Genomic DNA, 57,671 nt, shown 5'->3' on the forward strand with positions numbered 1-57,671 from the left:
GGTGCGACGCGTGATGTCTTTAAGTTTCACTCCGGCAAGCTTAGGCAGCACACGGCCCTTGCCATTTCTAGCTTCAACTATTCTTGGGTTGAGTGACTTTGTCCCCCGAAAAATATAGAAACCATGATGCCGTTCCACATTGGCAAAATATTCGAAATCAGGATAGCCCGCATCAGCCAGAAGCAGTGTATTTTTCATTCTAAAGGCCATGGGGAGATAGGTTCTTTCTGAAGCGGTATCAGCACTTATCGCCATTGCTGTGGGATTAAATGTGCGCAATGACATGGTCATATGGCACTCTATCGCAGCAGGATTACGCTTAAAGCGGCTTGGGTACACGTCAGCTAACGCCCTGTGAACATGAAAAGAACTGCCGTCCTGAAGCAAAATATCATCAAAGCCTGACAACTTCTTCGGAAGCGAAGCGCATTGTTGGCGAGCAAACTGAGCGATAGCCAGCTGAACCAGTTGCTTCATAAAATCAGCAAAGGCGGCTTTGCGGAGCTGATTATGAAAAGGTTTGTAAGCCACATTATCATTTTCTGTCAGACACATACCATTAAACTGGCGATGTAAGTCAGCAATGGCATGGCAGTTCCCTTTGCTCAACGCAGAGACCAAGCTCGGCACCAATAGTTCAGGTAATACAGCGCGATTTCGCTGTATAAACCCAGTACGCTTCGCCATTTTTTGAAGGATGTCTGCATTGAAGAATTGCATAAATTGCTTTTTTAAGGTGATAATTGTCATTGGCTTTATTTATTGGTCATGTTGATTTGTTTGGCGACAATTATCAGATCATAAATAAGGCCTTTTTTCTATCTAAAATATAGGTTTATTGCTAAAGATCCTGTCTATGAAGCCCTTTTAAACTCTCGCTGAGTCATTACTTATTTACACTAAATGGTATTGGATAATTAAAATTAACAAGCATAAAAAATGCCGGATGATTTCTCATTCGGCATTTTCGAATAAATATGATATTGAACGAACTTACTTCAACCAATGCTTCACTTTAGTTCGGTTATTATTGTCACGACTTTGTTTAATTAACTCATCATCCGCTTCAACTTGGGTCATTTTAGCAAGGCGATCATAAAGTAGTACATTGACTGATGCCGCTAAATTCATACAACCTACCGTCGGCACATAAACAACATCAGTCGCTGCATCAATTAATTGCTGCGGAATCGTGCCATCTTCTGGGCCGAAGATATAAAATGCATTATCGGGATGAGTAAATAATGGCAGCGGTGTCGCGCCAACCACCAAGTCAACACATACAATGGTTGCGCCTTGAGGCACGCTTTCAAGTAATGACTCAACCCCCACTAACGGAATACGTTTAGCTGCATCTTTAGTATCGACATCATATTGCGCATCACCAGACTTAGCAGCTAACTCGTAACGCTTGCCGGTATAACAGACACTGTCGACACCATAACAGCCTGCTGCCCGCATAATGCCGCCAACGTTAACCGGGGTTTTGGGGTTGACTAAACCAATAGTCACTTGCGAAGACGGATTTACCATAACACTGTTTATCTATTCCAAATTTATGCAGCTTGCGCGACGATACGTTGACGCAGTTGTTGCCAGGCAGCTTCTACTAGCGCGTAGTCATCTGCATTTAATTCTTTATCTGCTAATGCTAAACAGGTTAATATTTTTTGATCGAGAGCCGCTAAATCTTGCTCAGCTTCGACTTCTAACTCAGCTAACACAACAGCGATATGACCTTGTAAGTAACCACAAGCAAACAATGCATCATCGTCACTGTTATTTACGCTTTCTTCAATCCAAGATTCTAATGCTGCATCGTACTGTTCTAACATGGTTTAGTTCTCCACTAAATCTGGGTTGGCTACTTGATACATCACGTAATCGTGGTAGCCAGTGACTATTTTGTAATAGCCTGTGAGTGCTTTGTCTAATTCAGGGTCGCCACTATCCACAATTAATGGTCTACCTTCAAGTGCTTTAAGCTTAGTTTTTGTGGCTAGGATAAAAATATTGTCTTTTGGGATGCGTTTTATCAGCTCTGGTGACAATTGCTGATTGCCCCGCCCCAATATGTGCCCTTGCCCACCAATGAGAGTGATCACTAATTTAACCTTCTCAAGGGGGTAATTCTCAGTCAATTCGAGTAATTGATTGGCACTGACATCTTGAGCAATTAACGTTTTGTCTTGAATAACATCAACGCCGAGTAAAGTATTGTCTATCCCTAGATCTTCCATCACTGCGGCAACGGTACTGCCCGACCCCATAATGAATAATTCATCGTCCATTGATTCAATAATATCGGCAGCAATATCGGCTAACACTAACTCATCCACTTCTTTACCGCCCATTTTCACCGCTTGAATATATCGCGGCTCTGCTGGGACTGTCATTTCACCAAATCGTTTTGCTCTTACCGTTCCTTGTCTAAAGGCAACTTCATCTATGTCCATCACATCGGCCGGCATTAAACTGACAAGCTCACCTTGCAGTAACATACTCACCACCAGACCAGAAGCATGTGGCGTAATACCGTAAACGCCTGAGTGAATTTTAACGCCAGCAGGTACACCTAATACGGGCACCTTATCTTCAACAACTGCATAAATATCGCGCGCGGTGCCATCGCCGCCAGCAAACAGCAGTAAATCTAACTGTTGCTCGAGTAAACATGTCACAGCTTGTTGGGTATCTTGCGAGGAGGTGGTCGTTTCGCTGTAATAGACTTCATTGGTAGTAAAGCCCATTTGGCGACATAAATTTGCGCCCATGTCGCCCGAGGCGGTAATGATGTCAATGTTATCTGCAAAAGGTAATATTACTGCTAGCGCTTGCTGCATACGCATTTGAGCTTTAGGGACTGCGCCTTTAGCGATGGCTTCTAAAGCTACGCCGTCGGAGCCTTTTAATCCAACACTGCCACCTAATCCTGCTAACGGATTAATGATTACCCCTAAGCGAAAACGTTTCACGATAACTCCTTGCGACTCTTTTTAGATGTTAATCTTGTACTGTATTAGAAGTGGCTTCACCATTAATATTGGGGATCATCATTACCGCAATCATAGATAAAAACGCACAGCTAGCGGCAAAGACCCACACCCACATGGTTTGGCTACCATCGCCCCAAATAACACCGCTTATCCAGGTACCTAACGCACCGCCCACACCAAAACTCACGCTGGCATACAACGCCTGCCCTGTACTGCGATGACTAACATTAAAATGCCGATGAATAAAATGAATCGACGCGGCGTGCACTAAGCCAAAGGTAAATGCATGAAGGATTTGGCTGATGATCAACAGCAAAAGAGACTCAACGCCAAAAGCCAACAACAGCCAACGAACGGCCGTCAGTAACATACTCACCACCAGCAAAATACGAATACCATACCGGCGGATCAACCGAGATGAATAAAAGAAGATGATAATTTCGGCAAATACGCCAAGGGCAACCAGTATGCCTGCAACGGTTTCAGAATAACCAAATTGCTTTAAGTAGAGTACAAAGAAACCATAAAAAGGCCCGACACTCATCTGCAGCAACATTGCCGATAACATAAACCAAATAAGCGATGCGTCGAATGTTAATTTAGGTCGGTCTGCACGATTAACCACCACACTGCGGTTAGCTGGTAACGGTAATGAACAGGCAAATAAGCCAAGAAATAATATCATGCCCATATAAGGCAGCACTTCAGGGCCCCAATAATCAATGGCAAAACCGCCACTTATCACTAACACAATATAGCCGACACTGCCCCAGCTGCGAATAGCGCCGTAACGCTCAGCTTTGTCACCTAAGGTTTCTAAGGTAATCACTTCTAACTGTGCCAGAATTGAGTTCCAAAAAAAGGTGTAAATGGCCAAACTAACAGCGAGGTATAAAAAACTGCCGTCAAAGAAAAAGCTAATGTACGTTATTGCTGCGGCGAACGAACCAAGCTTGATCAGCTCGGCGCGCATCCCTGTTCGGTCTGCTACTGCCGCCCAAATGTTAGGCGCTACAATGCGCGTGGCCATTAAAATGGCCAGCAAAAATCCAATTTCTTGCGCATTGAAGCCTCGGCTATCAAAAAAGACCCCTAAATAGGGGACCATGATGCCGAGAATAGAAAAGAAAAAGAAATAGCAGGCGCCGAGCCAGCGTAAATCTGGTTCAGCGCGGTGACTTGAGGGCATTAACGCATTCCAATCTCTGGCGTATGACGAACAACATCTTGATTTTGCGCGCGGTGTCTTAATAAATGATCCATTAATACAATCGCTAACATGGCTTCTGCAATAGGTACTGCACGAATGCCCACACAAGGATCGTGTCGACCTTTGGTGATCATATCAACCGTATCACCCTGCACTGTCATGCTTTGACCCGGCACACTGATACTTGATGTTGGCTTTAACGCTATATGAGCCACAACGGGCTGGCCTGATGAAATACCGCCCAACACACCACCAGCATGATTAGATGCAAAACCCTCTGGTGACATTAAGTCGCGACCTTCAGAACCTTTTTGGGTAACCACACCAAAACCATCACCTATCTCGACACCTTTAACGGCATTAATGCCCATAAGCGCATGAGCAATATCAGCATCGAGTCGATCAAATACTGGCTCACCTAAACCCACTGGCACACCTTTGGCCGCTACCGTAATTTTAGCGCCAATTGAGTCACCCGATTTACGTAAACCACGCATGTACTCATCTAATGCTTCTAACTTAGTCGCATCAGGAAAGAAGAATGCATTTTGTTCGATTTGGGTTAAATCAACAGTATCGGCAGTAATAGGCCCTAGCTGAGCAAGGTAGCCATGAATTTCAATACCATGCACTTGCTTAAGGTATTTTTTAGCCACTGCGCCCGCAGCAACACGCATCGCAGTTTCGCGCGCAGATGAACGGCCACCACCACGGTAATCACGCATGCCGTATTTTTGCTGATATGTATAATCGGCATGGCCTGGGCGGAAAGTGTCTTTAATGTCTGAATAATCTTGGCTGCGTTGATCGGTATTTTCAATCAATAGACCAATCGAGGTACCTGTTGTTTTGCCTTCAAACACACCCGATAAAATTTTCACTTCATCGGCTTCACGTCTAGCGGTGGTGTAGCGCGATGTGCCTGGACGTCGTCTGTCTAAATCATGTTGCATATCTTCAACGGTTAATTCGAGCCCTGGTGGGCAACCATCAATAATACAACCCAAGGCGACACCATGGCTTTCACCAAAGGTTGTCACAACAAAGTTTTGACCAATACTGTTTCCTGACATGCGCGTTAACTACCTCTATATTTGATTCAATCAACTACCTGATGCTTACTCTCTATTATTCAACATCTTTGTATACAGAGAAAAGTGATTCATTTTCAACTAGCTGATCACGGGTTAATACAAACACACCGTCACCGCCAAATTCAAAATCTACCCAGGTGAATGGCACATCTGGGAATTGCTCCATTAAATGTACCATTGAGTTACCCACCTCAACCACTAACACCCCATTTTCAGTCAAGTAATCAGCAGCATTGGCTAAAATGCGCTTGGTTAAATCTAAACCATCGCGACCCGAGGCTAAACCAATGGCAGGCTCGTGGTGATACTCATCTGGCATGTCGCCAATATCTTCAGCATCCACATACGGCGGATTTGAAACGATTAAATCGTAATGCGGCCCTTTAGGAATAGCCGAGAATAAATCAGACTGGATGGGGAAAACACGCTCCATCACATCAAGTGACTCAATGTTAATTTGCGCCACTTCTAATGCATCTTCACTGATATCAAGCGCGTCCACTTCTGCATCTTCAAATGCATGAGCGCACGCAATCGCAATACAAGCGCTGCCGGTACATAAATCCATAATGCGGTGCACAGGCTTGTTGTATAACCACGGACTAAAGTGGTTATTAATCATTTCGGCAATCGGTGAGCGCGGCACTAACACACGCTCATCAACATAAAACTCAAGACCGGCAAAACGCGCTTTATTGGTTAAATACGGTACAGGTAAACGCTCACGTACACGACGAATGATTAACTCAACAATTTTGTGTTTTTCGCTGCTCGTCAGATTACTTAAAATAACTTGCTGACCGATTTCTTCGGGTAAGTGTAAAGCATGAAAAACCAATGCAATGGCTTCGTCCCAAGCATTATCAGTACCGTGACCATAATAAATATTGGCATCATTAAAACGGCTAACAGCCCAGCGCAACATATCACCTATAGTACGTAACTCAGTGACCGCTTCATCTACAAAGATCTTATCCAAAACACACTCCTAAAAAAATTGTTCTGCGCTATTGTAACTGATGTCTATTAAGATGACCTAGAATTCAATACAATACCGCCATGAAAGACGAAAATGACTCAGACACGTTGCTGTTTAACCAACTAATAGACGGTATCAAACCTCTCAAGCAAGATACCCATCATTTTAAACAGCCCGTCAAACCTAAAAAACAATTCGAATTTAAAGAGCGTCAAATCCACGTTGATAGCTATTTTTCGGATACTTATCAGCCGCTATTGCCGGTCGATGGGCCTATGCGTTGGATAAATGACAGTGCAGATAAGCTTGAGCTAAAACGCTTAAGACGTGGTGACTATTCGCCCGATTTGTTACTTGATTTACATGGTCTACGCCAATCTGAAGCCAAACTTGAACTGGCAGCACTGATTCAAGCTTGCGTTAAACAAAGCAGTATTTGTTGTTGTGTGATGCACGGTTTCGGTACGGGGATTTTAAAGCAACAACTGCCTTTGTGGTTAGCGCAGCACCCTAAGGTAAAAGCGTTTCATCAAGCGCCCAAAGAATGGGGTGGCGATGCGGCGTTACTGGTACTGATAGACATTGGCGAACAGCCTCATCGACGCTAGATGTCGATAACCTTTGCTAAATCACACCACAACATGTGTCAACACGACATACCAGTCGCTAAGGTAAGTGATGACTTACCTTAGGTATTGGAATTAACGCTCAGACAAATAAAATTAATCAAGACACTACTTGATGTGGTGCCGTCATGGCAACAAAGCTGCATTGCTGCATGTGTTTATCGATTTGAGCAATCGCAGAAGTGGCAAATAATGGCGGTTCAATGCCTGCCACCAACTCACTAACCATAAAGCCTAGAATAGGCATGTGAGCAATCACTAACACATGGTCTGCTTTGTATTGCTCTGCGTAAGCCAGCACAACATCTGTAGCTCTTTTTGCATCACCTGAGGGAGTAACATCATCGAGCACAACAAGCTTGCGGGGTTCAGGTAAATGTTTACTGACTTCTTGCCACGTTTGCTGGGCACGCAAATAGGGGCTTACAATCACTAAATCAAAGTGGCTAATATTTTTTACTAACCAATTAGCCATATATCCACTATGAATTCGGCCAATTTCAGTTAACTTACGCTCTCTGTCTGACGGTGCATCAAAACTTGCTTCGCCATGTCGCATCAAAAATAGTTGCATACTTCTCTCTGGATGTTTTTATTATCATTCTGCGTTAATTGTAGCGCTAAATAACGTTACAACATACCCTACTATCGCCGATATTTAGCTAAACTTTAGTCGATAAAAGCATAAAACATGCCTTGGCTATTTGCTAAAAGCCCATAAGAAGATCACTATATAACAAGTTATGTTTTCTGGAGCCTCCTTTTGCCTGATTATCCAGCAGTTTATAAAAGCCAAAATGACCATCGTCAATATCAATATCGAGTGCTAAGCAATCAATTACGAGTACTTTTGGTTGAAGATATGCAATCAAACCAAGCTGCAGCATCAATGGCAGTCAGCGTTGGTCATTTTGACGATCCCGTTGATCGCCCAGGTATGGCTCATTTTCTTGAGCACATGTTGTTTTTAGGTACTGAAAAATACCCAGATTCAGGTGAGTACCATGCTTATATTAATCAACATGGCGGCAATAACAATGCATGGACAGGCACAGAACAAACTAACTTTTTTTACAGTATTAATGCCGATGCTTTAGAAGGTTCTTTAGACCGATTTAGTCAATTTTTTATCGCACCTAAATTTGATTTAGACCTGGTTGACCGTGAAAGACACGCTATTGAATCTGAATTTAGTTTAAAACTTAAAGATGATATTCGCCGGGTTTATCAAGTTCAAAAAGAAACGGTTAATCCAAAACATCCATTTTCGAAATTTTCAGTCGGTAATTTAACCACTTTAGCGGGTAAACAGGCAGACATTCGCCAAGAGCTATTGGCATTTTACCAGCAGCATTACAGTGCCAACATTATGACCTTATGTGTTGTTGCACCCAGGACAATTGCCGAATTAGAAGTCATTGTTAACCAATACTTTTCAACAATCGAAAACAGAAATGTAAGTAAACACTATCCGGTAGAAGCACTACTAAACAAAGAGCAACAACAAAAACACATTCAAATTGTACCGCTGAAAGATCAAAAACGGGTCAGCATCTGTTTTACCCTTCCTGAAATAGATCAGTTTTACAAACGTAAACCACTGACATTTATTAGCCACCTGCTGGGCAATGAAAGTCCTGGCAGTCTGTTGTCGTATTTAAAGTTACAAGGACTGGCCAATAATTTATCTGCAGGTGGCGGGGTTAATGGTTACAACTTTAAAGATTACTCAATCAGTATTCAACTCACAGACAAAGGCTATGCGGAATTAGAAGAAGTCGTCACCTGCGTGTTTGAATATATCGAGCTTATCAAACAGCATGGCCTGTCATCATGGCGCTACCAAGAGCGAGCAAGCTTGCTAGACACCGCATTTCGATTCCAGGAACAAATCAAAACGCTTGATTTAGCCAGTCACCTCAGCATCAACATGCATCATTACGACATCGAGGACATTATTTACGGTGATTATCGCATGGATGAAATGCTTGAGCATGAAACCAAGCAGCTTTTATCGATGATGTCTGCAGATAACATGCGCTTGATGACCGTAGCCAAAGAATCACAAGTAGAAAAACAAGCCGCATGGTATGACACGCCTTACCAAGTCAGCTCAATCGCGGCTGAGCAACTTGAGAAATGGGCGTCCGTATCCACAAGACCGGCACTCAAGTTACCAGAAAAAAATCCGTTTATTGTCGCTAATCCTCAAGCTCGCTCAGACAAAAGCAATACGAAGGTTCCTAAAATTGTTGCCGAAGGCGAAGGCTACAGGATATGGCACAAAAAAGACGATGAATTTAATGTGCCAAAAGGCCATCTGTATCTATCACTGGACTCTGATCAAGCCAGCTCAACACCTAGACAGGCAGCATTAACACGTCTTTATGTTGAAATGCTCATCGATTACCTCACAGAGCCAACCTATCAGGCAGAAGTAGCAGGGTTAAATTATAACATTTACCCACATCAAGGTGGAATAACCTTGCACCTTACTGGCTTTACGGGCAATCAAGAAAAGCTGTTAACTTTGATTATTAATAAAGCGCGTGAACGTAATTTTACCGAACAGCGCTTTAACATGATCAAAAAACAAATTCTGCGCAGCTGGAATAACGTCGCTCAGGCTAAACCAATATCGCAATTATTTACCAGCTTAACGGTCACCCTGCAAAAGAGAAGTTTTGAACCCGCAAGAATGGCTGAAGAATTAGCAGCGCTAACCTTAGAAGACTTGCATAATCATGTCAGTGCGTTCTACAAAAAAGTTTATCTTGAGGGGCTGGTTTATGGAGATTGGTTAGAACAAGAGACCCAAAATTTAGGCAAACGATTACAACACTTGCTGTCGTTAGTCACCAAGCCAAGCGCTGAATCCTCAAGAGAGTTAGTCAATCTAGATAAAAGAGGCTCACTACTGCGTGAAAAAAGCATTGCCCATCAAGACAGTGCCATCATTGTGTATTATCAATCACGAGCGGCCACACCAGAACGCATGGCACTGTTTAGCTTGTTAAATCACACCATGTCTTCGACCTTCTTTCACGAGTTACGCACTAAGCAACAACTCGGCTATATGGTGGGCACGGGTTATTTACCGTTAAATCGACACCCTGGGATTATCTTTTATGTGCAATCCCCTACAACTGGACCTAGGCAGCTCCTAGAAGCCATTGATGAGTTTATCGCTGACTTTAACTATGCTGTGATGCAAATCACCAATGAGCAGTGGGAAAGTACCAAGCAAGGCATGATTAGCCAAATAATGGAAAATGACACTAACTTAAAAACCCGCAGCCAACGTTACTGGGTAAGCTTAGGAAACCGAGATTATCAATTTAACCAACGTGAAACCGTGGTTGCTGAAGTGATGAAACTCACCAGAGCAGATTTAATTAAATTTATGGTGACTCATATGCGCAGTAAAGACTGTGACCGCTTAGTGTTATTCAGTTGTGGTGAGCAACATCACAGCCAGGCTAGCCTCCGCTCTGATAACATGATTGTCGAATTAAAAGCCTTTAAGCAACAAGCCGATAAATTTCAATTTTAATCAGTACGCTGATTGTGTATGCGCTCAACGTTAACATGTTAATGATGGCTTGTTTCAACACGAGATGAAGATCTGGCGTTGAAGTAAGTTTGAGTGTAAAGAATGTAAACACCATTTACTGAATCACGTGCCGTATAAAACTTTAGTATGACTTAAGTTATTGATAGAAAACTAACTCTACCTCATCTTTTTTAGATTAATTGCTCAATAATCTACCAATCTCGTTTTTTTTGTTAACATGCTTTTGACAAAGACGCAGGTTTCTGAAAAAGTAGACAATTCTTCTATTTATTGCGGCATCGACTGAGAACAAAAATAACAATTATGCCTAAAATCTTACTATTTATCTGTGTCTATACCAGTTTACTGTTTTGTTCATTAGCACATGCCTTTGATGACAACAGTACAGAATCAAACTTCAATGTTTTGCTGAACCATGTAAACTATGGGATTACAGAAGGTTTATCTCAAGATACCGTGACAGCTATTGTTGAAGATAAGGAAGGATATGTTTGGATAGGTACCATTAACGGTCTAAACCGTTTTGATGGTAATGAATTTAAGCAATTTTATGCTGGAGATGATGAAAAATCATTACCCAGCTCCTTTATTCGCAATCTTTTAATTAAAGATAATGAGACATTATTGGTCGGTACAGATAAAGGTTTAGTTGAGTTTGATAGAGAAACCGAATCATTCATAAAAAATAACATATCATCACAAATTGGCGAACAAGCCATATGGTCTTTATCTAAACAAGGCAATGAAGTTTTTATTGGATTAAATAACTCTCTAATTATTTATAATAAACATAGCTCTGAAACAATAAAATTCGATAATAATATTGGCGAATTAAAAAGTGTAATCAAATTAAAAAGTGTGATCTTTCTTAGGAATTACGATGGTGATGTATTTAGAGTCGATGGTAAGTTGACAACCAAGATATTCGAAAAGTCCAATGAAATATCACTTTTAAACAACAGCATTTTAATAACAGATAATGATGGGATATACTCTTTCGATGGCACGTTACAAAAAATATCAGATATAAAACTTACAACAATTGAGATTAACAACAGTGAAAGTAAAAATAGTTTATTTGGTATTAGCAGTAACAATCTGTACCAAATAACGCTAGAAAATAATTTACTAACAACAAATAAGACAGGTTCTCTAGATATAAAAAAAGAGAGGTTAAACAAAGCGTTTGTTGTATCAGGAACTGATATCTACATATCTAATTACATCGATGGAATATTTAAAATATCAGAAAAAAACAACTATATAAAAAGAATTAATACTGAAGAAAAAAACATTTGGTCTATTATATATAACAAAAACATAATCACATCAATCAACAATGAAAGTGATACATTTAATTACAATGAAGATTTCTCTGTCTCTAGTATTGAAAAAACAAAATTACATCATGGGCCTAAATCCATAGTATATATTAATAAAAAAAAGTTAATTGGCTCTAGTGAAGGATTATTATTAATTGAAGATGGAATAACTAGAAAACTAACTAATAAAATAATTTTCAATATTAAAAAGTTTGATACAAAGGTTTTAGCTTCGACATTTGATGGGTATATATATACTATTGATGAAGATGGAAAGATAATTGAAGAGTTAAACACCAATACAGGTTACCCAATATACGATACTTTACTTATAAAAAACACTTTGTGGTTTGCCTCTCAAAGTGGTTTATTTCGCTATAGTGGAAGAGTCCTTAAACAAATATATAATCAAGACTTTGTATTCAACCTTACTGAAAACAATGGCATTATCTACTTTGGCACGAGAAATGGGATAAACTATTTAAAAGATGAAAAAGTAAATTCTTTTATAAATAGAAAAAAAATAATTTACTCCATTACTAGTATAGGCGACACTATTACCGCAGCATCGAATAGAGAGGTAATAATCGCAAACACTAAAACAAATAACAAATATATATTAACAACTAACAATGGCTCTTTTAAAGATTATAACTCACAGGCAGCCGCTACAATTAATAACAAAGTTTTATTAGGTAGTTCACAAGGTTTAAGCTTAATTGATCCTATAGATATCATTTCCAAAATAAATTCCAGTAAGAAAAGTACACTTTCATTCGATGAACTACTTCTTTTTAATTCACCGGTAAAAGTAGGTAGTTCAAAGCTACCGAAAAACTTAAATACCCTCGAGTCAATAAGGCTGAAGTACTCAGAATACCCTTTCACCATTAAGTTCAATATGTTAGGTGAGAAAAATGATGATTATGATTTCTTTTATTACTTAGAAGACTTAGAGACAAATTGGTTGTCTACTAATGGAAGTAATAGTGTTACTTACACAAATCTTTCGGCAGACAAATATACTTTCAAAATTTATGCAGAAAATAGATTAAATGGAAATAAAACAATAATTAAAGAACTTAAAATCATTATAACTCCTCCATGGTGGTTATCTAATGTAGCGTTGGGGATTTACACTATTATTGTACTGATTATTATACTACTTACTATTCGAGCCATTAATAAACGCCGACAAACACAGAAACAAATCGCCTTGAGTGAAGAACGATTAAAGTTATCCCTGTGGGGCAGTGGCGATGAAATGTGGGATTGGGATATTGAAAGCGGTAAAATTTATCGCTCAAACATATGGGGCTCACTGGACTTCCCTCAGGATGGTCGACGTTCTGGGAAGCCAGATGAAGAAAGTAATATCCATCCACTCGATAGAGAGCGCGTATCCAAGGCCTTAAATGATCATTTTAATGCCCTAACAGATCATTTCGAAATCGCTTATCGCGTTAAAGCGCGTAATCAGCAATGGGTATGGATTTTAGACCGCGCAAAAATTGTAGAACGCGACCAAAAAGATCAGCCATTACGAATGACTGGTACGATTAAAGACATTAATAATATTAAGCAAGCTGAGGAGCAATTGCGACTATTTGCTCGCGCCATTGAGAATATTTCAGAAGGAATGTTCATCCTCAACGAAAAATACCAATTTGTTGAAGTCAATGATGCTTGCTGTGAGCTCACGGCCTCAAGCCAAACAAAATACCTTAACGAAACACTCAGTTTTAATCGTTATCCAGACAGTTATTCTGAACAAATTCGCACTATATTAAAACAACAGGGCCGTTGGAGTGGTGAAATTGAAGCTTGTAAAGGTACTGATGATTATTTCTTAATGGAGCTCACTATTGATGCCATTTACAACGAACAAGGCGAAACCAGTCATTATGTGGGCGTGTTCTCAGACATTACCCGCCGTAAGCAACAAGAAGAAGAACTTAGAAAACTAACCAACAATGATTTATTAACAGGCTTACCTAATCGCTCAAGCTTACAGGTGACCTTAAGCAATCTGGTTAAAAAAGACATTCACCATACTCTTATGGTACTGGATTTAGACAATTTTAAACGCATTAATGACTCCTTAGGCCATCAAATAGGTGATGATTTATTGATTGGCGTTGCTGAACGAATCAAACTCGCGATTCCAGGGCATGCCGGTCTTTATCGATTGGGGGGGGATGAATTCGCCCTGTTGATTGATCAGCATCCTGATATTGGTTCATGTGCCGCTATCGCCACCCAAGTGATTAATTGCTTAAAACCTGCTTTTAATCTAAACAACGAATCTCTCGTATTGGGGATCAGTATTGGCATAGTGCTATACCCTGAAGATGAGCAAAATGAGCAAGCCTTACTGCGAAAGGCTGATATCGCGATGTACCATGCTAAGTCTGCCGGTGGAAATCGTTATCAATTCTACTCAGAATCACTAAACCAAAATGCGTTGCGCCAATTAGAAATAGAAAACCTCATTAGAGAAGCGTTAAAAGATGACTTATTTGAAGTTTACTATCAGCCTAAAATTGACGTTAAAAAAGATCGCCTCACCGGCATGGAAGCACTTGTTCGTTTAAACCATCCAACATTAGGCTTGATTGGTCCCAATGAATTTATACCTTTAGCAGAAGAAAATGGCCTTATTGTAGAAATTGGTGACGTGGTATTACGCAAAGCCTGTTTTGCCGCACAGAAATGGTTGGAGTCTGGATTGTTTTCGGGTCGTGTGGCTGTCAATTTATCGTCAAAACAGTTTGCACTCATAGACTTGCAACAACGCATAGAGTCAATTTTACGACTCACAAAATTACCTGCAAAACATTTAGAGCTAGAAATCACCGAAGGCACTGTGATCAAAAACCCAGAACAAGCCATTAAAGTGATGCAACAACTGGCTAAAATGGGTGTAAGCCTGGCACTTGATGATTTTGGCACAGGTTACTCGTCTTTATCGTATTTGAAACGCTTCCCAATTAATTGTTTGAAAATCGATAAAACCTTTGTTGATGATATCGACAAATCTGATCGCGACCTGAAAATGGTCGATTCAATTATTACCATTGCTCACAATATGGGCTTAACGGTTGTTGGTGAAGGCGTTGAGCAAACTGCGCAACTCAACATACTAAAGGCCTTGAATTGTGAAGAAATTCAAGGGTATATCTATAGCAAACCGATTACAGAAACAGACTTCGAGATGATGCTCACAGCAGACAAACTCAAGTTTGATTCGCTTGAACAGACAATAATGAAAAAATAAATCATTCTCTTTAAGATTTGGCATGGTAAATGCTATTACAAGCTCAGTTGTCAAAATAATATTGTTATTTAACCCTGAGCTTGAATTATAAAAGAGAGAATAAAAATGTTTAAAGGAATAATTACACTAGCGGTTTTATCGGCTTTATCTGTTGGAAGTTTCGCAATGGTAGATGATCAAAGTACAGCTAAAATCCCTGGACTGAAAGTCCTAGACACCCAAACAGCTAAAATCCCTGGCCTTAAAGTCCTAGACACACAAACCGCTAAAATCCCTGGCCTGAAAGTTCTAGACACACAAACCGCTAAAATCCCTGGCCTGAAAGTTCTAGACACACAAACCGCTAAAATCCCTGGCCTTAAAGTCCTAGACACACAAACAGCTAAAATCCCTGGACTGAAAGTCCTAGACACACAAACAGCTAAAATCCCTGGCCTTAAAGTCCTAGACACTCAAACAGCTAAAATCCCTGGCCTTAAAGTCCTAGAAACACAAACAGCTAAAATCCCTGGCCTTAAAGTCCTAGAAACACAAACAGCTAAAATCCCTGGTCTTAAAGTCCTAGAAACACAAACAGCTAAAATCCCTGGCCTTAAAGTCCTAGAAACTCAAACAGCTAAAATCCCTGGCCTTAAAGTTCTAGACACTCAAACAGCTAAAATCCCTGGCCTTAAAGTCCTAGACACTCAAACAGCTAAAATCCCTGGACTTAAAGTTCTAGACACTCAAACAGCTTAAGGAGAGTATGATGTTTACTTCTCTAAAAATTGCCCTAGGTTTAGCCAAACCCGCTCGTAAAAAGGTAAAACTACCTGAAGGCTTGAACCATTTAGAAGTTATCCAAGCCAAAGCTTGGTGGAAATAAACTTCTCAATACCAAAAAAGGAGCCGAGGCTCCTTTTTTGTTGTGTCTATGCTACTAAATCATTGCCACTAAACTCACTAACACTTTATCCGGTAACCACCATATCGAGCCAACTTTACATCAGCCAGACGCTTATGTGCACTAAATAAGGGGTATGTAAACGGACCGAGTAACAGTGCTAGGCAAGCCCATCTTTTTACCGCTAACCCTTGCTTATAAGCCGCTAATGCAAATGCGATACAACTACTTGCACTCGATAATACAAGAATAACCAACAAACTCAACGGCATACCACTTAACCTCAACTGTCAAAAAAATATCGTCCTTTGGACGTACATCAAACAAGCTATCAAACTTCAGGGCTATTGAATTTATTCATTATGCACTCAAGCCCTCGAAGCAAAGCTGTCACATTAGACTAAAGCGTGAGCACTATACCCTAAACGATGACATTATTCGATTAAAAATCAGGCAAAGGTATGCCATACGATAACAAATAAGCGGCGAATCATTGCCGCTTATTTGTACGTATTGGTATGACTCCGTCAAAAGGTTGATTTAGCCGCTATCTATTTTGACAAAAAAACCGCTCATAGTGAGCGGTTTTGATTAACAACAATCACCAATTAACTGTTATAGAACTGGCTACCTTCATTTGCCATTTTGACCAGCGTATCACACGGCGCAAAACGCTCTCCGTAAAGAGACTGATAACCATGTAATGTGTCGACCAGGTTCTTAGCACCTAATGTGTCGATATAACGGAACGGTCCACCTAAGAATGGTGGGAATCCAATACCAAAGATTGCCCCAATGTCACCGTCTCTTGCAGAAGCAATAATACCCTCTTCTAAACAACGAACCGCTTCGTTTAGCATTTGGATAGTACAACGTTCAGCGACATCTTTCGCTTCTTTATCTGAGGCAATTAAGATATCGAGCACTTTGTAAACTGACTCATCTACCAGTTTTGCTTTTTTGGCTTTAGGTCCATATTGATAGAAACCTTTACCATTTTTGCGCCCCTTACGATCGTCAGCCAATAATTTATCAAACGCAGCTGGTGCTTTGAATCGCTCACCGAGCTCTTTCTCCAAAATAGGCGAAATCTTAGCGCCAACGTCGATGCCTACTTCATCAAGTAATGTCATCGGGCCGACTGGGAAACCAAACTTCACTAAAGCACGATCTAAATGCTCAACGCGCTGACCTTCTAGCAACAGTTGAGCGGCTTCGTTCATATACAAGGCTAAAATACGGTTTACATAAAAACCGGCACCGTCTTGAACAACAATCGGCGTTTTACCTTGCTTACGTGCAAAAGCCACTGTCGTCGCAATAGTTTCTGGTGACGTGGTTTTATGGGCAATGACTTCCACTAACGGCATTTTTTCTACCGGAGAGAAGTAATGCAAACCAATCACATTTTCAGGGCGACTTGCAGCCGCAGCAATTTGACCAATAGGTAATGACGAGGTGTTTGATGCAAAAATAGTATGCTCACCACATTCACGCTCTACATCTTTCACCATTTGATGCTTAAGCGCTAAATCTTCAAAAACCGCTTCAACAACAATATCAGCATCTTTGATACCGGTGTATTCTGTGGTTGTAGTCATCAACGACATAATATTGTCACGGGCAATTGGCGTCATATGACGACGTTTAACGCCTTTATCCAATAATTTATAAGCATACGATAATGCGTTGCTTAAGCCCTGCTCTGAAATATCTTTAACGCGAGCAGGAATTTTCGCTTTGGTCGTGGTAACAGAGGCAATACCACCGCCCATTAAGCCGCCGCCTAATACCATCACTTTTTTAACTTTACGCGGTACAGCACCTTCAGCGCCAGTTTCTTTCTTCATTTCTGTGGTAGCAAAAAACAAGCTACGTAGTGCTGCAGATTCTTTTGACATCACTAAATTAGCAAAATGAGTCGCTTCAACCTCAAGACCTTGCACCATGCCTTTGTTCATACCTTGACGCACACAATCAATAATCTTCGCAGGCGCAGGGTAATTACCCTGGGTTTTCTTCATCACTTGTTTGCGAGCTTGATCAAACATAATGTCGCGGGTAAACGAACTAGACTCTAAAAACTGGTTAATTTTAGATTGTTTTACAGGCTTAGCCGCTTGTTTACCTTTTTTAGCAAGCTCTACTGCGGTTTCAACCAAAATTGAATTGGGCACAACATCATTCACTAAACCCATTTTTAACGCTTGTTTAGGACGAATTTGTTTGCCTGTCAGCATCATATCTAATGCAGTCGCAATACCGACTAATCGTGGCAAACGCTGTGTTCCACCGCCACCAGGCAATAAACCCAGTTGCACTTCTGGCACACCTAGCATGGTTTTTTTATCGTCACTACATACTCGTAAATGACACGCTAAGGCTAACTCTAAACCGCCACCTAAACACGCACCATTAATGGCGGCAACAACAGGAATAGACAACCCTTCAAGCTCAGAAAAAACCACATGACCTTGTTGAGACAAGGCTTTCGCGTCGGCCTCACTCTTACAGGCTGCTAGCATAGTGATATCAGCGCCGGCAACGAACGAATCAGCCTTACCTGAATTCACCACCAAACCTTTAATGCTACTGTCAGCTTTGATTTCAGCCAGTATTTCGGTGATTTCAGGCCCAAATTGTTCTTTTAAGGTGTTCATGGTTTCACCAGGAACATCCATAGTTAAAATGGCAATACCATCTTCACGACGCGCTAAATTAAATGTCTTTTCCATGCTCATTACTCCACCTCTAAAATCATTGCTGCACCTAAACCACCAGCGGCACAAGCTGTTGCCAAACCAGTACCACCGCCACGACGTTTAAGTTCACGACACACTTGAGTAATCAAGCGAGTGCCAGTGGCTGCAAATGGGTGACCATAGGCTAACGAACCACCTAATACGTTAAACTTGCTCATATCGATTTCGCCAATTGCGCGGTTGCGCCCTAGCTTTTCTTCAGCAAACTTTTTAGACCCAAACATTTGCATGTTAGCGAGTGTTTGTGCAGCAAATGCTTCATGCATTTCTATTAAGGTTAGATCTTCTAATTCCATACCCGCACGCTTAAGCGCTAATGGTGTAGCATAAGACGGGCCCATTAGCATGTCTTGCCACACATCAATGGCAGTAAAGGCATAACTCTTAATGTAGCCTATCGGTTGATAACCTAAGGCTTTGGCACGGCCTTCGCTCATTAAAATAATCGCCGATGCACCATCGGTTAATGGCGTACTGTTTGCGGCTGTCACTGTGCCGTGCTTGCGGTCAAACGCAGGACGTAATTTGGCATAAGACTCAAGCACCGAGTTTTCACGGATGTTATTGTCGCGGTCGATAAACTGCTTATAAGGTGGAATGTGCGCTGTCATCACTTCTTGTTGAAGCACGCCAGAATTCCATGTTTCTGTTGCTAAAGTGTGTGAACGATGGGCTAATGCATCTTGATCTGCACGGCTAATATTGTATGTTTTAGCCATTTGTTCAGCCGTTTGCCCCATAGATAAACCGGTTGAATATTCTGCTACCGCTGGCGGTACTGGCATTAAATCTTTTAAGCCTAAACGACGTGCAATTGCGAACTTTTGCTTAAAGGTACGTGCTTTATTAAGGTCGACCAATGCGTGAGCTAATTTTTTCGACACGCCAATGGGTAATACAGACGATGAATCTGATCCACCCGCTAAACCAATTTCAATATTTCCGGTCATAATTGACTCAGCTACGTTGACCGCAGACTGGAAACTCGTCGCACAGGCGCGGGTTACTGAATACGCATCCGTTGACACATTCATGCCTGTACCTAATACGATTTCACGGGCAATATTTGGCGCTGCAGGCATTTGAACAACCTGGCCATACACTAATTGTTCAATAAGTTGAGGGTCTATTTCAGAGCGAGACAGCAACTCATTTACCACCATTTTGCCCATATCCAACGCAGAAACACCATGGAAAGCAGTAGCTTGTTTAGCAAATGGAGTTCGTAAACCGGCAACAATCGCAATGCGTTCGCCCCGGGCATTCGTTACCTGTTGTCTATCACTCATATGTCACCCTCTATTATTGTTAGCTCATCAAGGCAGAGCCGATAAGTATTCTATTATTGCCAGATTATCTGGTCAGACCATCAAAGTGTGACCTGATTCTAACTTTTTATTGAATAGTTTTAAACAGGCGTTTACAACTATCTGATTCATTAATAGTTAAAATATGTTAATCCTACTAGCCAAAAACCCATAGAATTCATAACATAGGCTTCAATAACCCCAATGCCAACTAAATAAATTGAGTACAGCTATGCCGTTAAGTCGTTTCCACTCACTGCGCACCTATTTAGATACTGTTGTGTTAGGTCAGCCCGTATTAACCGAAAACCTATTAATTGCACTTATCGCCAATGGCCATTTATTAGTTGAAGGCCCTCCGGGTTTAGCAAAAACCCGTGCAGTTAAAGCGCTTTGTGACGGGGTTGAAGGTGAATTTCACCGTATTCAATTTACGCCAGATTTATTGCCGGCCGATTTAACAGGCACCGATATTTATCGTCAACAAACCGGGACATTCGAATTTGAAGCAGGGCCGATTTTCCATAATCTAATTTTAGCTGATGAAATCAACCGTGCACCGGCAAAAGTGCAATCAGCACTATTAGAAGCGATGGCCGAAGGCCAGGTCACTGTAGGAAAAAACAGTTACCCACTGCCACCTCTCTTTTTGGTTATGGCGACGCAAAACCCATTAGAAAATGAAGGCACCTACCCGCTACCTGAAGCGCAGCTTGACCGTTTTTTAATGCACTTAAATCTTGATTACCCCAGTGCAGAAACTGAGTGTCAAATTTTAAGGCAATCACGTAAAGAAGCACAAACACATCAACTGCCAACCATTGACCCAGTTGCTCAAGCAGATGTATTTGCCGCCCGCGATCAAGCATTAGAGATTTATTTAGCCGATCCGCTAGAGCAATACATCGTTGAAATTATTATGGCAACCCGTCAGCCAGCACGTTACAGCGCCGAGTTAGCCAAATGGTTAGAATATGGCGTAAGCCCGCGTGCAACCATTTCATTAGAGCGCTGTGCTCGTGCCCGTGCCTGGTTACACGACCGTGACTTTGTGTCCCCTGAAGACATTCAAGCCGTCGCGCCTAACGTGCTTCGCCATCGTTTGTTATTGAGCTATCAAGCACAAGCAGAAGGTGTAACAGCCGATCAGGTTATCAACCATATTCTTAGCCAAGTTGCCGTACCTTAAAGGCGAAGTTGCATGTTGATATTAGTAAGTGTAATAGCGCTATGATGCACGATACGCAGTCATTACCGCTTTATAGCGATGGTGTGAACCTCACCGAGCAAGAACTTATTGCCTGCCAAAGTTTGTCGCGGGCAATACCTGATCGTCAATCGCGGGCAAAAGCAGCCTTGTCAGGACATCGCAGTAGCCTAATTAAAGGTCGCGGTATGGAGTTTGCTGAAGTACGTCATTACCAAAATGGCGATGACGTACGCACAATTGACTGGCGCGTCACTGCGCGTACTGGTGTGGCACACACCAAATTGTTTGTAGAAGAGCGCGAACGTCCTATTCTGCTGCTTATAGATTTAAGCCACAGTGCTTACTTTGGCTCGCAACTGCTACTGCAATCTGTGCAAATTGCTCACCTTGCCACTACGCTTGGCTGGAATGCAATCAATCATGGTGATCGATTAGGCGCACTGATTGCCAGTGAGTCGACTCATTTAGAGCTTAAACCTCGCAGTCGTCGCCAGGGCATCTTGCAGTTAACCTCAGGGTTAATTGACGTTCATCAACAACAGTTAAATCAAATAAATCAACTCGTGTCTGATCCTGAGCACATGTTTAAAGCTTGCCAGCGATTACAGCGTATTGCGAAACCGGGTTCATTGATTTGGATTATTAGTGACGGCCAACATATTAATCAACAGTGTTTAGCCCCGCTTACAGAGCTATCTCGTCACTGTGATATTGGCGCATTTGTGGTTACCGATCCACTGAGACAAGGCACATTAGCCTTACCCAAACAGTTCACCTTACCGGTGCGCGATGGCCAACAACAGTTAACCTTAACTCGCCAAAGTTATGAAGCATGGTTAGCCAATCAGCAGTCACAACAACAGCAATTTATTAACCTAATGAATTTGATTAAAGTACAACCTAGATTAATTGATGCCGCTAAACCACTCAGTGCCCAATTGGATATTTTACGTTAAATGACAACCTCAAATTCGCCAATGCCGCCAATAACTGCCGATGCTGGTGTATCGCCATTGGCACAATTGCAAGACATCAAATTCCCCGATCCGATTAGCTCAATGCCAATCGCACCGGGTTATTGGATTGTTGCCGCATTCATTATCGTCATCGCGATTTGGCTTGGTTATCAACTGTATAAAAAATACCAATACCATGCGCCAAGACGGCAGGCTCTTGCCATGCTGAATCAATACGACATTAACGACGATGGCTTTGCCGCACAGGTCAACAGCCTGCTTAAACGTACTGCCATGACTTATTTGCCACGAGAAAATCTAGCCAAACTCAATGGCCAACCATGGTTTGATTGGTTAGATACTCGCCTGCCTGGCAAACAACAGCAAATAATAGGGCACTTACTGGTTAAGCGGCACCAGGCCAGTGGCCTAACGTTTGACGAAAAACAGCAATTGGCGTCACTTGCAAAAGCATGGCTTAGCAATAAACAGGCTTTTAGTGATGCTTCGTTAACACAGCACAATAATGTGCAGGAGGCCTAATGTTAGCTTTATATTGGCCATGGTTATTGTTGCTACTGCCTTTACCACTATTGATAAAACAAACCAAAACCACTGATGTCGGTGGACACTTACATATACCCGGTATTGCGACAACTACCACGGTGACTCATACCCATAAAAATAAACAAAGTCGAAAACGCTACTGGTTAATGTGGGCCTTGTTAGTCATTGCCATCGCCAGACCTCAATGGTTAGGCGAGCCCATTGAGTTGCCATCAAAAGGCCGCGATTTAATGATGGCCGTTGACTTATCGGGCAGTATGCAAATTGAAGACATGGTGATTAATGGCCAAACCGTTAATCGTTTTACCTTAATTCAGCACGTACTCAGTGACTTTATTAAGCGTCGTAAAGGCGACCGGCTCGGGCTTATCTTGTTTGCAGACCATGCTTATTTGCAAGCACCCTTAACCCTAGATAGACGCTCAGTAGCAACCTTTTTAGACGATGCCCAAATTGGCCTGGTGGGCAAACAAACCGCCATAGGCGAAGCCATCGCTCTGGCGGTAAAACGCTTTGATCAAGTCGATGAGAGTAACCGCGTATTAATTTTATTAACCGACGGCTCAAATAACGCCGGTAATATTGAACCTGAAGTGGCCGCGCAAATTGCCGCTAAGCGTAACATCACTATTTACACTATTGGTGTCGGTGCTGAAGTACTAGAACGCCGCACCATATTTGGTAAAGAGCGCATTAATCCCTCAATGGATTTAGATGAAACGCAATTGAAAAAATTAGCCGAAATGACCAATGGTTATTATTTCAGAGCCCGCAACAGTGAAGAATTAGACAGTATTTATCAACAAATTGATAAGCTTGAGCCCGTCAGTCGCGACCAACTCAGTTATCGCCCTAAAAGTGAATTGTTCTATTGGCCTTTATTATTGTCATTGCTCATCAGTTTACTGATTGTGTTACAACAGCAATGGCCAACGGTTTTTGCGCCTAAAAGTGTGACCAAGGAGGCAAACTGATAATGGTGCATTTTATTCGACCTGAGTGGTTATTTACCTTATTGCCTGTGGCTTTAATCAGTTTATTATTTTGGCGCAGACACAGCCAACAATCGGCATGGAAACAATACATCGCGCCGCATTTAAGTCAGCTGCTTATCACACAAACGGCAGACAATAAAAGTCAGCCTAAGTGGTTATTAATAGCGTGTTGGATTATCGCGGTTATTGCCTTAGCTGGACCGGCTGTTAATAAACAAAACTTGCCGGTGTTTGCCACCGAACAAGGCCGAGTGTTGATCATGGACATGTCTTTGTCGATGTACGCTACCGATTTAAGCCCTAACCGTTTGTCCTATGCGCGCTTTAGAGCCACTGACTTACTCGCAGAGTTAAAAGAAGGTGAAACCGGCCTTATTGCCTACGCTGGTGATGCATATACCATCAGCCCTTTAACCCGCGACACGGCAACCATTCTTAATTTATTACCGACGCTGTCGCCAGAGATTATGCCGACAAAAGGGTCTAGCCTCGCCTCAGCCCTGACACTTGCCGAAAAGCTACTGGCACAAGGCGGTCATGTGCGTGGTGATATTATTTTAATGACAGATGGGGTATCAGATACTCAATTCAATCAAGCGGCCAAAGCATTAAAAGATAGTCGCTATCGTTTATCTATTATGGCATTTGGTAGCCAACAAGGTGCGCCAATCCGCTTAGGTGATGGCCAGTTACTGCGCGACAGTAGCAACGAAGTAGTGGTGGCTAAAACAGACTACGGTTTATTGCAAAAGTTAGCTCAACAACATCAAGGGATTTTAGTGCCCGCACAAACTGACGGCAGCGATATCATCACGCTCACCGACTGGTTAGCTATTGATGGCGATGCTACCGAAACAGAGCTTGCCGGTGAATCTTGGCAAGATTTAGGCCCTTATTTAGCCATGTTACTGGTATTACCTATGTTGATTAGTTTTCGTCAAGGCTTAATGACAATAGTATTAAATCCACTCTTTTTACTTGGCGCTTTAATGGGGCTAAACGCGGTAACTAGCCAACCTGCACACGCATCGCTTTGGCAAGATTTATGGCAAACTCAAGATCAACAAGCACAATCAGCGTTTGAACAAGGCGACTTCATCCAAGCGGCTGACACCTTTAAAGACCCACAATGGCAGGCATCGGCTCATTACAAAGCTGGTGATTATCAGCAAGCCCTAGAAGGTTTTGAGCAAGATAACAGTGCCAATGGTTTATATAATCAGGGTAATGCATTAATGCAACTAAGCGACTACCAAGAAGCCATTAAGCGTTATCAGCAAGCTATTGAATTACAATCGCCCTTTACTGAAGCACAGAAAAACCTTGAGTTAGCAAAACAGTTGCTCGACCAACAAAAACAAGAGCAATCGTCTAATCAAGATCAATCTGGCGAAGGTGAACAATCAAACGATTCAAACTCAGATCAATCTAACCAAAATAATTCATCATCTTCTGAGCAATCACAATCTGATGAGGCCGGTAATCAACAAGATGGGCAGCAATCAGACAATAATCAACAAAGCGATGCTGACAATCAACAACAGCAATCGCCGCAAAATGATGCAAGTGAGCAGACTAATGACTCACAAAGCAATCAATCACAAAACAGTGATCAACAAAACAATGATCCACAAAAAAATGCTTCCGATGATTCGCAACAAGATAGCCAAAAACAGTCAGGCTCTGAACAACAAGCGGATAATGAGCAACAGTCTAATGACAATAACCCAGCGTCAGATGAGCAATCTGCTGCCGACAGCGCGCAAAATGATCAACAGTCACAACAAACAGGCCAACAGCCTAGCGACAGTGAACCATTAAGTAACGAAGCCAGCATGCAAGCTGCAACAGAAGCCGCCGAAGAACAAGCTAACCAGCAACAGCAGCAAATGAGTGCGAACGCAGCGCCGACAGAAAAGCCACCAGAAACATCTTCTGAAGTGATTTCTGCATCGCAAGTGAATCCAAATGATTTACCTGCAGATATGCAACGGGCATTACGGGCCATAAACGAAGATCCACAAGTGCTCATTCGCAACAAAATGCAGCTTGAATATCAAAAACGTCGTCAAAATAGTCAACCGTTAAAGGATAATGAACAGTGGTAATCAGAACTCTATTTAGCTTATTGCTATTTATCATTGCCTCACCCGCTTTTGCGCTTAGCCAGGTACAAGCCACCGTCGATAAAAACCCCGTGTCAGAAGGCGAATATTTTGTGCTTGATATCGTCGCCGATGACGATCTTAATGCCGGCGCACTCGACACATCAGTGCTACTTGATGATTTTATTGTTGGTAGAACCAGCGTCGGTCGCAGCACTAAAATGGTTAACTTTGACACCACGCGTGAAACCCGCTGGCAAGTCTTATTGTCGCCAAAAACTACCGGGACTGTCATCATCCCAGCATTTAATATTAAAGATGTCAGCTCAACACCCATTGCCTTAAAAGTGATGCCATCAGGTACATCAGCAGATGAAGTACAAAATGTCTTCATAAAAGTACAAACCAATGCTTCTGAAGCCTATGTGGGCCAATTAATCACATACAAAGTTAAATTGTATCTGGCTGTAGAGCTACAGCGCGGCGTATTAAGTGCCCCCGCCGTTGAAGGCGCTCAAATTAAACAAATTGGCGAAGACAAAGACGGCAGTGAAATACTCGACGGACGCCGCTTTAGAGTCATTGAACGCACCTACGGCATTATTGCCGATCTGCCTGGCGAGCTTGTCATCAATGGCGCAAGCTTTTCCGGTGATGTCTTAGTTGAAGCGCAGCGTCGTGGTGGCATGTTTGGCTTTAATGAAAGCCGACCAATGCAAACAGAAGCCGAGCGTGAAGTGATTCAAATCAACTCAACACCACCCAGTTATCAAGGTAAATGGCTGGTGAGCGACATCGCTATGTTAAAAGAAACATGGCCAGAAGATGTCACTGAATTTGAGGTCGGTAGCCCAATTACCCGCACCATTAGCCTCATTGCCTCTAATACCGACGACACCAGCCTGCCCGACATTGATATCCCGCTAGCGGAAGGATTAAAAGCATATCCAGAAAAACCGCTTAGACAAACTTTTGTGCGTGACAATCAAGTTGTGTCGCAATACAGCCTAACAACCGCCATTGTGCCAACAAAGCCAGGGAAGTATGTGCTGCCTGAAATTCGTGTGCCATGGTGGAATCCACACCTTAAAAAGCAACAGTTTGCCACCTTGCCACAACGCACCATCACAGTGATTGGCAGTAGTGCAAACACCACCGACATTCCCGCAGCAGATAGCTTTAGCCCAACCACAAACAGTGAGTACTGGCCCATCATCAGCGCAGTGTTTGCGGTGTTATGGTTAATTACACTCGTGTTATGGCGCAGAGCGGTGGCAGCAAGTTACTCGATCAATCCTGATGCAAGCTTTAAACAGGTTAACACTCCACGAAAAACAGCTACCACAGGCTTAAACGCGATTATTCATGCATGTGACAGAAACGACAGCAGCGCAGCCATTAAAGCGGTACAGGCCTATTTTAGTGAACGCTGTGGTACCTCAATGACCTTAACCCAAATCAGCGAATTATCACCGGCTTTAGCCGTTGCCATTAATAAATTGCAGGCAGATAAATACAGCCGCCAGCCTCAAGCGATGGATAAAAAATCATTAATGGATGCCATTTTGGCCTACAAAGAACAGTCTCATCCCCACTCAGCATCGCTTATTGCCGATCTCAATCCATAATCAGCGATTCGTTCTTTCACCTCAGCGCCAGTAAAAGCGGTAAAGCACTCACCAAGGTGCTGAGGTGATTTATCTTGCTATTGCCGCTCGGGCTTTTTAAGCTATTGAACATGTTTAACTAAAAAAAGTTAAAAAATGTTCGGATCCCTACGAAAGAAAAAGACAGATGTCGCGGTCTTATCTGACATGGTAACAAAACAACGACGATACGATAGCCTTGTCAGGGCACTTCACACCGACATTTTCCGTTATGCTTTTTGGCTATGCGGAGATAAACATGTTGCAGAAGATATCACTCAAGAAACGTTCTTAAGGGCGTGGCGATCTTTGGACTCTTTAAAAGATGATAAAGCCGCAAAAGCCTGGCTCATTACCATTTTAAGACGGGAAAATGCCAGACGTTTTGAGCGTAAACAATTTGACTACAGTGATGTTGAGCAAGAGTTACTTGAAGATGTTTTTTCGTCAAGTAATGAAGATCAAACAGAACAATATTGGCTTCGTCGCCAAATAGGTAAGCTCGATATCGAATACCGAGAACCTTTGTTATTGCAACTGATTGGTGGATTTAGTGGCGATGAAATTGCCGACATGCTCGAATTGAACCGCAACACGGTCATGACGCGCTTATTCAGAGCTAGAAACCAATTAAAAGAAGCATTAGAAGCACCAGAGGTAAGAGGTCAATCAAATGGATGATCTACAATTTCGTCGTCAAGCATATGGCGATCCAAACAATCAATCCGACGAGTTTTTAGCACACCTTGCTGAAAATGAAGACGATGCTAAATTTGTCAAAGACCTAAAAGCATTTGACCAAAAATTGACTCAGGCATTGGCTATTGATGTACCTGAAGGGCTGGCTGATAAATTATTATTACGACAGCAATTAAGCCAACATCAGCAGACCAAAAAGCGTGGCCGTTATATGATGGCCATGGCAGCATCGGTTGCCTTTGTAGTGGGCGTCAGCTTTAGTATGTTACGGTTTACCCCAGTGAATTTATCTGAGAACTCATTAGCCCACGTTCACCATGAAACCAAAGCATTAGTGATGGAACAGGACATAGGCTTTAATGATGTTAATTTTAAACTGGCTAGCCTAAAAGGCTTAAGCGACTCTAAATTCATCAAACAACCGGGACGAGTGTTTTACACCTCATATTGTGATTTCCAAGGGGTAAAATCACTGCACTTGGTGATGGCTGATGAATTAGGTAATAAAGTCACTTTATTTATTGTGCCTGCTGAAAGTCGCATGGTATTAGAAGAAGCCTTTGCAGACAATCAATACAAAGGACAAAGCTTTCAAACAGCAAATGCCTATATGGTTCTTGTTGGCGAGCCTGCATCTGACTTAGATTTTGTCAAAAAAGAAGTCGAAAACACCTTTATTTAACACTGAAGTTGTATCACTCAAAATCCGCTATTCCATTGAATAGCGGATTTTTTTGATCATGAATAAATCAAAGTGTGAACAAGATCAAACTTCTGCTAGGATTGCGGCCATAAAAATAACTCTCTGGACGATATATGGAAATTCAAACACCAATCATCATTACATTTGTTGGATATCTCGCTTTAATGATGGGCATAGGCTACTGGGCTTATCGTAAAACTGACACGGTAGACGACTATATACTTGGCGGCAGGAAAATGGGCCCGGCCGTAACAGCACTGAGTGTGGGTGCTTCTGACATGTCAGGCTGGCTATTACTAGGCTTACCTGGCGCGGTCTATCTCAGCGGTTTAGGCGAAGCATGGATTGGCTTTGGGTTAATTTTTGGTGCATGGCTAAACTGGTTATTTGTCGCCAAGCGCTTACGTATTTACACCCAAATGGCTGATAACGCCCTCACATTGCCAGACTTTTTCGAAAATCGCTTTAACGACAACCATGGTTTATTAAGAGTCGTGTCTGCTGTGACCATTTTAGTGTTTTTCACATTTTATGCTTCTTCAGGCATGGTAGGTGGCGCAATATTGTTTGAAAAAGTCTTCGGTCTGGATTATACCGTCGCGCTGGTTATCGGCTCGTTCATTATTGTGTCATACACGTTCGTGGGTGGTTTTTTTGCCGTAAGTTGGACTGACTTTTTTCAAGGTTGCTTGATGTTAATAGCCTTACTGATTGTTCCGGTAACTATCTTTAGTCAACCCGAAACTCAAGTGAGTTTTGAACAAATAGACCCTGCGATGCTGTCATTTATTAACGACAACACCACGGTTTTGGGCTTAGTGTCTTTATTGGCTTGGGGCTTAGGTTATTTTGGGCAACCACATATTTTGTCGCGCTTTATGGCCATTGGTAATCCAAATGATTTAGTGCTGTCTCGTCGTATTGCCATGAGTTGGATGATGTTCTCGTTAGTAGGTGCCTTGGCCACAGGTATAGCAGGCAGTTTGTACTTTGCCGCTGAGCCATTAGAAAACGCTGAAACGGTCTTTATTAACTTAGCACATGTTGCCTTTAACCCATGGATTGGTGGCTTACTGATCGCCGCCATTTTATCGGCCATTATGAGCACTATCGACTCACAACTATTGGTTTGTTCAAGTGTGATAACCGAGGACTTTTACCTTAAGTGGTTGCGCCCTAAAGCCAGTGATAAAGAGTTAATGCTGGTAGGACGCTTTGGTGTTATTGCAATTGCCCTCGTGGCTGGCATTGTGGCCTTAAACCCTGACAGCAGTGTGCTAGGGTTAGTGAGCTACGCTTGGGCTGGTTTTGGCGCAGCATTTGGGCCGGTGGTCTTATTGTCATTGTTTTGGCGTGGCTATAGCCGCAATGGTGCAGTATTAACCATTCTTGTTGGAGCGATCACCGTGGTGGTATGGAAGCAGCTTACCGGTGGTTTATTTGATTTATATGAAATCGTTCCGGGCTTTTTACTAGCGACATTAGTTGGCGTTGTGGTGAGCAAACTGTCACCGCCTGCCCCTAAAACAATGGCCGATTTTGATAACTTTAATGCTGCGTTAAAATCATAATTTACTATCGACTTTGCGCTTAATTAATCATTAGCGCTTAATCCACCATTCGCATTTGGATAACACAATCTCGCCCTGAGGTTGTGTTATATCAATCAGCAAGAATAAGTGCCCCCCCTTTTCAAACAGGCTTATTTACCCTCTTGTTTTTTAACGTTTATCTTACATTTTGTTCAAATGAATATTTTTTAATTAATGTATTTCTTAAAAATGTGAGCAAAGCATATTTACATATACTGCCATGCTATCAAACACCTATGACACAGCCACAAAGCATAATTAACTTAATATTAACAATAACTAACATCTGGTCGGAGTTGTTAGCTGCATACCACTTACCTAAGATGCCCCAGACTTTACGCTGTGAGTGGTCCAACAAGTTAATTTTTTGTACGTCACAGTAATAATAAATGGGAAATAATAATGAATAAGTTCAACAAGACTCTTCTTGCTTCAGCAGTATTACTTGCTAGCACTCAAGCTTCTGCAGCAGGCTTTCAACTTAATAGCCAATCAGCAACAGGCATTGGCCGTGCAATGGCAGGCGACGCTGTCATTGCCGACAACGCCTCTGTGTTATCACGTAACCCAGCAGCAATGGCATTATTTGATAACACCTCATTATCTTTAGGTGCTGTGTATGCCGATATCGATGTGTCAGTGTCAGATGTAACGGGCTCATACGGCGGCCAGGCTGTGGACTATGGCAGCGAGCACGATGCTGCAGACTCAAAAGTCATCCCTAATTTTTATTACATTAACCCAATCGATGATAAATGGGCCTTTGGTGTCGCTGCATTTAGTAACTATGGTACAGGTACAGATTTAACGGCATTAGCAGACAGAACGCCTACCGTTGGCGGTAATGCAGTGCCATTACCAACACCGGTAGACTTACTGGGTAACACCGAAGTGGTTACCATTAACTTAAATACCAGCGTGTCATACCGTATTAATGAGCAGTGGAGCTTAGGTTTAGGCCTTGATGCCGTGTATGGCAGTGGTACATTAACCCGTACCACAGAAAACCCACAAATTGGCAGTATTGTTGACGTTGAAGCCGATGGTTGGGCATTAGGCGGTATCGCCGGTGTTGTGTATGAAATGAATGCAAATAACCGTTTTGGCCTAAGTTACCGTTTAAGCCCAACATTAACGGCTAAAGGCGATGTTAATTATGCTTATTCAGAATATAACGAAATTGATATCCCAATTGCAGATATTGCTCAGTTTGCCGGTTTCCACCAGCTAACCAACGATTTTGCAGTGCATTACACTGCGCAATGGACCAACTGGAGCAAGTTTGATCGTATAGAAGTGATCGACGGCGACAACGGTGTTTCGCAAACAGACTTAAAAGAATACCACTGGAAAGACTCGTGGTTCTTAAGTTTAGGCGCGACCTACAACCTTACAGAGGATTGGACATTACGAGCAGGTATTGCGACCGATGAAGGTGTGGTTGATCAGCACTCATCACTGTCAATTCCAGACTCTGATCGCACCTGGTATACCGCTGGTGTCAGTTATGATTTGACCAATCAATCTAGCGTTGATTTTGGCATTGCATTTGTTCGCGGTGAAGATGTCACCGTATTAGAAAACAGCGCAATCCTGCCAATGGCACCTGGATTAGACAGCGAGATTTCAGCACAAACTCGCTCAAATGCAGTGTATTACTCAGTGCAGTACAACTACAGTTTTTAAGCCTGTCGGCATGTTAAATGCCTAACAAGCCGCTGTGGTAGCACTAATAGGGGTTGCCACTTCTGATCTATCCAACTAAACCGCCTTGCTCTGGGCGGTTTTTTTATGCCTAAAAGTACTAATATATAAATTTTTCTAATGCATCTATTGCGTAAAAAACCAAAGTCCATTAGAATTTTCTTATAGACTTTATATAGGTGCTACCATTATGTCTCGCTTACTCACATCATTCTCGCTTGTTGGTGCTATATGCACTGTTATTTCTTTTCCGATATTCGCGGCATCTGAGGCGTTTGATACGGTAACAATTCAATATTCTTCTCATGCTCAGCCACGCGTATTTGACGCTAAAGTCGAAGCCATTAAAGCGGCTACAGTATCAGCACAAACTTCTGGCCGAATTATTAATATCCATTACGACGTGAATGATTTAGTGCCTCAAGGCGCTGCATTACTTGAAATTACCAATAAAGAACAAGGTGCAGAGCTTGCAGGAGCAGAAGCAGAACTCGCAAAAGCCGAAGCGGTAAACAGTGAAGCTCAAGCTCAATACACACGTTATAAAGAATTATTTCCAAAAGGTGCCATATCAAAAGGGGCAATGGACGAGGCCACTGCAAAAGCAAAATCATCCGCACAAGCGGTAAGCAGTGCTAAAGCACAACTGATTAAAGCCAAAGAAAGCGTAAATTACACGATTGTCAGTGCGCCTTTTAGTGGCCGCGTGACCCAGCGTTTTGTCGAACAAGGCGAAACCATTTCATACGGTCAGGCACTGTTTTCTGGTTACGACACTCAACATCTCAGAGTGGTGTTTCAAGTATCACAGCAAGATTTACCCAGCATTCAACAGCTTGAAAATATTAGTATTCAACTCGGCAACGGTCAGGTCATTACCGCTAACGATATCAACCCATTTAATTTTGCCGACCCGCTCACTCACAGCCATGCTGTACGCGTCAATTTTATCAACCCAAACGACACCGACAACCTTGTTGGGCAATGGGTAAAAGTCGTGTTTGAGCAAACGAGTCAACCAAGCTTAATGGTGCCAATATCTGCGATTCATCAGGTGGGTGATCTCACCTCTGTATACCGTAAAAACGGTGACAAAATTGTACTCAGCCAAGTACGATTAGGCTTTATTGATAGCGCTAAGCAACAAGCACAAGTTTTATCGGGTTTGATGCCATCGGATGAGATCATCATCGACGCGGCGCAATATGTCATTAATGCCAATGCAGCCAAGGTGAAGGAGTAATTTATGACACCTTCAGAGCGTTCATCTCGTTTAGGTATTTCAGGAAAAATCGCCAGTGCGTTTCAGCACAGTGCTATTACGCCTCTTTTAGCAATATTAGGATTATTACTGGGTATTTTTGCCGTCATCATCACTCCTAAGGAAGAAGAGCCGCAAATCGATGTGACCTTTGCCGATGTATTCATTCCTTATCCAGGCGCAACCCCAACCGAAGTTGAAAACCAAGTTACCCTTCCGGCTGAACAAATTATCTCTGAAATTAAAGGCATTGATACCCTGTACTCATTTTCACAACCTGACGGGGCATTAATTATTGCGATTTTTGATGTCGGCGTGCCGCGAGATGAAGCCGTAGTTAACCTCTACAACCAGTTATATTCCAATAGTGATAAATTTAATTATGCCGCCGGTATTGGTGAGCCGTTAATCAAGCCTCGTGGTATCGATGACGTGCCGATTGTCGGACTAACCTTATGGTCGAAAGACCCTAACATGACAGCGGAGCAGCTAACCTCGGTAGCGTCTGTGCTAGAAACAGAGCTTAAACGGATCCCTGGCACCCGCGAAATATACAGCCAGGGCCAACATGAGTTAGTGTTAAATGTGCGCTTAGACCCCATCAAGATGAACAGTTATGGCATCACATTTACCGACATCAGCAGCGCCTTACAAGACAATAATCAGACCTCTGTATTAGGGTCTATGACGCAATATAATCAAGAAATAAAACTGAAAACCGGCGAGTTTCTGCGCAATGTCGACGATGTAAAGAATTTATTAATCAAGGTCAATCAAGCATCCACAACTGGCGCTGCTGGCGTAGTGTATTTGGCAGATATTGCCGACATTCAATTACAAAGCGACATTCCTAAACAAAGTGTATGGCATGTTAATCAACAAGGCAGTTACCCCGCGGTAACCATTGCTATCGGTAAACAAGCTGGCCAAAATGCCGTCGATATTGCCAATGCAGTGTTGGCCAAAGTTGAGGCGGTCAATAATGTGCTAATCCCCGATAATGTTGAGGTGGCTATCTCACGTAACTACGGTCAAACCGCCGGTGATAAGTCCAACACGCTTATTTTTAAACTGATATTTGCGACCTCTGCTGTGGTGCTATTAGTGCTGTTCACTATGGGAGTGCGCGAGTCCGCAGTGGTGGGTATTGCCATTATCATTACCCTCGCTATCACCTTGTTTGCCTCGTGGGCATGGGGATTTACCTTAAACCGCATCTCGTTATTTGCGCTTATCTTTTCCATTGGTATTTTGGTCGACGATGCCATTGTGGTAGTTGAGAATATTCACCGTCATATGGCGCTCAGTAATAAATCCATCAGCGAGCTTATTCCGCATGCTGTCGATGAAGTGGGTGGCCCCACTATCCTAGCAACGTTCACTGTTATCGCGGCGTTATTACCCATGGCGTTTGTGTCAGGCTTGATGGGGCCTTACATGAGCCCTATTCCTATTAATGCTAGTATGGGTATGCTGATATCATTGTTAATTGCTTTTATCATGACCCCCTGGTTAAGCAGTCACCTGCTCAAACCTCATAAACACCATAGCAATGATGATCATAATACCGAACAAGAAACGGCACTTACCCGCTTTTTTACAACGTTAATGAGTCCATTTTTAATTGGTGAACATGCCTCTAAAGCCCGTAAAGGATTAATGCTTGTCATCACGTTGCTTATTGCATTTGCCGTGGCGTTACCGGTATTTCAAGCGGTAGTGCTCAAAATGCTGCCGTTTGATAATAAGTCTGAGTTTCAAGTGATGGTTGATATGCCTGAGGGCACGCCTGTTGAGCAAACTCAGCGGGTACTACAAGATTTAAGTCAATACCTGACAACCGTTGAAGAAATTGAGCATATTCAGCTTTACGCTGGTACTCATGCACCAATGAATTTTAACGGTTTGGTAAGACATTACTTTTTACGCAGCAGCCAAGAGCTAGGCGATATTCAAGTCAATTTGGTGGATAAAAAACACCGCGATCGCGACAGTCACACTATTGCATCATCAGTACGTGAACCCTTACAACGTATTGCCTTGCAATATAACGCCAACGTAAAAATTGTTGAAGTGCCACCTGGTCCACCGGTGTGGTCCCCCATTGTGGCCGAAGTGTATGCTCCAACCACACAATTACGAGAGCAAGCCGCCAATGACTTATTACAGCGGTTTAAAAATACTGATTATGTTGTCGACATGGATATCTTTTTACCCGCTCAACAACAGCAATGGCAAGTCGTGATAGACCGCAGTAAAGCGCGCTTACTTGGCGTGTCTTACAGCAGTATTATCGATGCGATTAACAGTGCTGTTAATGGCAATGATGCCAGTTATTTGCACATCCCTGAACGTAAACACCCGACGCCAATTCGCTTGCAAGTCGATGAAGCTGCAAAAGTAGATTTACAGCAAGTACTGCAATTGCGGGTGGCAAGTCAAAACGGCGCTCAAATTGCCCTTACCGAACTGGTTACAGTTAAACAACGCACCATTGATGCCCCTATTGTTCACAAAAACATGGTCCCGATGATTATGGTTGTTGCTGATATGGCTGGCCCAACGGGTAGTCCATTATATGGGATGTTTGACATGGTGAGCCAAATTAACCATGAAACAGAACAAGGCGAGCTTAACTACCCTATCGAGCAACATTTAGTTAACCAGCCAGATGGCTTAACTGACGTGGCCATTTTATGGGATGGCGAATGGAAAATCACCTACGAAACCTTCAGAGATATGGGCATTGCTTATGCCGTGGGCATGATTGCGATTTACTTACTGGTCGTAGGACAATTTAAGTCTTATATCGTCCCCTTAGTGATTATGGCTCCTATTCCATTAACCATTATTGGTGTTATGCCGGGCCATGCATTATTAGGGGCGCAATTTACCGCACCATCAATGATTGGCATGATTGCACTGGCTGGGATTATTGTTCGAAACTCGATATTACTGGTCGATTTTATCAACCAGCAAACCGCTGCTGGCGTGCCGTTTGAGCAAGCGGTCATCCACTCAGGTGCTGTGAGAGCCAAACCGATTATGTTAACCGCGATGGCAGCCATTATTGGTGCACTATTTATTATCGACGACCCTATTTTTAACGGGTTAGCGATAAGCTTAATTTTCGGAATTTTTATCTCAACCATTTTGACGCTAATTGTGATTCCAGTACTGTATTTTTCAGTGATGAAATCAAAAATGGCAGCAAAAATTACTCAGTAGTTATCATGTTATTGGGCATTACGCCCATAGGAGCTCAATATGTCTTTAGAAAGAAGTATTATGGCCTTTGCTGGCTTTATGATTTTGTTGTCTTTAGTGCTTATGGCAACGGTTAGTCAACATTTTATCTGGCTTACTGTGTTTGTTGGCGCTAACCTATTTCAAAGTGCATTTACCGGCTTTTGTCCTGCAGCGATGATAATGAAAAAGATGGGCATTAAAACGGCAGCGGAAATAGCCTTAAACAAATAACCTCAGTGAAGGTAAACTAACCTCAACTCAGGATTAATAACAAGGAACCTTGTGTTGAAAAAATTTATTCTGATGACAATAAAATCATTATTAACCGTATGGTTTGTGGCTGGGGTCTGCTTCGCAACCCCAGTGATGGCAAAAGAGCAACAACCCGATATCGCATGGCAAAAAATCAATGCTAATGCGACGCTAATTGATGTGCGTACTCCAGAGGAGTTTGCCGCAGGTCATATTAAAGGCGCGATTAATATTCCGTTTGACACCATAGTGCCGCAATTAGCCAAACTTAACCTTAGTAAAGATACTGAAGTCGTGCTGTATTGTCGCAGCGGTCGTCGTAGCAGCATTGCTCAAGCATCATTAATCGAACATGGATATCACAATACATACGATGCAGGCGGTTTGAATACACTGATGTCAACGCGTTAAATTTTTACCAAACACATCAGCTTAATACCTAAATAACCTGAGTTCAGGATAATAAACGCCTTTCAAACAGTCCTTTGCCCTGCTAACTGCGTTGAATCGACTTACAATAGGCTAACTATTGACGCGTCAATTCGCCTTGTTAGTAGAACAAATGACAAGCTTGAAAGTGAGGGTGGGTAACATTTTGATTTTAAATAGCATAAGTTCATCCCTTATCCCAAGCTCAGGTTAAATAGATACTCAAAATACTTTTCTTGAGTATCAAATCCGCAAATCCCCCCTAAAAAAACCAAGCTAAAGTCATTATTTTTTTAGCCGCATAACCCTTACTTAATCGCCGCAATAATCTAAAGCGCTTTCATCATAAAAAACGCTACACACCGCAGTAATTGAACAAAAAAAAATCGCAAACAAGAAGAATATTAATTCATTTTTATCTAATATAAATTCAAAATCAACATGTTATAACACTTGTTCAAATAACTCACCGTTAACATTTTATTTACATTCTGTTAAATTTTGATTACATTTTATTCCGTTAAGCAAACATAGCTTATCGATAAAACATAATTAGAAAGACCATATTTAACCCTGATAACATGGAAGATAAAATGAAAAAAAATCAACATAACGCTGTCGTGCTTAGCATGACAGCATTGGCGTTAGCCATCTCAACTCAAGTCAATGCCGCACCAAGCCCGTTAACTCTTTCTTTAACAAATCAACAAATTGAGCAGCAGTCCCCCTTGCCTAAGCGTTATATCGTTAAATTTAGAAACGACAATGCTGCGCAAGTGATGAGTGATATTGCACTAAGTCAAAGCGTTAACGATATTACTGATGCCAGTAGTATGGACTATCAACCTCGTACCAATGAAGTCTTCAGCCAGCTAAGAGCGCTTAACAGTGTTAAAGCACGAGAAATGAAACGAATTGGTCGAAGCAATAGTTATTCAACCAAGCTCGACAGCACGTCGATTAGAGCATTGCGTCTGCGTCAAGATGTCGAGTACGTAGAAGAAGATTTACCGCGTCGCTTATTAGCTGAAACCACCCCGTGGGGGCAAACTTATGTCGGCGCGACAGTATTGAGTGACAGCCAAGCAGGAAACCGTACCATTTGTATTATTGATTCGGGTTACGATCGCAGTCACAACGACCTAAGCGGCAATAATGTCACGGGGACCAATAACTCAGGTACCGGCAACTGGTATCAGCCAGGCAATAATAATGCCCACGGTACGCACGTTGCGGGCACCATAGCGGCGATTGCCAACAATGAAGGCGTGGTGGGTGTTATGCCAAACCAAAATGCCAATATTCATGTAGTTAAGGTGTTTAACGAAGCTGGATGGGGTTATTCTTCTTCACTTGTTGCGGCTATCGATACCTGTGTTAATTCAGGAGGCGCAGATGTGGTCACCATGAGTTTAGGCGGCAGCGGCTCAACCACCACTGAGCGTAATGCATTAAATACCCATTTCAATAATGGCGTATTACTGATTGCTGCTGCAGGTAACGCCGGTGACAGCAGTTACAGTTACCCTGCATCGTATGACAGCGTGATGTCTGTTGCTGCGGTAGACAGCAATCGCGACCATGCTGCTTTTTCGCAATATACCGATCAAGTTGAAATTTCTGGCCCGGGTGAAGCTATTTTATCGACCGTGACTGTCGGCGAAGGCCGCACTGCAGATATCACTATTGCTGGCCAATCTTACTTTAATAATGGTGTTGTTCCGCATAACCGCTTAACGCCATCTGGCAGTAGCTATGCCTCAGCACCCATTAACGCAAGTGCGACCGCAACATTGGCAGAATGTAGCGTCAATGGCACAAGCTTTAATTGTGGCAGCATGAGCAATAAAATTTGTTTGGTGGAGCGTGTAGGTAATCAAGGCGCTAGCTACCCAGAAATCAATGCCGTTAAAGCGTGTAAAACCGCAGGTGCAAAAGGCATTATTGTTTACAGTAACACCGCATTGCCTGGCTTACAGAATCCCTTTTTGGTTGATGCAAACAGTGAAATTACAGTGCCATCTATGTCTGTTGACCGTGCAACAGGTTTAGCGCTACGCGCTAAAATTGGCCAATCGGTTACGGTATCAAACTTGGGCAACCAAGATTACGAATACTATAACGGCACGTCAATGGCGACTCCGCATGTGTCTGGCGTTGCAACATTAGTGTGGAGTTATCACCCAGAATGTAGCGCGACTCAGATCCGTGCAGCGTTAAATGCAACGGCAGATGACTTAAATGTGGCTGGCCGCGATAACAAAACTGGCTTTGGTATGGTCAATGCTACTGCTGCAAAAGCTTATCTAGATGAATCATGTACTGGCCCAACCGATCCGGGCACCGGCTCAGGTGATAACGAGCTTGAAAAAGGGGTAGTTAAAACCGGTTTAGCTGGCGCAAAAAATGATGAACTTTATTATTCGCTTGATGTACCTGCTGGGGCAACAAATCTAAGCTTTACCATGAGTGGTGGTACAGGTGATGCTGACATGTATGTGCAGTACGGCGCTTCGCCAACAACGAGCAGTTACGATTGTCGTCCGTGGAAAAGCGGTAATGCAGAGTCGTGCCCTATTGCTACGGCGCAATCAGGAACCTATTATGTGATGGTTCAAGGTTACAGTGCCTTTAGCGGCGTAAGCTTAGTGGCTAATTATACTGCGGCAAGTTCTGGCAGTGGTACGGGCGGCCCAGCAACTTACACCAATACCAACAACTATAACATTCCAGACAACAACACCACGGGGATCACTAGCCCTATTACAGTAAGCCGTACGGGTAATTCTGGAACCGTGTCAGTATCGGTGGGGGTTATCCACACCTATATTGGTGATTTAAAAATCCAACTGATAAGTCCAACAGGCCAAACCGCGGTATTGCATAACAATACCGGTGGCGGAACCGACAATATTACTCAAACGTACAGCGCAAACATGACAGGCGTTGAGTCCAGTGGTGTATGGACACTCAAAGCAGTTGATAACGCTAACCGAGATACGGGTTATATTGATACGTGGAGCTTAAGCTTTCAATAACAGTCATTGTTAAAATAAAAATAGCCACATTTTGTGGCTATTTTTTTGTTCTGCGATGGCAAAATATTAAAAGTGCGGTTGCAAAGTATTGAGCACTGCAGGTTGCTGAATTTTACTGATCACATCAAAAATCGCTGCAAATGAGTTCGGAGTACTGACATCGACCGCTAATTTTAATCTGCGAGCAATATCATTAGCCGATAGCACACCACGAATAGCATGATTTTTTCTGTCTAACACTAAGCAATGCTGCTGGCCTGCTGATTTCAATGTTTCTATTACATCGCCAATTCTGGCATAGCTTAAATCGTCATAATCGATGGCTTTTAACTGATCTTTGGCAATCATAAAGTCGGTGACGTTAAGCTGTTGACGTTGGTGCCCTTCTGCGACGCGTTTTAATATCTCTTGGTTATGTAACGATTCAAAGCTTATCAAACCAACAAATTCATTTTTATGATTGACCACTAATTTAAGACGTACATGAGACTTTTGCATCAGGCTTTCAACTTCTACAGCAGAGGCATTAGATTCAATCACTAACGGGGTCACTTTCTTAAAGTCTGTGAAGATATTGACAGCAGAAGAAAGGATTGAGATATCTTCGTGTGCTTCCGGAGAGGTTAACTCGTCAATTTTCTCTACTGGGTATAATGCTAATTTTTTCACAATAACATCCTTAATCTACTACCATTACAAAACGAAAAGCACTATTAAAATCAGATACTTGAATTTAAACCGTGCTTAAGATCTGATTTGATTATCTGCCTGTGATTTTATAAGTACAATAGCATTTTAGATTAAACTTTATTCATTATTGATAAATTAAGGTTTAATTCACACTTTAATGGTAAACGAAGTGGTAGAGCGCACAGCAAAAAGACATATCGTCATGATATTAGCTCTTATTAAGCAAAAGCCTAACCTGCTAGCATTCATATTTTGCAACCCTGTACCCAGTAAGATAATAAAATGAGGTTACCCACTGGTCATAAAACGTCTCTGTACCATGAATAGCGACATTGTTGATAAACCCAAACATCATTAACGTCGCTATCATATAGGGGCTGACTTATTTGAGCTTTTCAGGTTCAACCATAACGCTATTGTCCTTGTCTGACAGCCACACCTGCCCTTCACTGATACTGACTTGAAGCGCCATATTACGAGTGACAAAGACCTCGAGTTGCTTAACGGCTTCTTCAGGAAAGTTAACCACCGACAAGTTTTCATAACGACTTAAAGCCTGTTGGTTTTGTTGCCACCAAATAGGTACACTGCGTCCGCCATAGGTATATAAAATCACCTGCTTAGCTCGGCCACTGGCTTTACGTAACCACTTTTCATCAGCCTGGCCAAACTCAACCCACAAGTTAATTTCATCGCTTAAACTTTTGTCCCATAATTCGGCTTCGTCATCGACACATAACCCTTTGCTAAACGCTAATGACTCCGATGCATTTAATGCAAAAGCTAGCAATCGAACCATCATCCGGGTATCGGTTTCTGAAGGGTGCTGAGCAAGTGTAATAGCATGATCAGCATAATAATGACGATCCATATCAGCAATTTGAAGTGCAACTTTGTATACGGTAGCTTTGGCGGCCATTAGACAATCTCAATAGGCATAAAAAAGCCGAGTCTACTACAAACTAGACTCGGCGTGTTAGTTGCTACAGCTGATATGAGTTATAACGCCCCCGGACGTAAATGTTTTGCCATCGGAAAATAAGCAATCAACTGAGCCACTTTGTCTGGGCTGGCAACAATTAGCATACGCTCGCCTTGCTCATAATGATCCGCGATCTCACTCAACTTAGGAATTGAGGTTCTATTTGCATCTCGGCGCAACAACTCATTGGTATCGCTATCAACGGCTTCATCACTAAAAATCACATCGAGTTTTTGCAGTAATGGCATTGCAGCTATCGGTAACAAGTTTGCCGGAGTGTGCTCGGTCAACAATAAAATTTCACCTTGTCGACTCATCTCTTGAAAAGCATCTGCGTAACGCTGCTCAGTGAGATTATCGAACTTGTCTTGATTACTGTTAAAGAAGCGTTCCCAAAAGAGTCGGCGGTCTTTACCGTCGGCAAGGGTTTGTTGAACCTCTTCGCGTTTACTGGCCACAAAGTCAAATAATGGGGCCAAAGATGTTGGCAGCATGGTTTCTAAACGTGAGCGGATAGTCCGAGCAAATACTGGCGCAGCACCCGCGGTGCTAATCGCAACCACTAAGCGGCCACGGTCGACAATTGAAGGGGTTATAAAGCGACAATACGATGGATTATCGACCACATTGACCCAGATACCACGTTCATTGGCTAAGTCAGCAAAATCCATATTAAGCTGCTCATTTGCTGTGGCTAAATAGACGATATCCACATTTGCGATATCAGCATCTGTCACTGCACGACGTGATAACGTAATTCGTCCTTTTGCATGGTAGGCCTCAATATCGTTAGCCACATCTGGTGCAATAACATGAATAATGGCATCTGTACGCGATAATAAATCGAGCTTTCTCGTTGCCACCTCACCTGCGCCAACAAGCAACACACGTAAACCTTGAGTATCAACAAACAGTGGAAAATATTGCATTTAAATCTCAGTCTTGAACAATAGGGAATTGATGTTGGATCCAGGCTCGATAACCCCCAACCATAGAAGCAACTTGGGTGTAGCCCATCAATTGCAGATTATAAGCTGCCAATGCAGCACGCTGGCCTGCACCGCAGTAGAGCAAGATAGCTGTATTTTTATCGGGAAAACGGTGCTCAATATCACGTTCAATAATACCGCGACTTACATGCCTGGCATTAGGTAAATGCCCCTGCAACCATTCATTGTCTTCACGCACATCGATTAATTGCCATTGATCTTGTTGTTGGTACTGCTCGATAGTCACTAACGTAACATGGGGCATAACGGATTCAACTAACCGAGCAAATGCAGGAGAGGCTTGCATAACGAGTCCTTAAAGAGATAACGCCACTTGAGACAATGGCACCTACATACGTCAAAACCATAACAAAGGTTTATTCAATAGCTTAAGAAAATAACATTTTTACTGCGTTATCGACTTGTTATGTAGAATAACTACACCTCTAAGTCTTTGCCGCGCAGTTGTAAATGTGAGTAATGGTCAACAATTCGCTGCAAAAACAACCTTGAAAGATCAACAGACCCTAGCTAGATTTATCTGTGTATTTTAGTGAATGTTACGCAATATCAGTTAACTCCCCATAAAAGAATGGTAAGAGGATTAACATCAGTTAACTGATATAGCTTATGAGTGTATACCCAATCACAGTCACTTACCTGGCAATAACGTCAACATTTATGGTATTAGTTATGTGTTTCACTTTTTTGCGCGCTGCACTGCCAGCATAATTCAAAGCTGCCTTCGTTCATTTCATGGCACTGAACACATTGCCATTGGGGTTGTTCTATTTCTAAACCGTCAAGTAACGCTTGTGCAGCGGGTAATTGGGTGTTCATTACCCATAATTCGACAGTCTGCATTTCGATAGGAAGGCCACCCACGCCACCTATCAGCGCTTCACCTTTAAGATCAACTTCAATGCCACTGGTTTCCAGTAGCCCTTTCCATGTGTGAGCCTGTAACAGATTGCCACCGGCCAATAATACTTTTCGTTGTTCCATGCGTTATCCTACTGCATTGCTCTGCTGGCAAATTTGTTTCATCCTACTTCCTCAACGAAAATCTGTCGAGTACTATAAATTGGACATTTCTGTTAAACAATGATTACCATAAGTTTATCGATAACATAGAACAGAGCTCGTGTTCAAAGGACTCAATATGACCAAGGTTGTCTTAAAAGGCGTTTTTCAAATCACCCAATGGGATGAAACCACATACGCAGAGCATGACGATGGAAGCAAGCAAACGATTGCAAATATAAAACAAAGCTACTCGGGAGACATAACCGGCTCAGCGGAGATCCGTTATGTGATGTCACATCAACAAGATGCAACTGCGGTATTTACCGGTTTAGAAGAACTGACGGTTACAACACCAGAAATCACAGGCCGGATCATATTTCAGCATAATGGAACATTTATCGCAGGCGTAGCTCACAGCCAATTTACTGTTATTGAAGGTTCCGGTACACAACATCTGACGGAATATATTGGTCAAGGTGAGTTTACCTCAACCGAAAATGGTCAAGCTGAATATGTGATAACGTTTAATTTACCTTAATGCCGCATTAACCACTGCATAGCGTTCGCGTTATATCACGCAAAAACACGCTATAAAATGAGATTATTGTCGCCATGCTTATTTGTCAGTAAAAAGTATTGCTCTACGCATAGATAATGACTTTATTTCAAAGTGAGAATCTTGAGCACTTGAACGTAATGGCGCAAAGCGGTGTATCAATGGCTTAGACGTAGGATTTAAATAGATGCCTCATTATGAGTAGCAAGTTTATATCTTAATTAAAGCCTGAACGCTGGCCCACCTTAATGTTGAGTTAATGTCTCGATTTGAAGCTAACTCATTGTTGACTTGTATAAATAAAAATATTTCCGGTCTCAACCATACTGGCTAAATAATCAATAAAAAGCCACAGACTCAATTGTGAAACGTTAACATTTACTCTACACTCATAAATTCATCACAAACGGGATACCATACTTAATCACCCGTCTAAATAACCCCATAAACTCACTAAATAAGAGCCCTGACTAATGCGGATATCCAAAATAATTTTGCTATCTTTAAGTTTATTAATCGGGTTATATCTTTTAGTTATATTAACACTCAATCAAAGCCTGCATGTCTTTAATCGCGATAATAACAACGTCAACTTACAACAATTTGACCTACGTAATGTGACGCCTGTCAGTAACCATTGGGCGAGTATATTATTGAACTATAAAATAGTGTCTGATAATAAAATTAATTATGTGGTGCTGTCTAAAATCGAGAATAAAATCAAAGTCATTAGCCTTGATGACGCCTTTAATAATATTATGTTATTCAGCAACTTGCCTTTATTACTTTTAGGCAGTTTTGCCATAGGCATTCCGTTTTACATTACCCGTAGACAAAAAAGAAAGCTTGATAAGTCGTTAGAAGTGGTCAACAGCGAGACCAACAAGTTGCTGGCAGCCTTTAATATCATTCCGCCTAAAGTTGAGCAGCAAAATACGATTTCTAAACTAAGCCTGGCACTCATTGAGCTCAATAAACAAATTCATGAACAACAACACAAAAACATCATTAGCCAACATCAAGATAAACTGACAGGTCTGATTGACCGCCATGCCTATCTACAGCACTTACAAACCCAACTTGAACAAGCACAAGCATTAAAGAAAAAGCAGGCGTTATTGTTCATCGACCTTGATGGTTTCAAACAAGTGAATGATTCATTTGGCCACAGTTTTGGCGATGAAGTCTTAATTCAGGTCGCGCAACGACTTGCCACTGTAGTACGAAATCGCAAGCTCAGTCATTTTGCATCGACATTAGGCTTAGAATTAAGTTTATCGCGATTAGGTGGAGATGAATTCTCGATTTTTATTGAAGACCTACATGATGACAACCTCGCGATAGAAGTGGCTCAAAATGTATTACAAGAGATAGAAGGCGATTTTGTATTAGGTAACAAACTAATTAAAATTGGTGCCAGTATTGGTATTGCGGTATATCCCGACAGTGCAGCAAATCCAAACACCTTATTGCAAATGGCTGATGTGGCAATGTACCGCGCCAAAACCGATGGTAGAGGAATTTATCGCGTTTATTCGCCTGAAATGGGCAATAAAATGCGTCGCTATCACTATTTACTTGAAGAGATGCGTCTTGCTATGGCGAGTCAAAACTTCAGTTTATCCTTTCAACCCATTGTGAATGTGCATGATTTCAGCATTGATTATTTTGAATGCCTCGTACGCTGGCATCATCCAACAGAAGGCTCCATCTCGCCTGCTGAATTTATTCCCATTGCAGAAGATTCTAACTTAATCTTAGAACTGGGTAATTGGATATTAATTGAAGCCTGTCGCCAAATGGCGGCTTGGTATAATGCAGGCATGAACAAAGTCCGCATGTCGGTTAATATTTCTGGGGTGCAGTTAGCGCATATTCCGCTACATGATTGGGTAATGGAAACGATTAATAAGGTGGGATTGCCGCCAAAAGCATTATTACTGGAAATCACCGAGTCTTGCTTTATTGATGCTTCTGAAAATGTAATATCAGATTTAGAAAAGCTGCGTCAAGCTGGAGTATTAATCGCCATTGACGACTTTGGCACAGGTTTCAGTTCGTTATCGACCTTAGCAAACTTACCTGTGGATGTGATTAAAATTGATAAATTGTTTATTGACCAGGCTAATATTAATCCTAAATACGAAAAGATTTTAAATTCAATTAGTGGTCTGGGCAAAACCCTTGAGTTAAAAATTGTGGCTGAAGGTGTTGAAACCGCGCCACAATTTGAGTTAGTTAAAAAACTCGGTATTGATTGCATTCAAGGTTATTTAATTAGTCGTCCAGAAACATCAAAGGATGTGGGCAGTAAGATGATAAGCCAAAATATTAACTATATCGCGATGACCGGCACCGGTGTATATGCGCCGCAAGCCACTAAAGCTCCTGTAGTACAAATAAAAGCGGGTTAGATGTTTTATGATATTAACGACATTAAATCGTTATTAAAGGACGTTAGGCGATAATAAGCATGAATACTCAAACCGCTAACAGCAAACTGATTAACATTAGTCGCATAAACACTGCAGCAGGAACATTCAGGGTCACTGCGAGCAATAATGACACGCTTAAGTTGGTTACCGTAGAAATACTGAGTAGCGATGGCTGGGAAGCCTTAATCATTGAAACTGACGCTCTTTGGTATCAAGTCCTGCTTAGCGCCTGTGAACAACATCTTCAAGAGCAATCTGCTCAGCGATAAAACAACAAACCCCAGCAAGCTGGGGTTTGTTGTAAGCAATTGAGCAATAATAATGCGTGTTAAGGCACCATTGAAGGCTGATCTGCACCTTCTTTCTCAATCTCTACCGGCAACATGTGCTCTCGATTAATACCCAATTTAATGGCTAAATAACTTGCCACATAAATCGATGAGTATGTACCCACAAAAATACCCAATAGCAATGCTGTCGCAAAACCGTGGATCATGGTGCCGCCTTTAAGGAACAACGCAATAACCGTAATCAAGGTCGTACCGGTAGTAATAACAGTACGGCTCATAGTTTGAGTAATTGAGGTATTTACAATTTCTTCAGGTGTGCCTTTACGCATTTTCAAGAAGTTTTCACGAATACGGTCATACACTACGATGGTATCGTTAAGTGAGTAACCGACAACCGTTAACAAACCCGCTAATACAGTTAAGTCAAACTCCAGCTGTAATACCGAGAACACCCCTAAAGTCACAATCACGTCGTGAGCAAGTGCCGCTACAGAACCAGCTGCCAGGCGCCATTCAAAACGAAATGAAACGTAAATAAGAATACAGATTAAGGCAACGATAACCGCAAGGCCGCCCTGCTCTGCTAATTCTTTACCCACTTGCGGGCCCACAAATTCAACACGCTTTTGCACAACACCTGCATCAATTGACTGAGCAGCCGTTAATACTGCAGCTACCTGTGCATCACTTTTCAGTTCGCTTCTTACGGGTAAACGCACTAAAACGTCGCGGCTTGAACCAAAGTTCTGTACCACTGCGCCTTCAGCGTCATCCGTTGTCATGGTTGCACGCAACGCATTTAAGTCAACAGGTGCTGAAAACTCCATCTCAACAACGGTACCGCCAGTAAAGTCTAATCCCCAGTTAATGCCTTGCACGCCTAGCGACACAAAAGAAGCAATCACTAAGATAAGCGACATAACACTGATTGGAAATGCATGACGAAGAAAGTCGACTGTGTTTTTTACTGAAAATATCTGAAACATATTCAACTTCTCCTTTAGATAGATAATGACTTAACGCGCTTACCACCCCAAATCGCATTGACGATTGAGCGTGTGCCAACAATGGCTGTAAACATCGAAGTCGCGATACCTATCATTAAGGTAACAGCAAAGCCTTTGACGGCACCGGTACCCACAGCAAACAAGATGAGTGCTGTCATGAAGGTGGTGATGTTAGCGTCGGCAATGGTTGAAAACGCATTACCATAACCTTCATGAATGGCTTGTTGTACGCTACGCCCGCCTAGTATTTCTTCTCGGATACGTTCAAAAATAAGTACGTTTCCGTCAACCGCCATACCGACAGTAAGCACCATACCGGCAATACCAGGTAAGGTTAATACCGCACCAGGGATCATCGACATCACGCCTACAACCATGATTAAGTTTGCCATCAATGCAAGGTTAGCGATAAAGCCAAATGCACGGTAGTAAATCATCATGAAAATAAGCACAACAACCATGCCCCATACCATTGCTTGAACACCGTTTTCGATGTTTTCAGCACCTAGGCTAGGACCAATCGTGCGTTCTTCTACAATCGTTACCGGCGCAATCAGCGCACCAGCACGAAGCAGTAATGCCAAACTTTGTGCTTCGCTGTGTTCAAGTCCTGTAATCACAAAATTACGACCTAAACGGGCTTGAATTGTCGCAACCGAAATAACCTCTTCAATCTTGGTCATTTTAACGGTGCCATCAGGGTTACGCAGGCCGCTATCTTTATATTCGATAAACAATGTTGCCATTGGTTTACCGATATTGTCTTTGGTTACGTTCGAGAAAATCGTGCCGCCTTTCGCGTCAAGATTAATCGCTACCTGTGGTCGGCTGTATTCGTCAAAAGTAGGCTGAGCGCCAGTGATATGATCACCGGTGAGCATGACTTCTTTTTTCAGAACAGCAATACCACCTTCACGGCGTTGATACACTTCAGCACCCGCTGGTACGCGGCCACTCGCCGCGGCACTCACGTCAGCTTTATCATCAACCATACGAAACTCAATCGATGCTGTTGCACCTAGAATCTCTTTTGCACGGGCGGTATCTTGCACACCTGGTAGCTCAACAATAATGCGCTCAGCGCCTTGACGTTGTACTACTGGCTCGGCAACACCTAGCTCGTTAACACGGTTGCGAATGGTCGTGATGTTTTGCTGTAAAGCTTCTTCCTTAATTTGCTTAAGGTATACATCACTCATTGTCGCTAGTAATACAAACTCTTTATCAGTGCTTGCATCGGTATAGACCATGTCGTTACTACGGGTTTTTAAGTAGTTTTCAGCTTTGCTAACAGTATCAGCATCACGAAACTTAATCGCAATCCCTTTAGGGGTTTTACGAACACCTGCATAACGGATGTTTTCTTCACGTAGTTGGCTACGGAAATCAGCCACTTTGGCTTCTTCCATTTTGCGGATCGCTTCGCCCATGTCCACTTCCATCAAGAAGTGAACACCACCACGTAAGTCCAAACCTAACTTCATCGGCGACCCGCCAACAGCTTCAAGCCATTCAGGGGTTGCAGGTGCTAAGTTAAGTGCAACGGTAAACTTTTGCCCAAGTTGCTCAGCAATGGCCTCTTTCGCCACTAACTGTTGCTCTGAGTTTTGCACTCTTACTAACAATTGTCCGTTTTCAAGCTCAGCACGCTTAATCGCAATGCCTTTGCCTTCTAACATTTGTACAACGTTGGCTTGAGTTGACGCAGTCACTTCTGCACCACGAGTCGCCACTACCTGAACTGCATGATCTTCACCAAACAGATTCGGTATGGCATAAAAACCACCAATGGCGATGACAAGCACCACCATGATGTTTTTCCACATTGGGTATTTATTTAACACACCATAGCCCTCTTGGCTTATAACGACTGGATAGAACCTTTAGGCAATACCGCTGCGATGTAATCCTTTTTAATCGTAATTTGGTTGTTATCGTTAATGGCTAATAACACGTAATCACTTTCTTCACTGATTTTAGTTACTTTGCCTAAAATACCACCACTGGTTAACACTTCATCACCTTTTGAAATCGATGCCATCAGATTTTTGTGTTCTTTAACACGCTTTGACTGAGGACGGAAAATCATGAAGTAGAAAATCAACCCGAACATCACAAGCATAAAAATTAACTGCATGGTTTCGCCACCGGCAGCGCCACCCATTGGGCTTGCATAAGCATTTGAAATTAACATAGTTCTCTCTTCTTATTAGCTAAAATTAATCGATTAACTCAGGTACTTCACGACCAAGACTGGTATAGAACTCCTTCACAAAGGCGTCTAATGTACCTGTCTGGATTGCGCCGCGCAAACCTTCCATTAACATTTGGTAGTAACGCAGGTTGTGAATGGTGTTTAAACGCGCACCTAGAATCTCATTACAACGATCTAAATGGTATAAATAAGCGCGTGAATAGTTTTTACAGGTATAACAATCACATTTAGCATCAAGCGGTGCGGTGTCATCACGATGACGCGCATTACGGATTTTAATGACCCCTTCACTGGTAAATAAATGGCCGTTACGAGCGTTACGCGTTGGCATGACACAGTCGAACATATCAACACCACGACGCACACCTTCAACTAAATCTTCAGGTTTACCCACACCCATTAAATAACGTGGTTTATCAGCAGGAATTTGCGGACAAACATGTTCTAAAATGCGGTGCATATCTTCTTTAGGCTCACCGACAGCTAGGCCACCAACAGCATAACCATCAAAGCCAATGTCTAATAACCCTTTAACACTTTCATCGCGCAAGTCTTCGTAAACACCGCCCTGAATAATGCCAAATAGTGAGTTTGGATTTTCTAAGCGATCAAACTCATCACGCGAACGTTTTGCCCAACGTAATGACATCTGCATTGATTTACGCGCTTCGTCATGTGTTGCTGGGTATGGTGTACATTCGTCAAAAATCATCACAACATCAGAACCCAGTGAATCCTGGATCTGCATTGACTTTTCTGGATCTAAAAAGATTTTCTCACCATTAATTGGTGAACGAAAATGCACGCCTTCTTCGGTGATTTTACGAATGTCGCCTAAGCTAAACACCTGAAATCCACCCGAGTCAGTCAATATTGGACGTTGCCAGTTCATAAAATCATGCAAGTCACCATGTTTGCGCATGATTTCTTCGCCTGGGCGTAACCATAAATGGAAAGTATTACCCAATAAGATGTCTGCACCAGTGGCACGCACTTCTTCTGGCGTCATCCCTTTCACGGTACCGTAAGTACCTACAGGCATAAATGCTGGCGTTTCTACTGTGCCACGGTCAAATATTAAACGTCCGCGGCGCGCACGACCATCTGTTGTATCTAATTCAAATTTCATAAATCACCTTGCCAGATAAACAGTCTGACTTGTTTAGTTTCTATAGTAATAAGGGCAAATTTTAATGCTTCAAGGTTAAGAACACATTAAAACATCAAAACGCCCACTGTTTGCGGGCGTTTATTGGCGGCTATTGTAAATCAATTTCGGCTATTAGGGGGCTTTTTTCGTCACAAACATGGCATCGCCATAGCTAAAAAAGCGATATTTTTGCGCTATAGCATGTTGATACGCAGCCATGACCTCATCGTAACCAGCAAACGCACTGAGTAACATGATTAACGTTGACTCGGGTAAGTGGAAGTTAGTCACCATGGCATCAACAATCTTAAACTGATAACCCGGGTAGATGAAAATATCGGTATCGCCGCTAAAAGTTTCAAGAGGCCCATCACCACAAGCGCGAGCAGCACTTTCTAGTGAACGTACTGACGTAGTGCCAACAGCGACCACTCGGTGACCATTCGCCTTAGTTTGCGCAATGAGATCAATGACATCTTGCGGAACATTGGCCCACTCAGAATGCATTTTATGTTCGAGCACATTATCAACACGTACGGGTTGAAATGTACCTGCGCCGACATGCAAAGTAACAAAAGCAATATTTACGCCCTTGTCTTTTAAAGCCGCTAGCATGGCATCATCAAAATGTAACCCAGCGGTAGGCGCTGCTACGGCACCCGGGGTTTGGTTATAAACGGTTTGATAACGCTCTTTATCTGCGTCCTCGTCCGGACGGTCAATGTATGGCGGCAGTGGCATATGGCCGACTTGTTCTAACACCTCTAAAATTGTGTTGTCACTGAGTAGTTCAAGCTCAAATAAAGCATCATGACGCGCCAGCATCTTCATTTGATAACCAGCGTCTAAATTGATTAACGCATCCACTTTTGGCGATTTTGAACTGCGAACATGGGCTAAAATGCGCTTATCATCAAGCATACGTTCAACTAAGATTTCAAGCTTACCACCAGTGGCTTTTTGGCCAAATAAGCGCGCGGGGATCACTCGGGTGTTATTAAACACCATTAAATCACCGGGATTAATTAGCTCAAGTAAATCAGTAAATTGCTTATCAGCTAGCAGCCCGTCTATACCGTTAAGGGTGAGTAGACGCGACGCATTGCGTTGTGCAGTCGGATAACGAGCAATAAGCTCATCTGGAAGGTCAAAAGAAAAGTCAGCAACACGCATAGTGATATCTCAACAGTAAAAACGGCCGCTAGTCTATGGCGAGCGCAAGTTAAGATCAAGTTTACTGATTACTTTGTCGACTTTTTTGGGGATGTGATGTCATCTTGATTGCCGGGTTCTGTCGTGACAGTCGTCAACGATGCTGTTGTTTCATCAGACTTAAAAGAATGGACTTCATAGCGCATATCAATCTGCACTTTGTTGGTTTTAGCCGCTGTTGGTCTGCCAAATATTTTTTTAAGCCAGTCTTTCATCATCCATGATCCCTAAGTAAAGCCTTAATTATGATAATCAGTGTATTAATTGTAATTTGTAACCACAGTAAAAATACAGCACACAATACTCCATGACATTTGTGCATAAAACGTTATGATTGAACCAAACAGCTTGTCAATATTGTAATGCTTTGTTACAAACGGCTTGTATCATACTGTAAAATAATAAAATTAGAAGCACAAAATATGAACTTTTTAGCACACTTACATTTAGCTGATATTAGCGATACCCATCTAGTGGCTAATTTGTGCGGTGATTTCGCCAAAGGCAAGGTTGAAGATCACCCTCAACATCTACAGCAAGGTATTTGGTTACATCGTCAAATCGACCTCGTCACTGATAGCCATGAAATTATTATCGATTTATTGAAACAATTTCCTAAAACATCTCGCCGAGTCGCACCGGTATTAATCGATTTAGCGTTTGACCACTACCTAGCGTTTTATTGGGAAGAATATCATCATCAAAACCTCGATGTTTTTTGCCAAAAAGCCTATCAAGAACTCAATACCACTGCTGAATTACCGGCAAGTTTACAAGCAATTGCACCTAAAATTATTCAGCAAGATTGGTTGAGCAGCTACCAGACGAAACAAGGGTTAAATCAAGCGATAAAAGGAGTGAGCCAGAGATTGTCAAAGCCGGAACTATTTGACCATGCGATACGAGATGTGGATAAACTTTATGTCGAAATTGAAATAGCCTTTCGAACCTTCTACCCACAGTTAATGGCTTACAGCAAAATATACAGCCGTAAAACCCCAAGCCAATATTTACCCTAAAGTGAAGTAAGCTCCCAATATGCCAATTTGGATAACCCGTGCAATAAAGACTGTTGCTCATAACGTGCGTTCACCGCGTTTTTGGCTATTGACCTTACGCGACAGTGCACTGTTCGCGGTACTGTTGTTTGCCATTGCCAGTTACCTTCAACGTGACATGCAAACCGGTACTGCACCGCCTCTCAATGATATCGTGATTAATCATAACGTAACCCGCAGTGCGTTACTCAATCGTGACGCTTTCGACGATAGGGTCTCATTTTTTAATCCGGCTCAGCAGACCAACAAAGCAAGCTTGGTATACTTTTGGGGAACATGGTGCCCAGTGTGCAAAGTCACCTCTCCTATGGTTAATAGCGTGGCAAAAGAGCAAGATTATGACGTTATTTCAGTGGCGATTGCCTCTGGCTCAAATGCCGAAATCAATGCATTTATGCAGCATAATGATTACCAATTTGCGGTCATCAATCAAACCACTAATGACCATAGCCAACAATGGGGAGCAACGGCCCTACCTGCCATTTTTATTGTCGACAGTAACAATCAAATCCGCTTTGTCACATCTGGAGTCACCAGCAGTTGGGGAATGTCATTGCGCTTATGGCTAGCCAGCCTGTAGTTAAGCTGAGATAATAATCGCCGAACAAGTATGCCGTATGTTGTCGTTTTTGCGTAGCTACCCTACCTAACGTCCCAAGTTGCAGTTATCTTATTTTCGTTGCTGGATAAATTTTGTTAACATGCGCGCGTTACCTTCAGGCATAACCCCAGTTAATTAAAGAGACAATTCCATCATGCACATCTTTACTTATCGACCACCGTCAATCCCGTGGTTGGACATCCGTTATAAAGACCGTGATATTATTGTGATCAATAAACCTTCTGGATTATTATCAAATCCTGGGCGCTCACCAGACACCCATGACACCGCGATAACGCGCTTACAGCAACGTTACCCTGAAGCAATTTTAATCCATCGATTAGATTGTGATACTTCTGGAATTTTAATTTTTGCTCGTACCAAAAAAGCTGAATCTCACTTAAAAATTCAGTTTCAGAACCGTCAGGCCAAAAAGGTGTACATTGCCGAAGTATTTGGCCAAGTATTGGAACAACAAGGTAAAGTGAACTTTGCATTAGGGCCAAACCCAGACTCGCCACCCTTTCAGATGTTAACCGAGTCAGGTAAAGCAGCGCTGACTTATTTTAGTGTGCTAGAACGCCGTAACCATTCAACGCTAATTGAACTCAAACCACATACAGGCCGCACCCACCAATTAAGAGTACATATGCTCGCGCTGGGTCACCCGATATTAGGTGATGAGTTTTATGGCGATACCGCAACCATACAAGCCAGTAAACGTCTAAATTTACATGCGCAATCATTAACCATTACGCATCCGTACACTCAAGTTGAAATGACCTTTTTCAGTCAACATCCATTCTGATGCTCTGATAAAATTCGAATACAAAAATGCCGGCATCATAGTCATCTATGAGCCGGCATTTTTAGCGTATAACAATTTAACTTGTTTGAGCCGCCTCTTTTGCTTCAGCAGCTTCACAAGCTGCTGCCGTAAAGATAACGTCAGTAGAGCTGTTTAATGCGGTTTCTGCAGAGTCTTGAATCACACCAATAATAAATCCAACAGCTACAACCTGCATTGCCACATCGTTAGATATGCCGAAGAGACTACAAGCTAATGGGATTAATAATAATGAACCTCCCGCCACACCAGAAGCGCCACAAGCTGATACTGAAGCAACCACACTGAGTAACAGTGCTGTCATAAAGTCGATTGGGATATTCAGGGTGTGCGCTGCAGCAAGTGTTAACACAGTAATGGTAATCGCCGCGCCGCCCATGTTGATGGTCGCGCCTAATGGGATAGATACAGAGTAAGTGTCTTTGTGTAACTTAAGCTGTTCACACAACGCCATGTTTACCGGAATATTGGCCGCACTTGAGCGGGTAAAAAATGCTGTTACACCACTTTCGCGTAGGCATTTAAGTACCAGCGGATATGGATTTCGTTTAATTTTCACATACACAATAATCGGGTTTACCACTAAAGCAATGAACAGCATTGCGCCGACTAATACCGCAAGTAGTTGGGCATAACCTGCAAGCGCTTCGAAGCCGGTCTCTGCAAATGTTGCCGCGACTAAACCAAAAATACCGATTGGGGCTAAGCGGATAACAAAACGAACGATATTAGAGACTGCATCGCTTAAATCTGCCAACATTTGTTTCGTGCTGTCGCTAGCATGATGCATGGTAATCCCTAAGCCTGCTCCCCAGACCAAAATACCGATGTAATTACCAGTTAATAGGGCGTTGACTGGATTATCGACAACTTTAAACAGTAACGTATTTAGTACTTCGGTAATGCCTTGAGGTGGATTAGACCCCTCAATACCAGTTGCCAACAATAGGGTTGTTGGAAACGCGAAGCTGAAAATAACCGCCGTCAATGCCGCTGCAAATGTACCCAAAAGGTATAAGCCGATAATAGGACGCATGTTGGTATGGCTGTTTTTCTTTTGATTCGCAATCGATGATGCCACCAACACAAATACCAGCACGGGGGCAATGGCTTTTAGCGCGCCGACAAATAGCGCCCCTAAAAATGCCACACTGTGCGCACCGGTTGTTGAAACAGTGGCTAAAATCACACCCAAGATGATCCCGCCAATAATTTGTAGCACTAAGCTACCACTAGCGATTCTAGCTAGTAGTGATGTTTTTTGATTCATTGTTTAACCTATGATTATTATATTAATGGCTTTTTATTCGTTAGCGATGTTCTAGCGTCATGCCTTGATTAACACTGTAATACGTTATAAAACAACTGTCGTCATCATATAAATTAATGTATTACTTAACCAATAAACGCTGAAAACACTTATGTTGTTGGCATCCTTGTTAACTATGTAACTCAACACAAGCTCAATATGCTGTTTTCAGCAATGACATTACTGCATAACGCTAGGCAATCACTAAGTGCGATGCACAAAAAAGCCTTGTAGCTATATATCAGGATGGAACATAAGAAGTCTAGTGTTGTGGACAAATGAGTAAAAAAATTCAATCGTTGGCGGTTAAATAAACAAAAAATTATCTGTTCTATATAAAATGCAATTAAGTTGTTAAACATATTACAAACCCAATGCTACAGAAAATATTGATGTTTTTACTGTTTATCAAACAATCTGCTTTGTTTGGGCACCGCGTAGCATAGCTTCAATCAACTCTTTGGCATCAAACTTAGTTAATGCTTCATTCGCTCCAACTTGTTTAGCCTGGCTAACGCTGATTTCGCTCGATAATGAGGTATGTAAAATAATATAAGCACTGGCTATATCGGGGTTATTTTTAACTTCGAATGCAAGTTCATAACCATCTAAACCAGGCATTTCAATGTCACTCACAAGTAAATCGATTGGCGCCCGCTCTTTTGCAGCTTGTAACATCATTTGTAATGCTTCGTGGCCATCTGATGTCACTTGATAGGCAATATTGATTGAATCTAATGCATCTGATAACTGCTTTCGCGCCACTTTCGAGTCATCAACTAATAATATACGCAGCGGTTTGAGTTTCTCACGCTGAACATCGGTCAAAATAGCGCGATTAGTGATGGGATCATCAGGGAATATTTTT

Annotated in this window: 48 protein-coding genes (1 of these 48 running past the window's edge); 25 read left to right on the plus strand and 23 right to left on the minus strand. The window is 42.3% G+C overall.

The genetic code is table 11. From position 1 onward, the window contains the following. The 7 genes from GQA99_RS16035 to prmB form a co-directional block, all read right to left on the minus strand. On the minus strand, positions 1–750 hold a 750-nt coding region (locus tag GQA99_RS16035), incomplete at its 3' end, for an IS4 family transposase (RefSeq protein WP_160055557.1). A 243-nt stretch (positions 751–993) separates the two neighbouring features. Beyond that, positions 994–1,533 (minus strand): RNA methyltransferase, encoded by a 540-nt coding sequence (locus tag GQA99_RS16040; protein ID WP_160055559.1) that lies wholly within the window; start codon positions 1,531–1,533, stop codon positions 994–996. Positions 1,534–1,556: 23 nt separating this feature from the next. Then, positions 1,557–1,835, minus strand: coding sequence for a YfcL family protein (locus GQA99_RS16045; protein WP_160055561.1), 279 nt, complete (start codon positions 1,833–1,835; stop codon positions 1,557–1,559). A 3-nt stretch (positions 1,836–1,838) separates the two neighbouring features. Further along, positions 1,839–2,975, minus strand: a complete 1,137-nt coding sequence (locus tag GQA99_RS16050; protein WP_160055563.1) for an ATP-NAD kinase family protein — start codon at positions 2,973–2,975, stop codon at positions 1,839–1,841. Positions 2,976–3,003: 28 nt separating this feature from the next. Beyond that, on the minus strand, positions 3,004–4,185 hold the full coding sequence (locus tag GQA99_RS16055) for an MFS transporter (protein WP_160055565.1): 1,182 nt from the start codon (positions 4,183–4,185) through the stop codon (positions 3,004–3,006). Further along, entirely contained in the window at positions 4,185–5,279 is a 1,095-nt protein-coding gene (gene aroC / locus GQA99_RS16060; protein ID WP_160055567.1) for a chorismate synthase, read from the minus strand. Before aroC ends, GQA99_RS16055 begins: the two co-directional genes overlap by 1 nt. Before the next feature lie 55 nt (positions 5,280–5,334). Continuing rightward, a complete protein-coding gene (gene prmB, locus GQA99_RS16065) occupies positions 5,335–6,279 on the minus strand; it encodes a 50S ribosomal protein L3 N(5)-glutamine methyltransferase (RefSeq protein ID WP_160055569.1) in 945 nt (314 codons plus the stop codon). Positions 6,280–6,359: 80 nt separating this feature from the next. On the opposite strand from prmB, the gene smrB reads away from it, so the two are divergent. After that, positions 6,360–6,887 carry an endonuclease SmrB gene (gene smrB / locus GQA99_RS16070; RefSeq protein ID WP_160055571.1) on the plus strand — a complete coding sequence of 176 codons (528 nt, stop codon included), beginning with the start codon at positions 6,360–6,362 and terminating at the stop codon, positions 6,885–6,887. A gap of 118 nt (positions 6,888–7,005) precedes the next feature. Here smrB and sixA read toward each other — a convergent pair whose 3' ends face one another. Beyond that, positions 7,006–7,479: a phosphohistidine phosphatase SixA gene (gene sixA / locus GQA99_RS16075; RefSeq protein WP_160055573.1), complete on the minus strand. Its 474-nt coding sequence runs from the start codon at positions 7,477–7,479 to the stop codon at positions 7,006–7,008. Positions 7,480–7,668: 189 nt separating this feature from the next. On the opposite strand from sixA, the gene GQA99_RS16080 reads away from it, so the two are divergent. The 3 genes from GQA99_RS16080 to GQA99_RS16090 all read left to right on the plus strand — a co-directional run bounded on the left by GQA99_RS16080 (position 7,669) and on the right by GQA99_RS16090 (position 15,816). Continuing rightward, positions 7,669–10,458, plus strand: coding sequence for an insulinase family protein (locus GQA99_RS16080; RefSeq protein WP_160055575.1), 2,790 nt, complete (start codon positions 7,669–7,671; stop codon positions 10,456–10,458). 321 nt (positions 10,459–10,779) lie between these two features. Next, complete coding sequence (locus tag GQA99_RS16085) at positions 10,780–15,078, plus strand: EAL domain-containing protein (RefSeq protein WP_439144429.1); 4,299 nt, start codon at positions 10,780–10,782, stop codon at positions 15,076–15,078. Between the two features lie 165 nt (positions 15,079–15,243). Further along, positions 15,244–15,816: a hypothetical protein gene (locus GQA99_RS16090; protein ID WP_160055579.1), complete on the plus strand. Its 573-nt coding sequence runs from the start codon at positions 15,244–15,246 to the stop codon at positions 15,814–15,816. Positions 15,817–16,569: 753 nt separating this feature from the next. Here GQA99_RS16090 and fadJ read toward each other — a convergent pair. Further along, on the minus strand, positions 16,570–18,696 hold the full coding sequence (gene fadJ / locus GQA99_RS16100) for a fatty acid oxidation complex subunit alpha FadJ (RefSeq protein ID WP_160055580.1): 2,127 nt from the start codon (positions 18,694–18,696) through the stop codon (positions 16,570–16,572). A 5-nt stretch (positions 18,697–18,701) separates the two neighbouring features. Continuing rightward, positions 18,702–20,012 (minus strand): acetyl-CoA C-acyltransferase FadI, encoded by a 1,311-nt coding sequence (gene fadI / locus GQA99_RS16105; RefSeq protein WP_160055581.1) that lies wholly within the window; start codon positions 20,010–20,012, stop codon positions 18,702–18,704. Positions 20,013–20,262: 250 nt separating this feature from the next. Between fadI and GQA99_RS16110 the strand changes: the two genes are divergently transcribed. The 15 genes from GQA99_RS16110 to GQA99_RS16180 all read left to right on the plus strand — a co-directional run bounded on the left by GQA99_RS16110 (position 20,263) and on the right by GQA99_RS16180 (position 40,436). After that, the gene (locus tag GQA99_RS16110; protein WP_160055582.1) at positions 20,263–21,219 is read left to right on the plus strand and encodes an AAA family ATPase; all 957 of its coding nucleotides are present in this window, start codon (positions 20,263–20,265) and stop codon (positions 21,217–21,219) included. Positions 21,220–21,260: 41 nt separating this feature from the next. Further along, positions 21,261–22,196, plus strand: a complete 936-nt coding sequence (locus GQA99_RS16115) for a DUF58 domain-containing protein (RefSeq protein ID WP_160055583.1) — start codon at positions 21,261–21,263, stop codon at positions 22,194–22,196. After that, positions 22,197–22,739 (plus strand): DUF4381 domain-containing protein, encoded by a 543-nt coding sequence (locus GQA99_RS16120; protein WP_160055584.1) that lies wholly within the window; start codon positions 22,197–22,199, stop codon positions 22,737–22,739. After that, complete coding sequence (locus GQA99_RS16125) at positions 22,739–23,737, plus strand: vWA domain-containing protein (protein ID WP_160055585.1); 999 nt, start codon at positions 22,739–22,741, stop codon at positions 23,735–23,737. Before GQA99_RS16120 ends, GQA99_RS16125 begins: the two co-directional genes overlap by 1 nt. Then, the gene (locus GQA99_RS16130) at positions 23,737–25,866 is read left to right on the plus strand and encodes a VWA domain-containing protein (protein WP_170293564.1); all 2,130 of its coding nucleotides are present in this window, start codon (positions 23,737–23,739) and stop codon (positions 25,864–25,866) included. The genes GQA99_RS16125 and GQA99_RS16130 overlap by 1 nt, the downstream gene beginning before the upstream one ends. Beyond that, entirely contained in the window at positions 25,860–27,491 is a 1,632-nt protein-coding gene (locus GQA99_RS16135; protein WP_160055592.1) for a BatD family protein, read from the plus strand. Before GQA99_RS16130 ends, GQA99_RS16135 begins: the two co-directional genes overlap by 7 nt. A gap of 135 nt (positions 27,492–27,626) precedes the next feature. Next, entirely contained in the window at positions 27,627–28,190 is a 564-nt protein-coding gene (locus tag GQA99_RS16140) for a sigma-70 family RNA polymerase sigma factor (protein ID WP_160055594.1), read from the plus strand. Then, on the plus strand, positions 28,183–28,890 hold the full coding sequence (locus GQA99_RS16145) for a DUF3379 domain-containing protein (protein ID WP_160055596.1): 708 nt from the start codon (positions 28,183–28,185) through the stop codon (positions 28,888–28,890). Before GQA99_RS16140 ends, GQA99_RS16145 begins: the two co-directional genes overlap by 8 nt. A 134-nt stretch (positions 28,891–29,024) precedes the next feature. Then, positions 29,025–30,482 (plus strand): sodium/proline symporter PutP, encoded by a 1,458-nt coding sequence (gene putP / locus GQA99_RS16150; protein ID WP_160055598.1) that lies wholly within the window; start codon positions 29,025–29,027, stop codon positions 30,480–30,482. A gap of 423 nt (positions 30,483–30,905) precedes the next feature. Further along, positions 30,906–32,189: an OmpP1/FadL family transporter gene (locus GQA99_RS16155; RefSeq protein WP_160055600.1), complete on the plus strand. Its 1,284-nt coding sequence runs from the start codon at positions 30,906–30,908 to the stop codon at positions 32,187–32,189. 208 nt (positions 32,190–32,397) lie between these two features. After that, on the plus strand, positions 32,398–33,450 hold the full coding sequence (locus GQA99_RS16160; protein ID WP_160055602.1) for an efflux RND transporter periplasmic adaptor subunit: 1,053 nt from the start codon (positions 32,398–32,400) through the stop codon (positions 33,448–33,450). A gap of 3 nt (positions 33,451–33,453) precedes the next feature. Then, positions 33,454–36,696: an efflux RND transporter permease subunit gene (locus tag GQA99_RS16165; protein WP_160055604.1), complete on the plus strand. Its 3,243-nt coding sequence runs from the start codon at positions 33,454–33,456 to the stop codon at positions 36,694–36,696. 39 nt (positions 36,697–36,735) lie between these two features. Further along, positions 36,736–36,948 carry a YgaP family membrane protein gene (locus tag GQA99_RS16170; RefSeq protein ID WP_160055606.1) on the plus strand — a complete coding sequence of 71 codons (213 nt, stop codon included), beginning with the start codon at positions 36,736–36,738 and terminating at the stop codon, positions 36,946–36,948. Between the two features lie 51 nt (positions 36,949–36,999). Then, positions 37,000–37,380, plus strand: a complete 381-nt coding sequence (locus tag GQA99_RS16175; protein ID WP_160055608.1) for a rhodanese-like domain-containing protein — start codon at positions 37,000–37,002, stop codon at positions 37,378–37,380. A gap of 611 nt (positions 37,381–37,991) precedes the next feature. Continuing rightward, positions 37,992–40,436: a S8 family serine peptidase gene (locus GQA99_RS16180; RefSeq protein WP_160055610.1), complete on the plus strand. Its 2,445-nt coding sequence runs from the start codon at positions 37,992–37,994 to the stop codon at positions 40,434–40,436. Between the two features lie 66 nt (positions 40,437–40,502). On the opposite strand, the gene GQA99_RS16185 is transcribed toward GQA99_RS16180, so the two are convergent. The 5 genes from GQA99_RS16185 to GQA99_RS16205 all read right to left on the minus strand — a co-directional run bounded on the left by GQA99_RS16185 (position 40,503) and on the right by GQA99_RS16205 (position 44,102). Continuing rightward, positions 40,503–41,105 (minus strand): CBS domain-containing protein, encoded by a 603-nt coding sequence (locus GQA99_RS16185; protein ID WP_170293562.1) that lies wholly within the window; start codon positions 41,103–41,105, stop codon positions 40,503–40,505. Positions 41,106–41,508: 403 nt separating this feature from the next. Further along, a complete protein-coding gene (locus GQA99_RS16190; RefSeq protein ID WP_160055612.1) occupies positions 41,509–42,045 on the minus strand; it encodes a YaeQ family protein in 537 nt (178 codons plus the stop codon). An 80-nt stretch (positions 42,046–42,125) separates the two neighbouring features. Then, entirely contained in the window at positions 42,126–43,037 is a 912-nt protein-coding gene (locus GQA99_RS16195; protein WP_160055614.1) for a precorrin-2 dehydrogenase/sirohydrochlorin ferrochelatase family protein, read from the minus strand. Positions 43,038–43,044: 7 nt separating this feature from the next. Then, positions 43,045–43,404, minus strand: coding sequence for a rhodanese-like domain-containing protein (locus GQA99_RS16200; RefSeq protein WP_160055616.1), 360 nt, complete (start codon positions 43,402–43,404; stop codon positions 43,045–43,047). Positions 43,405–43,784: 380 nt separating this feature from the next. After that, positions 43,785–44,102: a putative signal transducing protein gene (locus tag GQA99_RS16205; RefSeq protein ID WP_160055618.1), complete on the minus strand. Its 318-nt coding sequence runs from the start codon at positions 44,100–44,102 to the stop codon at positions 43,785–43,787. Between the two features lie 157 nt (positions 44,103–44,259). Here GQA99_RS16205 and GQA99_RS16210 point away from each other — a divergent pair, with 157 nt between their 5' ends. From GQA99_RS16210 to GQA99_RS16220, 3 genes are all read left to right on the plus strand, one after another. Beyond that, positions 44,260–44,661: a DUF3224 domain-containing protein gene (locus GQA99_RS16210; RefSeq protein WP_160055620.1), complete on the plus strand. Its 402-nt coding sequence runs from the start codon at positions 44,260–44,262 to the stop codon at positions 44,659–44,661. Positions 44,662–45,152: 491 nt separating this feature from the next. Further along, a complete protein-coding gene (locus GQA99_RS16215; RefSeq protein ID WP_189386244.1) occupies positions 45,153–47,093 on the plus strand; it encodes a putative bifunctional diguanylate cyclase/phosphodiesterase in 1,941 nt (646 codons plus the stop codon). Between the two features lie 59 nt (positions 47,094–47,152). Further along, complete coding sequence (locus GQA99_RS16220; RefSeq protein ID WP_160055622.1) at positions 47,153–47,383, plus strand: hypothetical protein; 231 nt, start codon at positions 47,153–47,155, stop codon at positions 47,381–47,383. 59 nt (positions 47,384–47,442) lie between these two features. Here the strand turns inward: GQA99_RS16220 and secF are convergent, their stop codons facing one another. From secF to GQA99_RS16250, 6 genes are all read right to left on the minus strand, one after another. Then, positions 47,443–48,390 carry a protein translocase subunit SecF gene (secF, locus tag GQA99_RS16225; protein ID WP_160055624.1) on the minus strand — a complete coding sequence of 316 codons (948 nt, stop codon included), beginning with the start codon at positions 48,388–48,390 and terminating at the stop codon, positions 47,443–47,445. Between the two features lie 14 nt (positions 48,391–48,404). Then, positions 48,405–50,255, minus strand: coding sequence for a protein translocase subunit SecD (gene secD, locus GQA99_RS16230; RefSeq protein ID WP_160055626.1), 1,851 nt, complete (start codon positions 50,253–50,255; stop codon positions 48,405–48,407). A 17-nt stretch (positions 50,256–50,272) separates the two neighbouring features. Then, entirely contained in the window at positions 50,273–50,605 is a 333-nt protein-coding gene (gene yajC / locus GQA99_RS16235) for a preprotein translocase subunit YajC (protein WP_160055628.1), read from the minus strand. A 25-nt stretch (positions 50,606–50,630) separates the two neighbouring features. Beyond that, the gene (gene tgt, locus GQA99_RS16240) at positions 50,631–51,755 is read right to left on the minus strand and encodes a tRNA guanosine(34) transglycosylase Tgt (protein WP_160055630.1); all 1,125 of its coding nucleotides are present in this window, start codon (positions 51,753–51,755) and stop codon (positions 50,631–50,633) included. Between the two features lie 153 nt (positions 51,756–51,908). Beyond that, positions 51,909–52,949 (minus strand): tRNA preQ1(34) S-adenosylmethionine ribosyltransferase-isomerase QueA, encoded by a 1,041-nt coding sequence (gene queA / locus GQA99_RS16245; RefSeq protein WP_160055632.1) that lies wholly within the window; start codon positions 52,947–52,949, stop codon positions 51,909–51,911. 68 nt (positions 52,950–53,017) lie between these two features. Beyond that, complete coding sequence (locus tag GQA99_RS16250) at positions 53,018–53,206, minus strand: hypothetical protein (RefSeq protein WP_160055634.1); 189 nt, start codon at positions 53,204–53,206, stop codon at positions 53,018–53,020. A 204-nt stretch (positions 53,207–53,410) separates the two neighbouring features. Between GQA99_RS16250 and GQA99_RS16255 the strand changes: the two genes are divergently transcribed. From GQA99_RS16255 to GQA99_RS16265, 3 genes are all read left to right on the plus strand, one after another. Continuing rightward, positions 53,411–54,007, plus strand: coding sequence for an acyl carrier protein phosphodiesterase (locus GQA99_RS16255; RefSeq protein WP_160055636.1), 597 nt, complete (start codon positions 53,411–53,413; stop codon positions 54,005–54,007). A 19-nt stretch (positions 54,008–54,026) separates the two neighbouring features. Next, positions 54,027–54,626 (plus strand): protein disulfide oxidoreductase, encoded by a 600-nt coding sequence (locus GQA99_RS16260; protein WP_160055638.1) that lies wholly within the window; start codon positions 54,027–54,029, stop codon positions 54,624–54,626. A gap of 175 nt (positions 54,627–54,801) precedes the next feature. Then, a complete protein-coding gene (locus GQA99_RS16265; RefSeq protein ID WP_160055640.1) occupies positions 54,802–55,455 on the plus strand; it encodes an RluA family pseudouridine synthase in 654 nt (217 codons plus the stop codon). A gap of 76 nt (positions 55,456–55,531) precedes the next feature. On the opposite strand, the gene sstT is transcribed toward GQA99_RS16265, so the two are convergent. Beyond that, on the minus strand, positions 55,532–56,764 hold the full coding sequence (gene sstT, locus GQA99_RS16270; RefSeq protein ID WP_160055642.1) for a serine/threonine transporter SstT: 1,233 nt from the start codon (positions 56,762–56,764) through the stop codon (positions 55,532–55,534). A 447-nt stretch (positions 56,765–57,211) separates the two neighbouring features. Beyond that, positions 57,212–57,671, minus strand: the 3' portion of a protein-coding gene (locus GQA99_RS16275; RefSeq protein WP_189386245.1) for a chemotaxis protein. It continues 443 nt past the right edge of the window; only the last 460 of its 903 coding nucleotides appear in the window; its start codon lies beyond the right edge, outside the window; its stop codon occupies positions 57,212–57,214.

Source organism: Shewanella litoralis, assembly GCF_009828585.1.
Taxonomy (GTDB): Bacteria; Pseudomonadota; Gammaproteobacteria; order Enterobacterales; family Shewanellaceae; genus Shewanella; species Shewanella litoralis.

Excerpts from the sequence above, each read along its gene's own strand:
- GQA99_RS16145 (WP_160055596.1), top strand. The coding sequence starts at position 28,183 with ATGGATGATCTACAATTTCGTCGTCAAGCATATGGCGATCCAAACAAT.
- GQA99_RS16120 (WP_160055584.1), top strand. The coding sequence starts at position 22,197 with ATGACAACCTCAAATTCGCCAATGCCGCCAATAACTGCCGATGCTGGT.
- GQA99_RS16090 (WP_160055579.1), top strand. The coding sequence starts at position 15,244 with ATGGTAGATGATCAAAGTACAGCTAAAATCCCTGGACTGAAAGTCCTA.
- GQA99_RS16220 (WP_160055622.1), top strand. The coding sequence starts at position 47,153 with ATGAATACTCAAACCGCTAACAGCAAACTGATTAACATTAGTCGCATA.
- GQA99_RS16155 (WP_160055600.1), top strand. The coding sequence starts at position 30,906 with ATGAATAAGTTCAACAAGACTCTTCTTGCTTCAGCAGTATTACTTGCT.
- smrB (WP_160055571.1), top strand. The coding sequence starts at position 6,360 with ATGAAAGACGAAAATGACTCAGACACGTTGCTGTTTAACCAACTAATA.
- tgt (WP_160055630.1), bottom strand. The coding sequence starts at position 51,755 with ATGAAATTTGAATTAGATACAACAGATGGTCGTGCGCGCCGCGGACGT.
- GQA99_RS16110 (WP_160055582.1), top strand. The coding sequence starts at position 20,263 with ATGCCGTTAAGTCGTTTCCACTCACTGCGCACCTATTTAGATACTGTT.
- GQA99_RS16115 (WP_160055583.1), top strand. The coding sequence starts at position 21,261 with ATGATGCACGATACGCAGTCATTACCGCTTTATAGCGATGGTGTGAAC.
- aroC (WP_160055567.1), bottom strand. The coding sequence starts at position 5,279 with ATGTCAGGAAACAGTATTGGTCAAAACTTTGTTGTGACAACCTTTGGT.
- GQA99_RS16045 (WP_160055561.1), bottom strand. The coding sequence starts at position 1,835 with ATGTTAGAACAGTACGATGCAGCATTAGAATCTTGGATTGAAGAAAGC.
- GQA99_RS16200 (WP_160055616.1), bottom strand. The coding sequence starts at position 43,404 with ATGCAAGCCTCTCCTGCATTTGCTCGGTTAGTTGAATCCGTTATGCCC.
- GQA99_RS16260 (WP_160055638.1), top strand. The coding sequence starts at position 54,027 with ATGCCAATTTGGATAACCCGTGCAATAAAGACTGTTGCTCATAACGTG.
- GQA99_RS16205 (WP_160055618.1), bottom strand. The coding sequence starts at position 44,102 with ATGGAACAACGAAAAGTATTATTGGCCGGTGGCAATCTGTTACAGGCT.
- GQA99_RS16040 (WP_160055559.1), bottom strand. The coding sequence starts at position 1,533 with ATGGTAAATCCGTCTTCGCAAGTGACTATTGGTTTAGTCAACCCCAAA.
- GQA99_RS16170 (WP_160055606.1), top strand. The coding sequence starts at position 36,736 with ATGTCTTTAGAAAGAAGTATTATGGCCTTTGCTGGCTTTATGATTTTG.
- GQA99_RS16165 (WP_160055604.1), top strand. The coding sequence starts at position 33,454 with ATGACACCTTCAGAGCGTTCATCTCGTTTAGGTATTTCAGGAAAAATC.
- GQA99_RS16265 (WP_160055640.1), top strand. The coding sequence starts at position 54,802 with ATGCACATCTTTACTTATCGACCACCGTCAATCCCGTGGTTGGACATC.
- GQA99_RS16190 (WP_160055612.1), bottom strand. The coding sequence starts at position 42,045 with ATGGCCGCCAAAGCTACCGTATACAAAGTTGCACTTCAAATTGCTGAT.
- yajC (WP_160055628.1), bottom strand. The coding sequence starts at position 50,605 with ATGTTAATTTCAAATGCTTATGCAAGCCCAATGGGTGGCGCTGCCGGT.
- GQA99_RS16125 (WP_160055585.1), top strand. The coding sequence starts at position 22,739 with ATGTTAGCTTTATATTGGCCATGGTTATTGTTGCTACTGCCTTTACCA.
- GQA99_RS16215 (WP_189386244.1), top strand. The coding sequence starts at position 45,153 with ATGCGGATATCCAAAATAATTTTGCTATCTTTAAGTTTATTAATCGGG.
- secF (WP_160055624.1), bottom strand. The coding sequence starts at position 48,390 with ATGTTTCAGATATTTTCAGTAAAAAACACAGTCGACTTTCTTCGTCAT.
- GQA99_RS16255 (WP_160055636.1), top strand. The coding sequence starts at position 53,411 with ATGAACTTTTTAGCACACTTACATTTAGCTGATATTAGCGATACCCAT.
- GQA99_RS16250 (WP_160055634.1), bottom strand. The coding sequence starts at position 53,206 with ATGATGAAAGACTGGCTTAAAAAAATATTTGGCAGACCAACAGCGGCT.
- GQA99_RS16160 (WP_160055602.1), top strand. The coding sequence starts at position 32,398 with ATGTCTCGCTTACTCACATCATTCTCGCTTGTTGGTGCTATATGCACT.
- GQA99_RS16180 (WP_160055610.1), top strand. The coding sequence starts at position 37,992 with ATGAAAAAAAATCAACATAACGCTGTCGTGCTTAGCATGACAGCATTG.
- GQA99_RS16140 (WP_160055594.1), top strand. The coding sequence starts at position 27,627 with ATGTTCGGATCCCTACGAAAGAAAAAGACAGATGTCGCGGTCTTATCT.
- GQA99_RS16195 (WP_160055614.1), bottom strand. The coding sequence starts at position 43,037 with ATGCAATATTTTCCACTGTTTGTTGATACTCAAGGTTTACGTGTGTTG.
- fadI (WP_160055581.1), bottom strand. The coding sequence starts at position 20,012 with ATGAGTGATAGACAACAGGTAACGAATGCCCGGGGCGAACGCATTGCG.
- sixA (WP_160055573.1), bottom strand. The coding sequence starts at position 7,479 with ATGCAACTATTTTTGATGCGACATGGCGAAGCAAGTTTTGATGCACCG.
- putP (WP_160055598.1), top strand. The coding sequence starts at position 29,025 with ATGGAAATTCAAACACCAATCATCATTACATTTGTTGGATATCTCGCT.
- sstT (WP_160055642.1), bottom strand. The coding sequence starts at position 56,764 with ATGAATCAAAAAACATCACTACTAGCTAGAATCGCTAGTGGTAGCTTA.
- GQA99_RS16210 (WP_160055620.1), top strand. The coding sequence starts at position 44,260 with ATGACCAAGGTTGTCTTAAAAGGCGTTTTTCAAATCACCCAATGGGAT.
- fadJ (WP_160055580.1), bottom strand. The coding sequence starts at position 18,696 with ATGGAAAAGACATTTAATTTAGCGCGTCGTGAAGATGGTATTGCCATT.
- GQA99_RS16055 (WP_160055565.1), bottom strand. The coding sequence starts at position 4,185 with ATGCCCTCAAGTCACCGCGCTGAACCAGATTTACGCTGGCTCGGCGCC.
- queA (WP_160055632.1), bottom strand. The coding sequence starts at position 52,949 with ATGCGTGTTGCTGACTTTTCTTTTGACCTTCCAGATGAGCTTATTGCT.